Raw genomic sequence first — 57,671 nt, forward strand, 5'->3', positions numbered from 1 at the left:
TCGAGGCGGCCGGCGCGGATCTCCATCATGTCGTGATTGGCCATTTGAACGACATCAAAGATCAACCGACGGTCGTCCCCATCGCGATTGCTAAGCGCGGCGCCTACCTCGGCTTCGATCATTCCGGCAGACCAGACGATCCCCGTCTCGACGAATACGTTCGAACGCTTCGTGCAATCATCGATGCCGGTTTCACCGATCGCATTTGCCTATCGTCGGACTTTGGCAATGCGAAATATTTGCGAAGGAATGGCGGACCGGGCATCGACATGATCATGACCACGATCGTGCCCAAGCTCCGGCGAGCCGGAGTTCCCGACAACACGCTGCATACGATTCTCGTCGAGAACCCGCGGCGCGTTCTCGCATTTGAGCCAAAGGCCGCGTAGGACAACTGACCGGAGCATCCATGCGGATCTCGCTTTTCGTCGCCGTCGCTGTCGTCGCATACGGCGCGTTGGCTTCGCGCGGTGACGCGCAGCAGGCGCGAGCAGCATCGGGCCGGGCACCAGGCGCCACCTTTCGCGACTGCGATGACTGTCCTGAGATGGTCGTCGTCGGCGCCGGTCATTTCGTGATGGGTTCGTCGAGCGAGGAAAAGACGTGGGCGGCATCGCACGGCGGTAACCTGGCGTCCGTCGCGGACGAGGCTCCGCAGCACGACGTTCGGATCAAATCATTTGCCATTGGCAAGTTCCCAGTCACGCGCGGCGAGTATGCGCTCTTCGCCCGTGCGACCGGCCACGCGTACGCCGATGGCTGCGGTTACGATGGCGCGAAGTGGGATAAGCGTCCGACCGCGACATGGGAGTCGCCTGGCTATGCGCAGACGGATCGCGATCCGGTAGTCTGCGTGAGCTGGAATGATGCGCGCGCGTACGTCGACTGGCTCAACACCAAGTTCCGTCGCGAATCCGTGAACGACGGCTCGGGCCCTTATCGGCTGCCGACGGAAGCCGAATGGGAGTATGCCGCGCGCGCAGGAACGACGACGCGATTCTGGTGGGGCGACGCCGAGGAAGCGGCGAACTATGCGTGGTACGCTTCAAACGCCGGAGGCGCGACGCACGCTGTCGGGACGCGGACGGCGAATCCCTTCGGCCTCTTCGACATGAGCGGCAACGTTTGGCAGTGGACGCAGGACTGCTACGAAGACAGCTACGCTGGTGCCCCGAGCGATGGCGCATCGGTGGAGCGGCCGGCGCCGTGCCTGCGCGTGGACCGCGGCGGCTCGTGGCACCAGCCCGCGTGGCTGCTTCGGCCGGCCGCGCGCGAGCGAAATCCGGAAGATTATCGTTACGCCATGCTCGGATTCCGCGTGGCGCGTTCAGAACGATGACGGGACTTTGTCACGCTTGCGCTCCCCTAGAGCGCTTGTACTCGATGACCCCGCTCACGGATCCATCAGTGCACGACGCATATTGATAGGTCTCCTATTCTGCCCGGACGGCGATCACCGGATCGACTCCAGTCGCGCGCCACATGGGAATGACGCACGCGACAACCGCGACTGCGAGCAACAAAACGGCGCCCGCGCTAAAGGCGAATGGATCGAGGCGCGGCACGCCGTACAGCACGCCCTCAATGAGCCGCGTGCCCGCCACCCCGCCGATGAGTCCGACGACGATACCGATCACGGCGAGCCGCAGCCCGTCGCCGACGACGAGCCGCGCAATCGACGCGCGCGTCGCGCCTAACGTCATCCGGACACCGATCTCGCGCGTGCGCTGGGCGACGCTGTACGAGATCACACCGAAGAGACCAATCGCGGCGAGCAGGACGCCGAGCGACGCGAAGATGATCATGATCCGCATCGCGAACCGCGGCTCGGCGGCGGTCTGATCGATCTTGTCGCGCACGCTCTCGATCACGGGCTTGGAGCCCGACGGCTGTATCGACGCTGCGAGGTGCGCCAGCGATTCCGCCGAGGAGTTGTTTGACAGCCTAACGTACAGCGTTACCATGCCGGGAGCGTTCGGGCCGATCGGTTGATAAAGCCGCGGCTGAGGCGCCGGCACGAGCAGGTTGTCGACGACGTCCGGCACGACGCCAATGACGGTCATCCAATCTTTCAGAAATCCTATTGGACGCGAGTTGCGGAATCGGCGACCGAGCGGACTCCCGTGGGGCGCGAGCATACGTGCGAGTGTGGTGTTGACGATCACCTCGTTGCCCGATCGCGACCCGTCGTCGAAGATCCGGCCAGCGAGGAGCGGAATGCCGAGGACAGTGAAATAGTCGGCATCAACGTTATCCACGCCAATTGGCAAAGGCGCTTGATTGACGGTCGCCCGATCCGGCGTCTGGAGAGTCGCGAACACGCCGTGTCCACCGTCGTCCACCGTGATACGTTGCGCTCCGGGGATGGCCTTGGCGCGCTCGCGCACCAGATCGACCAGCGACGCCTGCTGTGCCGCCGCCGGCATTCGCGGCGGGCGAAAGGAGACCGAGTACAATCCGCCGGCATCGAAGCCGAGCTGCTTCGCTTCCAGAGTATACAACGCATGCGTGAGGAGCAGCGCGCCAACCAGCAGGGTGGTCGACAGGCCGATTTCGCCGATGACGAGTGCGCCACGCAGGCGACGTCCGGCCATCGCCGTGCCTGACGAGTTGGCGCGCAACGCAAGACCCGGATCTCGTCGCGCGTTGCGCAGCGCGGAAGCGAGGCCGATCGCCAGTCCCGCGCCGATCGCCAAGAGCGCCGTCAGGGAGATGACGCTATCCTCGTTAGGCCCGGCCGCGAGTGCAGCGAGCGTCTGCGGCCGCGCCGCTTGCATCACGTGCAGTCCGATCCATGCGACGGCTGTCGCGAAGGCGCCGCCGATCACGGCGATGACGAGCGTTTCGGTGACGAGCTGCCTGACGAGTCGCCACCGGCTGGCGCCCAACGCGTGCCGAACGGCGATCTCGCGTTGGCGTGCGGCGCCGCGGGCGAGCAGCAGGTGCGCGACGTTCGTGCACGCGACGAGCAGCAAGAGCGCGACGGCGCCGGTGAGCATCGCCAGTGCGCCGCGAAACGAGAGCATGTCCTGTGGACGCTGGAGGCGCATGTGATAGCGCATGTCACGCCACCAGGACGAATCGGTCGCTGCACGAGTCAGAATGCCCGCGAGCTCCTCGGTCGCCGCATCACGTGGGACGCCGGGTTTGAGCCGCACCGCCACGGCATCGACGAGATCATCATCGTAAGGCACCCAGATGTCGATGCGTCCGTCCCTGGCGTCCGGCAGCGTTACCGAGGACGGCATCACGCCGATGATCGTGCGCGAATCTCCGTTGAGCTTGACGACGCTGCCGATGACGCTGGTCGACGCGCCGAACTGCTGCCGCCACATGTCCTCGCCGAGCATAGCCACGACGCCCGGCCCGTTCGGCCTTGCGTCCTCGGCGGCAAAGCTCCGCCCGATCACAGGATGCGCGCCCGCGAGCGGGAGGAAATCCGTATCGATGATCGCCACATGCACCGGAATCGTATCGGGCGCGGTACCGAGCATGCCGAGCCGGAAGTGGAAGGCAGCCGCGACCTCGATCGATCGAGACTCCTTTCGGAACGCGTCGACCACGTGGGCAGAGAAGGGTGATGCCAGCTGGCGCTCGGGGACGTCGAACAGCCGGCGGAAGACGAACACGCGCGATGCATCTGGATAGCGGATCGGCCTAACGATCAACCGGTCGGCGACGCGGAACACGGCCGTCGTCGCGCCGACGCCGAGAGCAATCGTGAGGAGCGCGACCGTCGTCCAGCCGGGCGTGCGGCCTAACGAGCGAAGCGTGTAGCGAATATCGGCGCGCACGCCCTCGAGGACATCTGCGTTGCGCGCGTGCGTTGCGCGCACCTTGCCGAGCTCGACGCACTCCTCGCGGGCAGCGTCGACGTCGCCGAGTCGTGCCGCGACGGCGCGGCGGGCTTCGTCTTCGGTCATGCCGCGCGCGACGAACTCTTCGACGCGCATGTCGGCGTGGAAGCGGAGCTCATCGTCGACGTCGCCACGGATATCGGGACGCCAGAAACGGAGATAGCGGCGCCAAGGTGGAGTTTTCGTCATGTGCGAAGCGGTGGGGCTTCGAGCGCAGTGAACACGGCGTTGGCGAAGCGCGTCCAGGTCGCCGTCTCGAGCCGAAGCTGTGCGCGCCCCTTGGAGGTGAGCGTGTAGTACTTCGCGCGGCGATTGTTCTCGGACGCGCCCCACTCGGCGGCGATCCAGCCACGCGTCTCGAGGCGGTGGAGGGCAGGGTAGAGCGAGCCTTCTTCGATGCGCAGGACGTCGTCGGTGGACTGCTCGATCCATCGCGCGACAGCGTAGCCGTGACTCGGCCCCCAACTCACGGCTTTGAGGATCAGGAGATCGAGTGTCCCGCGCAGAACTTCGACGTTATGCGGCTGGGCCATTGTCCCATAGGGTTTCTATGTGTAGAGGTTGGTCGATCTCACGTAGAAACGCAAGGGGAGGCAACAACGCCGCCGTCTAACTGAAAGAAGCCAACCGGATCGACTACGCCGGTGCTTCTGATCGCGTGCGACGAGCGGCGACCAGTCCGAAGCCAGCGGCCAGCAGACAGACAACACCGCCGAACACGATCGGAGCTCGGCCGCCGGCAACGTCCGCGAGCCATCCGCAGAGCGGTCCGCCAATGAGTCCAGTGCCGGCGACGAACACGGTTTGAAGCGCGAGCAGACGTCCCTGCAACTCGCGCTTCGTACCGACCTGCACGATCGCGGTCGTCGATGTCATGTAGAGAATACTCGCCATGCCAACGAGAAACGCCGCCGGCATAGCCGTCGCGATCCCGCGCGTGGCCGACAGCAGCAACATCGCGATCCCCATCGAGGCTGCGCCGAAAACGATCTGCGAGAGCTGCACCTTGCCGCGCCGCGCTATGATCAGCGCGCTCACGACGGCACCAACGCTGAAGATTGAATAGAGAATCGTGAACACGCCTTCGCTCCGGTGCAGCGATCGCGTGACGAACAGCGGCAGCGTGACGTTGAAGTTGTACGAGAGCGTGCCGATGGCCGCGAGCATGCTGAAGCTGATCCACAACATCGGCGTCGCGAGAATGTATCGAATGCCTTCGCGGACCTCGCCCTTTGCGCGCGGTGGCGCAGGCGTGCGGTGCAGCTCGTCCGGATTCATGACCCACACGCAGTAAAGCACGGCCACGTAGGTGCTCGCGTCGATCGCGAAGCACCATCCATAGCCAAGCGTCACTGCGAGCAACCCGGCGAGCGCAGGCCCGAAGACGCGTGAGATGTTCACAATGGTGCTGTACAAGACGATGGCGTTCGGAAGATCCGTCTCTGGCACCATCTCGCTGACGAACGAGCGACGCAGCGGATTGTCGAGCGACAGCACCATGCCGCCGGCGGCCGCGAGCCCATAGAGTCCCACGAGCGGCGGGTGCGGAAGAAACGCGAGCACCGCGAGACCGACCGACTGCATCATCTCGAGCGCTTGCGTCGCGAGCAATGCGCGGCGCTTGTCGACACGGTCGGCGATCGCGCCACCGAAAGGCGAGAGAAAGAGGATCGGACCGTACTGACATGCCAAGACGCCGCCGACCGCCAACCCGCTCGACGTTAGGCGAAGCACGAGCAGCACGAGCGCGACGTTGGTGAGCCAGTTGCCGGTATTCGAGATCGACTGCCCGATGAAGAACAGCCGAAAGTTCCGGTTTCTGAGCGAGATGAAAGTCTTGCGCAGAGGGGTAGAGGGCAGAGGGTGGAGAGTAGAGGGCGTGGGACAGAGGGCGCGTGGGGCAGAGGGCGTGGGGCAGAGAGTAGAGGGTGGGGTTTCTACTCTCTACTCTCTACACTCAACTCTCCCCACTCAACTCTCTACCCTCCACCCTCTACCCTCTACCTCTACCCTCCCGGCCATGACCTCACATGACTCCGATCAGGCCCTGCTCGTGATGGACGTCCAGTCCGGCGTCGTCGTGCGCATTCCCGATGGCGACGCGTACGTCGCACGGGTACGCTCGGCAGTTGAATTTGCGCGCAGGCGCCGGATTCCCGTCATCTACGTGGTCGTCGGCTTCCGGGCCGGCGCGCCCGAGGTGAGCACGCGGAACAAGGCGTTCAGCAACGCGCTCAAGCAGGGCGCCACGTTTCCCGACGCGCAACCAGTGATCAGGCCGGAAGACGGCGACGTCGTCGTGGTGAAGCGACGCGTCAGCGCATTCACGGGCAGCGATCTCGAGGTCGTGCTGCGCGCGAAGAACATCCAGCATCTCGTGCTCACGGGAATCGCGACGGGCGGTGTGGTGCTCTCCACACTCCGCGAGGCGGCCGACAAGGACTATCGGCTCACTGTCCTCTCGGATCTGTGCGCGGATTCAGACGCGGAAGTGCACAATGTTCTAATCAACAAGATATTCCCGCGTCAGGCGGACGTCGTGAGCTCGGCAGAGTGGATGATCGGGTAGAGGGCAGAGGCCAGAGGGTAGAGGGTAGAGGTGTCTACCCTCCGCCCTTAACCCTAGCGGCGCGACCCCGCACTAGAACAACTGCTGAACTAGAGGCTCAGCATCCGTCATGAGCGCTTGCTCGTGACTCGCAATAGCGGCGTCATTGTCGGGTGTAGAGCCAGGCGCTGCTTGCGCCTCCCTGGACGAGCAGGAGCTGCGATCCGGCGAGCATCCCGCGGTATACCCTTGTGTCCGACCTCATGAGAAGCGAATCCGCTGTCAGCGTCCAAGCTCCGAAGTCTGCCGTAGCTTCGTTAGGCGCTCCTGGTGTCGCGGGGAAGCTGTCCACCCGAGAATACAAAAACACGCCATTGCTCTGAAGGGTCACCGAACTCCGGACGACGAACGCCCCGTCATCAGAAGTCGGAATCGCGCGTCCGTCGATGGTGGCGAGCGCGTAAGTGCCAACAGGACTTGTCGCCTCGCTTGGACTGAGGCAGGCCGTCAGTAGTGCCATCACGATCACAGCTCGCATCGTCAGCGCCCCACGTCGCCAGGTTTTGACCGTTCGGCACGGTGGTGGTTCGGAGAATGCTTCAGCAAATGAGGTGCCCAACTAAAGCCTTCTCTCGAGTTGTTGCTCCCTGTCCGTCTCATGCGATTTGCAAAATTGGCGCGAAGCGTGCGGTCGAAGTTAGCAACTCCTCGCCTAACGCTAAGCCATGGGCCCAGCCCGACCGCCGCAACGCACGCATCGTACAAACGTGACTCCAACACGTTGGCTAACGAGCGGCGCGTGGGTGGCCCTTCTTCTGCATGCCGTGGTCGGCGTAGCCGCACTTGGGCTCGCGCAGCGCGCATGGATGGGCGGGCGGGTTCTGCCTGCATCGGTAACGGGACGCGCGGCACGGGACGTGGGCGATAGCGGTGTCTTCGCCTCGCCTGTTTTGCCGCGCAACGTGCGCTCTACAATTCCGCATGCCGACGCCGAGTCGGCGGCGGTGGCGATGGGATACTGGGAAGCACCGTCAGTCCAGGACCTGACGGTGCGGTATTTCAGGGAGATTCCGACCGAGCGCCGCCATTTCTGCGGGCGGTCTTACTATGTGCGCCCCGTCATCGCAATGCCGGATAGGACGGTGGTGAATTCCAACATTGGCAACGACTGGGCGATGTGGGCGGCGACATGGGTCGTGCCCATCTGCGACGATGCGGGGCGAGTTCGAACGTCCGTGCATTTTTCGGATATCCGGTCGGGGCTCCGAGTGATCCTTGGCGACGGGCCGGGCGATGTCCCCGTTCTGGTTCCCGCGCCGCGGACATTTCCCCACATCGGACTTTGGCACGCGCGGTTCTTCCCCGATTGGGAGCGCGGTATCGGCATGACACCGGAGACGGCCGTCGGCGTGGCGGTGACTTGGCTCCGAGGCACCGGAGCGCGCGTGGCGGAGGTGCCGGAGGCGTTCACGATCATCGCGGCTCCCGAAGTGTCGCCCACGCACTCATCGCGGCCCTTCGCTTCGACGCCGCAGTGCGCCCGCTGGCGGCTCGCGACTCTGACTTGCCGGCGATTGTTCACTCGCGCAAGCCTTCGAATCCGGAATTTCGGTGGACCACGCTCCGTGTCATCGAACCGATCAGGTTCGAGACTGCGCGAACACTGCGGCGGCGTGCCGCCGCGCAACCATCAGCAACCAACTTAAAAAGATACTGAACATGGTCGGCCGGCCTTTGCAGAATTCAATGCGGCAGAGATGGGAGGCCATGCCATCGCGCCGTCGGTCGTTCCGGATCCACCGCGCGTCGCGCACGCGTGCGTGCCCCGGTCGCCTCACAGTTAGGCATCGATCCCTAACGAGGCATTGACAGAGTTGACCTCGGGTCGTAGAGTTGAGCACTCTCAGATGCCATGATGCTCGGGGCGCGCCGCAGAGAGCTTTCAGGTCGCCCATGCCCCGGGCGGAGCAAATCGCGAAACCGGCTGAGGGGGATGCCACGACGACGGCACCCCTCAGCCGCTTTTGTTTTCCCATCGTCGGTATCCGGCCGCAGGCCCGGAGGAACGAATGAACTGGAGTGGACCGAAGCACCTCATGCGCCTCGCAGCGGTGGCGCCACTCGCGGTCTCGGTCGCGACGCTCTTCGCGTGTTCCGAGCGGCCCACCGACCCGTCGAGCTTTCCGTCTGTCGCGCGCGCCGATGCTGTTGCCGACCGGTTAGGCAATGACCGTTTCGACGGTGCCGCGACCACACTCGCCTGGGAGCAAACCACCCGCGACCTCGTCGCGAATCGTAAAGCAACGCCGATAAACGCCGTGCGCTTGTACGCGCTGCACAGCCTCGCCGTCTATGCCGCGGTGGTCGCCGTCCAGGACGGCGACAACGACGACGCCGACGATCAGGGTGGTGGGCGCGCGGCGTTCGAAGCCCGACGCGGCGCGATTGGCGGCGCATCGGCGCAACTCCTCTCCGCCCTGTCTCCGCCCGATGCACCCGCGCTCGAAGCGCAGCTCGCTGCTTCGGGGCGAGATGCGTCCGGTCGCACGTCTCCGCAGTTCACGCGTGGCGTGAGCGTCGGACGAGGAGTGGGTGCCGTGCTGATCGCCTGGGCGAATAACGACGGATTCTCGTTGGCGTGGAACGAGAGCATGCGAAACGCGTCGGGACCCGGCATCTGGGAGGGAGCCCCAGCAGTAGGAACAGTTCCCCGGCCGGCGCCGGCCGGTTATCAATTCCCCACGATGACGCCCTACTTCTTGACAGCGTTAGGCGGTCACACGGCGCAGAGCCAGTTCCGGTCGTCACCACCGCCCGCGTTCTCGATGGCGCTGGGTAGCCCGTACAGGATTGCCCTCGACGAGGTGAGAGCGATCTCCGATACTCGAACGCTGGAGCAGACCGACATCGCTTACTTCTGGAATCTCGCGGCGGGCACGATGACGGCGCTCGGCTATTGGGATAATCAGGCTGCGTCGTTCATCGAATCGCGCGGGCTCGACGAGCAATCCGCGTCGCACCTGTTCGCTCTCTTGAATGCCGCGGCGATGGACGCGACGATCGGCTGCTGGGAGGCGAAGGTCCATTACTTCATGCTGCGTCCGTCCATGGCGGATCCGTTGATCACGCGGCCGACGCTCGAGCGGCCGAATGGGCCACCTGCTTTCCCGTACACACTACCGAACCATCCGTCATATCCTTCGGGACACTCCTGCGTCTCGTCTGCCGCGGCCACGGTGCTCTCGCAATACTTCCCGGATCAGGCCGCGCAGCTCCAAGCGCAGGTAATCCAAGCGGGATTGTCGCGCATCTATGGCGGCATCCATTACCGGTTCGACGTCGAGGCGGGACAGGTGCTTGGCCGCTCGACCGCGGAATGGGCGATGGCCTATGACCGTCGGCACGGTCTCCTCGCGGCCATTGGACTCGGTGGACACAAGGAGGGCGGGGACGACGGCCGCGAATGACGGCCGATAACTAATGTGCGAGCGAATGCGGGTCGAATCCAATCGCGGGGCGGTCGAACTGCAATCGCGCCCATCCAACGCCTTGCTTAGTCGGCGCTGAGCGCGCGCGCCGGATCGACGCGCGCGGCGCGCCGAGCTGGCACCCACGTAGCGCCCGCCGCGATGATGGCGACGGATAGCACCGCCGCGACGAGCGTCGTTAGGTCGATCGGGCTGACCTCGAATGTCATGGTCGTGAGGAGTCTCGCAAAGACGAGAAACACGAGCAGACCTAGGAATGCGCCAATAGCGACAATGGCTCCGCCCTGGCGCAGAATCATCCTCGTTGCTGCGGCGGGAGTGAGACCGACGGCAATACGAATGCTGATCTCGCGCGAACGCAGACTGACGACGTAAGCGATCACCCCATACAGCCCGACCACACCGAGCGCGAGCGTCGTCAGCGCGCCGACCGTGAGCACCAGGAGGGCGAATGTCAATCCGGCGCGCGCGTCGCTCACGATCTGCTCCATCGCCGCTGGGCGATGGAAGGGGAGCTCCGAATCGAGCGCGTGCAGCTCCTGTCGAAGACGCTGCGGGAGGCCGGGCATCGGCACGCGCGTGCGAACCACAAATGCCATGTCGCGCGCGGTCGTCGACGACGACGCATCGGGGTTTGCCGAGATCGGCTCTTCGGGAACATACACCTCGGCGATCGGCGGCTGTGTCAGCGTTGAGTCGCGCAGGTCGCCCACGACGCCGACGATCGTGAACCAATCGCCGTAAGCCGTTAGGCGCAGCCGTTTACCCACGCCAGTGCGTCCGGTTGGGTCGTGCCAGAAGCGTTCGATGAATCCTCGACTCACGACCGCCTCGCGCGCGCCACGTTGCACGTTGGCGTCGTCATACGTCCGGCCGGCGATCATCGGTATGCGCATCGCGCCGAAGTAGCCCGCCGTAGTGGTCGTCGCCTGAAAAAGTGGCGGCAACACGTTCGTATCGCTCGATCCGTCGTCGGCCCAAATCAGCCGTTGGTACGGGGATCCCTCGACCTCGAGCGGGAGCTTCGCGGTGGCAGCCACGTCGACAACGCCCGGAAGCTGCCGCAACCGCTCGATCGCTTCGCGGTAAAAGCGCGCGACGTCAGTCGGACCTTTGTAGCGTGTGGTCGGGAGAAACGTCCAGAACGTAAAAACGTTCGACTCATCAAAGCCTGGCTGTACGCTCCGGAGCCGAAGCACGCTTCGCGCAAGAACGCCGGAGCTCGCGAGCATCACGAGCGAGAGTGCGACTTCGAGAGCGACGAACGCCGCGCGCAGCCGCTGCGATGCTCGACCCGCGGTGCTGCTACGGCCGCCCTCGCGCAAAGCGCGAATCGTATCACTCGAGCGAATGCGTAAGGCGCCGATCGACGCGCTGATCAACGCAAACAGCGCGACGAACGCAAACGCAAAGAGCACGACGCTTGTGTCGACGCGAACCTCGTTGAGGCGTGGCAAGCCAAGCGGAGAGCTGACGACGAGTAGTCGCAGCGCAATCGCGGCGAGCCCGAATCCCAGCGAGCCGCCTAACGCCGCGAGAAGAATCGTTTCCGCCAGCAACTCCTGCCACACGCCCCACGTCGATGCGCCAAGCGCCGAGCGTACCGCGAATTCCCGGCGGCGCGCTTCGACGCGCACGAGCAGGAGCGACGCGACGTTGCTGAACGCGACGAGCACGAGCAGCGCGACCGTCGCCGCGAGCAACCATAGCACGCGATCGTAACCGGCGATGACGTCGTCCCGCAACGAATGCACTATAGGAGCGAGGCGCGTCTGCCTAACGGCGAGCGTCGTCGAGACGCCAGGCCGCTGTTCGGGATAGCGCTCTGCCAATTGCGGCAGAATGTGCTCGAGCTCGCGTTGCGCGGCTTCAGGCGTCACACCGCGTCGGAGGCGAGCGATTCCTGCGTCGGCGAAGCCGCCGACGTATTTCGGATTCACGGCGCTCGCCTCCGGTGCCCAGACCGGCGTGCGTGCTTCCGGAAACGCGAACGACGCCGGCATCACGCCGACGATCTGCCGGAGCTCACCGTCGACGTCGACGCGTTGCCCAATGATCTGTCGGCTGCCGCCGAATCGCGTTCGCCAGAGCCGCTCGCTGATCATGAGCACTGGAGGCGCGCCGTCTTGTGCGTCGGCGTCAGCGTAGAGGCGGCCGAGGAGCGGTTTGGCGCCGAGCACCGAGAAGGTCGATGCTGTCATCCAACTCACGCGCACGCGTTCCGGAGGAAGAGCGCGATCGGGATACGTGAGCGTAGCTGCAAGTGAGATGTAGACGCCCATCTCATCGAAGGACTTGGCGGCGTCACGATACAGATTGTATGTGCCTGGTGCCTGCTTCGCGATCGCGACCCCGAGACCAGGCATCGTGTGCCACAGCCCCGCGAGTCGATTGCTATCGGGATAGGGCAACGGTCGGATGAGCACCGCGTTCACGAGGCCGAAAACGGCACAGGCCGCGCCGGTCGCCAGTGCGATCGTCGTGATGGTCGCGGCGGTGAAACCGCGTGCACGCAAGAGCGATCGGATTCCGTAGTGGAAGGGATTCATGACTCATTGCTCCATCGTCCTAGGGCAAACACGCATATGGCCCTTGTCCTTACGTTCGAGACATCCAGATGAATCTCTCGGCCACTCGTCCGCTGAGTCTTCTGGGTCAGGGGAATTGAGTCACTGGTGTGTCCTCAGATTGGTCATTCTCCACATTGGTTTCCAGGGGGCACCTGAGGGCGGTAGCTCGATCTTCGAGGCACTTCGTAGGATGACGCACTCGACTGGAGAGAAACGATGACAAAGATCTCGCCATCGGCAGTGGCTGACGCGAGTCGGTACGAACTTCTTTACGCTCTACGGTCGCTTCGCCGGAGTCCCTTGTTCAGCGCCACGGTCATCCTGGTACTCGGACTGGGTATCGGCATGACGACCTCGATGTTTACAGTGTTCAAATCAGTCTTGCTGCAGCGGCTGCCGATTCGGGAGCAGGATCGCGTAGTTGAGCTCTCGGGAGTGGCGCGCGGCGCGGCAACGGAGTTTCCGATTTCGGTGCCGCAGTTCCATCGCTTCCATGCGCAGAGTCACGCATTGGAGGGCGTCGCCGCAATGGCGCACTGGCGGGTGATCGCGGCATCGATCCTCGATGGCGATCGAACGCTCTCGTTGCGACAGTCAGATGTGACAGACAATTTCTTCGACGTGCTCGGCGCCCGGCCCGCGCTCGGCCGACTCTTTCGCGCCGGTGACGCTCCCGAGTTTGATTGGACCGCTCCGAAACAGACTTACGCAGTCGTTCTGAGCTACGGAACCTGGCGGCGGGTCTTCGCCGAGGATTCCGCCGTGCTGGGACACCATCTGCACGAGCCGAAGTCGGATTTGGACATGGTTGTCGTCGGCGTCGCGCAGCCTGGGCTGGACTACCCTCGCGGCGTGGAGTACTGGCTGGCATTCAACTACGGCAGTCTCGACGTCATCGGACGGCTCGCGCGCGGCGCGACACCGGTTTCGGCGCGCGACGAATTTCTTGGATTCCTCAATCGCGATCCCGACTTCCTCGGCTATCTCGGATCGAACGCCCTTGGCGCTCAGGTGCACACGCTCGAGCAAACCATAACCAGCGAGGCGAAGCCCGTGCTGGTGATGCTCGCCGCGGCGGTCGCTCTGCTGATGCTGATCGCGTGTGTGAACGTCGGCAATCTGATGCTCCTTCGGGCCGCGGCGCGCTTACGTGAGATGGCGATTCGCCGCGCGATCGGCGCCAGCGTCACGCGGCTCGTCAGGCAGCTGTTCACCGAGAGTGTTCTGCTGGCGCTCGGCGCGGGTATTCTTGGCGTCTTCTTCGCCGGCCTCTTCATCGATGCGCTGGTACGACTGGCGCCGGCTGGGCTGCCGCGGCAGGATCTGATTACGGTCGCTGGGTGGCCGTTGGCTGTCGCGGCTGCCGTTACCGTCATGACCATCGGCGTCTTTGCCATTATCCCGTCGCTCGGCGCGCTGCGCTTCGACTTGTCGTCTCCACTGCATGGCGGCGCACGCTCGGGAACACAGGGTCGCACGCTCGTCAGGGTTCGAGCGGCACTCGTCAGCTTGCAGATTGGTCTTGCCGTGATCGTCCTTGCTGGTGCTGGATTGCTGCTTCGGAGTTTCCAGCGATTGACTGACCTGAACACGGGATATTCGACCGATCATCTCACGTTGCTCTCCGTCTCCTTTCCATGGGTGAAGGTCATCGCGGACTGCCGACCCCACGCGACCTCCCTGACGTCCGCGGACAGCGCGCGATGGACGCGCTGCGACAACGAGACGAACTTCAACTTGCACGATCGCGTCATGGCGCAACTTCGCGGCGCGCCGCAAATCGTCAGCGTGTCGCCGACGGCCGCACCGCCGTTCCTCGGCTCCAACGTGTGGTTGACGAAGATCGTCGCCGAGCAACAGTCGGAATCCGATGCAAAGACGAACCCCTTTTTCGGCTACGATCTCGTCGGCACGGAATACTTTCGCACGCTCGATCTTCCGATTGTGAAGGGCCGTGGATTCACAGATGCTGATCGGGAAGGATCCCCGGCGGTCGCGGTGGTCACCGAAGGCGTTGCCCACCGGCTCTGGCCGAATCAGGATGTCATTGGGAAGCGGTTCCACGAACCTGGGCGCGTCGATTCCCTCGTCACGATCGTCGGTCTCACTCCGGATCTGCACTTTCGGGAATACCGCGAGGCGACGCCATCGGTATTCAGGCCATACCGTCAGGTATTCGCGCAGGGGTATTTCGTGGTGAAGACGCGCGGCTCGCCCGATGGCTCCCTCCGCGCCATTCGCGACGCCGTGCGAGACGCGGGCGCTGGCACAACATTCGTGAGTGCGAAATCGATGGATGATCTCATCGCCCCGCAGCTTGCCGCGCCGCGGTTTCAGACTCTTCTCATCTCGCTCTTCGCTGGTGCCGCACTCGCGCTCGCGGCGATCGGTCTCTATGGCATCACGGCATCCGCCGTCAGTCACCAAACGCGTGAGCTGGGCATTCGCCTCGCACTCGGCGCGACGCCGGGCAGCTTGCGCCGCATGGTGCTTGGCCGAGCGATGACGGTCGCCGGTACTGGCGCGGCGGTTGGTCTCATGGTCGCCATCGGTGGACTGCGCATGCTCCGGGCGATGCTGTTCGAGATCAGTCCGTACGATCCGTTCACGCTCGCCGCAGTGACTCTGTTGTTGCTCGCGATCGCGTTGGTCGCGGCGTATGCTCCGGCGCGGCGCGCGACTCGCATCGATCCGGCGCGGGCGTTGCGCGCCGAGTAGTGACGGCACGCGATCTATCCCCCGCATGCCGCCAGGAGCGACTCGAGTGCGGCCCGATAGCGCATCTCGTCTTCCGGCATGAGCGTTCGCTCATCATGACCACCGGCCACGTCGAGTACCATCGCTGGGCCACTGTAGGCGTCGATCACCCGGTGCTGATGCTCCGGCGGGACTACCCGATCGGCGCGCGACATGAGAAAGAGGGCGGGACAGTGGCATCGAGATGCATTGGCGAGTGAGTCGAGGTCCGGTGGAACCGCGTCCGCGAACAGAGACGAGAGGCCGAACGTACGTCGACGGTAACTCTCCTTCAGAAGCTCGCGCAACGGCATTGGGTTGCGGAGCACGAGAGCGCATGCGTCACCGCCGCTATGCGCGCCGACTGCCGACAGCGCCGCCGTCGTACCAATGCTCTTGCCGCAAACTACCAGAGGCTTCCCGCCCGCAATGTCCTGGCATGCGACACCACTTGTCGCGCGCTCGACGCGAAGCGCGTCAGATCCGGAGGGCCCGTCGTGCGGCCAAAACCGGGGGGATTCATCGTCCACACCTCAGACGCGACATTCGGTAATCGATCCGCTGGATCGAGAGTGGCCAACTCTGCTCGGCCGCGACTACCGAGGAATCGCACGATGTACACGTCGGTCGCGCGCCTGCCTGCCGGCCGATAGGTCTCGCGACAGAGTTGAATCCTGCCCCAGTCCGTGGCCAACACCACTTCGTCCTTGTGACACGGCAGATAGACTTGAGAATGCTTGAACAAGACACGGCTGAGGAGGCGCGAGCGCATGCGATGTAGTATGCCACTGGAATAGCGACAATGGCAGATCAGGACCTCGCGCGTTGGCTCGCGACACTGCCTGACGATTGGACGCGCGGCGTCGATCTCTCAGTGATCGAGCGAGTGTACCGCGCGTATCAGTCGCCGGGGCGACACTATCACACATGGGAGCATGTCACCGCGTGCACGGAGCAATTGCGCAGCGTCGCATGCGAGCGCCCGCGCATTGTCTTCTTGGCGCTGCTGTTTCACGACGCTATCTACGTTGCCGGCCGTAGCGACAACGAGGTGCGCAGCGCACAGCTCGCGTGCGACGTGCTTGGAGCGAATCAGTCGCTGACGAAGGAGGAGCTCACGACCATCGAAGGCCTGATTCTGGCGACGAAGAATCACCACGCGCGCATTGGCGTGGGCGGCCTGGACGAAGCGGCGCTTCTCGACATCGATCTTAGCATTCTCGCCGCGCCGCGCGATGAATACATGCGATATGCGCGACAGATCCACGACGAGTGGGTGCCCGCAGTCGCGTCCGACGCCGAGTTTCGTATCGGGCGCGTCGTGTTCTTAAGTCGCGTGCTCGCGGCGCCGCACGTGTATCTCACCGCGAACGGTCAGCGACGATGGAATCAGGCCGCGCGGGACAACATGTTGTGGGAGCTGGACACCTTACGGCAGCAACAAAGCTGGGTCGAGCGGATCGTGTTGCTCATTCAGCGACTGATCGCGACGTTCAGCAGGCATTCCGTTTAACTTGAGCACTGCGGGCACGGACTAACTTCGTCAACTTTCGCGTCGCTGATCGGATTCGCTGGCGAATGAGCCGCCGAGACTGATAAGATTCCGCGTCACGACCTGCCAGACGCAATTTGCTTTTTTCGCCACGACTCGAGTAACGCCATGGGATACGTCGACACACAGCTCTTCATCAACGGCACGTGGCAGGAGCCCGCGGAAGGCAAGACGCTGCCCGTCGTGAACCCGGCGACTGGCAAGGAAATCGGCCGGGTCGCTCACGCCAGCCGGCCGGATCTCGAGCGCGCTGTCGAGGCGGCGCAGAAAGGCTTCAATGTGTGGCGCGAGATGCTGCCCTCGGAGCGGAGCAAGATCATGCGCAAAGCGGCCGCGCTATTCCGCGAGCGGGCGGCCGAGATCGCGCCACTGCTCACCCAGGAGCAGGGCAAGCCGCTCGCCGAGGCGAAAGCCGAGACACTTGCCGGCGCCGACGTCATCGAGTGGTTCGCGGAGGAGGGCTTCCGCGTTTACGGGCGAATCGTGCCTTCGCGCGCGAGCGTCACGATTCGGCAGATGGTGCTGAAGGACCCCGTCGGCCCGGTCGCGGCATTCACACCGTGGAACTTTCCGATCAACCAGGTGGTGCGCAAAGTCTCCGCCGCGCTTGCCGCTGGTTGCTCGATCCTCGTCAAGGCGCCTGAAGAGACGCCCGCCGCGCCCGCGGCGCTGATCAAGGCGTTCGCCGACGCCGGGCTGCCGCCAGGCGTGCTCGGTCTCGTGTACGGCACGCCGGCCGAGATCTCGAGCTACGTCATTCCGCATCCCGTCATTCGCAAGGTCACTTTTACTGGTTCAATCGCGGTCGGGAAGCAGCTCGCCGCGCTTGCCGGCCAGCACATGAAGCGCGTGACGATGGAGCTCGGCGGCCACGCCCCGGTGATCGTGTGCGAGGACGCCGATATCGCACTTGCCGTCAAAGCGGCTGGAGCGGCGAAGTTCCGGAACGCGGGCCAGGTTTGCATCTCGCCCACCCGCTTCCTCGTACATCGGTCGATCGTTGCCGATTTCGCCGCCGCACTCGCCGAGCACGCCAAGGAGCTGAGGGTGGGTGATGGCCTGGCCGAAGGGACGCAGATGGGCCCACTCGCGAACCCGCGCCGCATCGATGCGATGACCACCTTCACGGAGGACGCCGTTAGAAAGGGCGCGAAGCTACTCACCGGCGGCCAGCGCATTGGCGACGCTGGCAACTTCTGGCAGCCGACTGTCCTCGCCGACGTGCCGAAAGAGGCGAAGATCTTCAACGACGAGCCGTTCGGCCCGGTCGCCGCGATCCAGCCGTTCGACACACTGGAGCAGGCGATAGCCGAGTCGAACCGGCTACTGATGGGCCTCGCCGGGTACGCGTTCACAAGGTCATTAAAGTACTCCGACTTGCTCGCGCGCAAGCTCGAAGTGGGGATGCTCTGGATGAACATGCCGGCGATGCCTTCGGCCGAGATGCCCTTCGGCGGCGTCAAGGATTCGGGCTATGGCTCCGAGGGTGGCCCGGAGGCGCTCGAGGCGTACCTCAACTCGCGCGCGGTGATGATACAGAACGCCTGATGGCCACCAGAACCGTTAGGCGTCAAGACGGCCCAGCCCGTTCCATGTTCCTCTTCACACGCCCGTTGGGCGGCGTCCTCCTCTGCGTCATCTGTCCCGTTCTGCTCCTCGCGCAGGACAATTACGAGATCCAGGTCTATGGCTCGGAGCTGGTACCGCGTGGGAGCACCATGGTCGAGCTACACAGCAACTTCACGCTCGCGGGCACGACCGTCCGCCAGAACGGGCTCTTACCGACGCAGCACGTATTGCACGAGACGCTCGAGATCACTCATGGCTTCAGTGACTGGTTCGAGGTCGGCTTCTACGCATTCACGAGCACGGAACAGAGCACGGGACTGCAGTGGGTGGGCGATCATATCCGTCCTCGCATCGCGGTGCCAGCGAGTTGGCATCTTCCGGTAGGCCTCAGCTTATCGCAGGAAGTTGGCTACCAGCGCCGTCAGTTTTCCGCGGATACGTGGACCTGGGAGATCCGGCCGATCATCGACCAGCAGCTCGGTCGCTTCTATTGGTCGTTGAATCCGGCGCTCGAACGCGCGCTGGTCGGTGAGAATGTGACGGCGGGATTCGAGTTCGCACCCAATGCGCAGGTCATGTTCGATGTCATGCCCAAAGTGTCGACAGCGCTCGAGTACTATGGCTCTTTCGGACCGGTGACGCACTTCGACCCTTTTGTCGAGACGCAGCAGCAGTTCTTTTTCGCGCTGAATCTCGACTTCGGCCCCGAGTGGGAATTCAACGTTGGCCTCGGCGAGGGCACAACGCGCAACACCGATCATTCGATCGTGAAGATGATTCTCGGGCGTCGCTTCGGTCGGGGCGCGGAATAGACAAAACGACACATCACAACGTCGCCCGTATCCAGCGCGCAAATCGGTCGATGATCGACGACTGCTTCGGCAGTAGCTGCTCCAACTGCGCCGGCCGCTCGATCCACGTCGTCCGCGCCATCATGTAAAAGAGATCAACGAGGCCGGCGGCCGCCTGCGGGCCGGACACGATGAGCGTCGCCTCACCATCCGACATCAGCCCACGCTGATCCATGTTGTGTGAGCCCTCGGCGAAGTAGAAGCTCACGCGCTTCCGCTCCGCCGCCGGAATGCTGGCCTCGTAGCCACGCATCATCTCGTCGGTACGCCGTGTCGCCGCCGTGTCCACAGGCGGGTGAGTGTCACCTAATGACGCGGCGAACGTCGCGGTCTGCTGTGACTGCACGCGCATCGCGTCGGCGAGCATGACGTCCCACCCGGGTTGACGCAGCAGCGCCGCGATGGCCTCAGGCCGAGCGACGACCTGCGTCTTGCGGTGTGGTTGGGGCGGATGCTGCTTCTCGTCGTTGGCCATACTTGTCGCGTCGGGCTCGCTCGCGATCTGGTGCTCCACCTGACTCAGCACGGCGAGCGTCTTGTCGTCGAACGGAATCAACTCGCGGATCCACGGGTAGCGCGCGAGTCCCGCGCGCACCTCGCGCAGGCGACCGGTCGCGTCGTCGGCGGTCGCGTGCGCCGCGAAGAGGCCGATGTGCAGATCCCCGCCGCTGTGACGGATCGCCGTCGTTAGGCTGTCCCGGATCGCGAGGAGCCGGAGCAGTACGTCGTGCGCGCGCGCCATCGCCGGCGCGTCGGAAATCGGCGCGTTCGGCAGCGCCGGCGCGATGATCTGGACGCGCACGCCACGCGCTGCCGCACCGGCGAGCATGCCGGCCCACGTCTCGCTCATCCAGAGCTGGTCCGGCACGATGATCATCGCGCCGGGCTGTGTGAGGTTGTACAACATCGCGCGCGCGACGGACGACTTCTTGGCGCCGAACCCGACCTCATTGTGCACTTGCAGGGCTCTTCCCACGAAGTCGCCGAGGTTCGCCTCTCGTTCTTCCACCCGCTTGCTCGCCACGGCTCGCAGCGGGGCAGGGATGTCGCTCTCCGAGTAGCCGTTGCGTCGCAGTGCGCGTCGAAGAGCGGCGCGCGCCTCCAACGTTGCAGGACCGCTCAGGCGGAACCCGCGGTCCTCCCACGTCGCGCTGGAGTACACCTCACCGATGCCGATGCCCATCACGAACACGGCGCCGCGATTCGGCTCCGCCTCGTTCACGTCGTAGAGCACCAGCTTGCGGTGATCCCGCATGACATTGTCGGGTGTAAATGGAATTCCCGGGATGATGTGCCCACTACGAAACGAGAAATCGGATTGATTGCCGACGTTCACGTGGACCTTGATGGTCTCGTGCAGCCAGCGCTTGGCGTCGCCGCTTGCTTTCGCGTCCTGCTGCAGACGGCGCGAGCTCGCGACGGCAGCGAGCAGATCGCGCTGGCGATCGCGCAGATGCCGTTCGCGCGTGCCGTCGTCGCCCTGGATCCGCATCTTCGCGCCGAGCGGGTCCTCGAGGATCGAGAGCCAGAGACGCCCATCGGAGACTTCGTAGAAGTACTGATCGTGCAGGATCATGTACATCGGGAAGACGCCGGTGCTGTCATAGCGCCTAACGGCCGCCGTGAGGGCGGGGAGGTACGCGTCCGCCACCATGACGTAGCCGATGTTGTCGATGGCACGCGTGACATACTGCCGCCCCATGAACTCATGCGTCCAAAGCACGTGATACTGCCGAGCGGCGAGAATGGAACGCGCGATCTCGAGCGGAAGATCCGTGCTGCGCATGTATGTCAGCGCGTTGCCGTCGGTGAACGGGTGACCAACCACTCGGCCAATCAGCGAGTCCACCTCGATCTGGTCGTCGTACTGGTCGAACGTGAGCGCGAGATCCATCGGCAGCCAGAGGAGCCGGGAATCGTGCGTGCCGTTTATGAGAGTACGGATCGGGGCAGTGACTGCCGCGAGCCACGCAGCGAACGCGGACGTCGCGCCGGGCCGCGCGGCGAGCGGGATGCCTGACGAGTCGCTGAGCCATCGCTCGAAGTCCGCGGTGGCGCCGCCGGCGAGTCGTGGCAGATCCACCTTCTTCACGCGCCCGAACACCGAGTCAACCGGGATGAGTATGCGGTCGAGTACCGCGATGCGGGCGCGTCGCGCAACCGGCGCGCACTCGCTGCTGTCGAGCTGCACTCGAAACAGCTGCTCGAGCGCAATGCGCGACCGGTCCATAGCGGCACGATAGCTCGAGGCGTGCGAGGCGCGAATCGCGTTGTCGCCGTAGAGATCCGAGTAGGCGGCGATCACGCCCGACGCTGACTCGATGTCGCGCGCCAGCTGCTGGGTGGTGGCGTCGTGCGCCGCGATTGGTTGCACCGGGGGACGTGGAGGATCCGGAATCTTTACGCTGGTCTCGCGCGGTCGAGTGCGTCCGGCGAGCGGCTGGAAAAGGGGCGCAGTGACGCCGATGCGTATTGTTTGCCCACGTGCGGGCAACCAGTCCAGGCGCAACATGGAGCCGCGGCCGAGGAGGCCGCCGCGGCGGATCGCGCTCTGCCAGCTCAGGATGGTGTTGAAGTGGTGATGTCGGATGTCCCAGTCGGTGCCGACGCTGGTCGCGAGCATTCGTGAGGTTGCCATCGCGCGAACGCCCGCGTCCTCGGTGCCGGCAATGGTGCCGTATCCTTCGAGCGTGCCGCCGATGATGCCCAGCAGCGGATTGAATGCCTCGACCGGCGGCTTGTTGAGCGAATGGAAAACACCATAGCTGAACGTTGCGCCCGAGCGATATCCCTGAGTGTAGGCCGCTCCCTGTGCGGTGAACTGCTGTCGCCAGATCGGCGGCTGTCCGATCGAAAAGACGGGGGCCGGAGGCGGCGCGAATTGGGCCGGATTCGAAAGGGCCGGACTCGCGGTCTGGCCTTTCAGCGCGCCGGCGTAGAACGCAGCGAGCGTGCCGAGCAGGACGCTCGCTTTGAGTATGCGGATCATGGCCGGCTCAAGGGCAATCTTTATGCAAACCCAAGAGAAACGGCGCTGATTCAAGCGAGATCCAAAGGCGCGATGTTCTGGTTTCGGCGAAAGCGATTCGCGGAGTCGTACTTCGCCTTCACCTGGGCGAGCCGCGCGTAGTTGTCGCCGTACGCCTCGCGCACGCGAGCCCCATCGTCCTCGGCGAGCGCGTTGACATAGACGAGGCGTGCCGACCACGGATGCATCGCCCGGTTGAAGTTGCGCGTCCAAGCGACATTCCGCGCATCGTCCTTCGCATCATCCCAGAGACTGAGCATGACCAGGTCGAACGCGTGGCACCGTGCCGGAAACGCAGTCGCGTTAGGCGCGACTCGCGTCGCGGCACCGTGCGCATGCTCGAGCTTGACTATGCTGCGAGGCGACGCGCGTGCCGCGGCACACTCTACGAACGTGTCGATTGCCTCGTCCGGAAGCGCCCTCAGAAATGTCGACTTCCAGTAACTGCGAACGCCGAACGGCGTTCCCGCGTCGAACATCTGCTGCATCGACACGTACGGCATGCGAGTGACGAGATCCGCCACCGGTGATCCAAATGCGCGGAGCGGCGCGAGAACCCGCTCCCCCTCGTCGAGACTGGGACCACTGTAGGCGGGGATCAGGGCTATCAACGGCGCGCCGTCTGGACTCGTGATCGCCGCCGCAAAGACAGTCAACTCGTCAGGCGCACCAGCCATCACGAAGTCGCGATAGTGGCGCAGGACTTCGGCGGCTCTCGTGAATGGGTGGAGAATCATTCCCGAGATGACGGTGGTCACGGGGTGCAATCGATACGTAATCGACGTCACGACGCCAAAGTTGCCGCCACCGCCTTTGAGCGCCCAGAACAAATCGGAATGCTCCTCTGCACTCGCGGTCAGTCGCTCGCCGTCCGCCGTTATGAGCGAGTACGCAATGGTGGTGTCGCAGGTCAGGCCGCAGCTTCCCATCAGCCATCCCACGCCGCCGCCAAGGGTGAGTCCAGCGATGCCCGTCGTCGAGTTGATGCCGCCGGTCGTCGCCAAGCCATGAGCCTGCGTGGCCGCATCGAACTCGCCCCACGTGAGTCCGGTTTCACTCGTCGCGGTCCGCGCAATCGGATCTACGGTGATCCGCTTCATCCGCGACACATCGATTACAAGTCCGTCATCAACACTTGCCAGGCCGGCCACGTTGTGGCCACCGGCACGGATCGCGGGATACAGCTCCTCGTGCGCCGCGAAGTGCACCGCGGTCGCGACATCATCAGCGGTTACACATCGGACAATGGCCGCCGGCCTGCGATCGATCATCCCATTCCACAGTCGCCGAGCGAGGTCGTAGCCTTGGGAGGTAGGCGTGAGGATGTCGCCGCGAAGCTGTGACCGCAGAACCTCGAGGTTCATGAGTACATCGGTAATCGCGAATTAGCGCGGTTCGAGAGTGGCCCAGAAGGACAAGAGTATGGGGCGCCGGCGCTGCCGGAAGGTCACCTGGGCACGTGGTTCACAAATTGGACTTGCCATCCTTCGTCGGCCGGCCGACCTTCGCGTCATGACCGACTACGGGCAGTTTTGTCCCGTGGCGCTCGGCGCCGAAATCTTCGCCGAGCGCTGGACGCCGCTCATCCTGCGCGAGCTGCTCATGGGCGGCCGGCGATTCAGTGACATCCAGCGTGGCGTCCCCAGAATGTCCAGAAATCTGCTGACGCAGCGGCTCCACTCACTGCGGAGCAGCGGGATCATCGAGCAGCTACCCGCGGAGGGCGGTCACGGCTACGAATATCGTTTGACCGTCGCTGGTCGCGAGCTCAGTACGGTGATCGACGCGCTCGGTAATTGGGGCTACCGGTGGGCGAGTAAGGACCTCACGGCCAAGGATCTCGATCCCGACTTCCTCATGTGGTCGCTACGAAGGATGGTTCGGATCGACGCACTCCCCGACGAGCGCGTCGTGCTGCTCTTTCGATTCCGTGGACACAAGGACCGCGCGTACTGGCTGGTGCTGCAGCGTCCCGAGGTCGACCTCTGCCTCTTCGATCCCGGGTATGAGGTGAGTCTGGAAATCGAAGCCGAAGTCGAGGCGCTCGCTCGTGTATGTCTCGGTCACCTCGAGCTGCACCAAGTCATGCGCGATGGCGGCGTCGAGGTACACGGCGCGCCGCGTCATCGCAACGCATTGCCGAGCTGGCTCGGCGTCACCCGGTTCGCGGCCATGGCCAAGGCAGCGAGCGCCGTTTCACGATGACTTCCTAACGGTTCACTTTTGGGGCTGTTCACAATCGCTCATCCGGCTCTACTCTCGTCTCCTCGGATTTCCGCATGTCATGAGCGGGGAAGCGAAGCTGAGCACATGCACCGAGGCATTGTTGCCGCCGCTCGGTCATCAGCATGGGAGGCGTATCATGTGGAGGCAGCTCAATCTGGTAAGCGTCGCTGCAGTTGGCCTGTTGGCCGCCGCGTGCGCGGATAATCGGGCCCCAACCATCACCGGACCGCAGTCCTCCGCACGCACGCAAGCCGACATCGATGCCACGAACGTCGCGAAATCATCCGTAGCCGATTTCGACGCCGTGGTGCCGTCCGCCTACTATCAACTCTCGCTCGACTTCACGAAAGAGACGGCGGGCATCACGCCACCGGTGCAGGCACGCGCGTTCGGGTACATGGGTCTCGCGCTCTACGAGTCGCTCGTCGGTGGCATGCCGGACAATCGCTCGGTGGCGAGTCAGTTGAATGGCATCGGTGCACTGCCGGGCGCGAAAGGAGTCCCGTACTCCTGGCCGCTCGTCGCCAACGCGGCGCTCGCGGAAGTGATGCGAGGCCTCTGGGGCGACAAGACGAGTCGAGCTGCCGGCAACATCGCCGATCTAAACGCGCTCGAGGCCAGTCTGGCGTCGCAGTACGCTGCCGGCGTGCCGCCTGGCCTGGCGATGCTGTCGAGACAGTTTGGTCGCTCGGTTGGTGCGGCGGTCTACGCGACTTCACGAGACGACGGTGCCGATGAATCGTACCTGACGAATTTCCCCACGACATACACGCCGCCAACGGGTCCAGGCTTGTGGGTGCCCACCGCGCCGGGCCAACTGGCGATGCAACCATTCTGGGCAACAAAGGTCAGGACATTCGCGCTCTCGAGTGCCGCCGCGTGCGACCCGGGCCCTCCTCCGGCGTACTCCGAGCAGCCCGGCTCGGCGTTCTACAACGAGGCGAATCTGGATTACCAGCTGTCGAAGACTCTCACGCCCGAGCAGATCACCATCGCGCAGTACTGGGCCGATGGTCCGGGGTCCATCAGCGGACCTGGCCACGCGCTGGCGATCGTCAACGAGGTGATCGCTCAGCAGAACGCGAATTTGGCCACGGCCGCGGAGGCGTACGCACGTGCCGGGATCGCCGACGCCGACGCGCTCACCTCCATCTGGCAAGCGAAATACGAATACAATCTGATTCGTCCGGTCAGCTACATCCGACGGGTGATCGATCCAACGTGGAACACGCTGCTCGCCACGCCGCCGTTTCCGGAATACGTGTCGGCGCACTCGGGCCAGTCAGCTGCCGTGCTGACTACCCTCGAGACTGTGTTCGGCGACAACGTGCCGTTCGTGGACCACGCGCACGACGCAGACGGCTTCGCTCCACGCTCCTTCGACCACATCTTTGCCGCCGCCGAAGAAGCGGGAATTTCACGGCTGTATGCTGGAATCCACTTTAGCTCTGGAAATCTCAACGGACGCGCGCTCGGTCGCTGTGTGGCGGCGCGGGTGAACTCACTGAACTGGCGCCGCTGAGATCAGCAGCCCGGTTCCGAGCCTCCAGCGCTCTCGCCTGGAGGCTCGCGTCGGACGATTTCATTGCTAACACATCCTTCTGCTTTTGTGTCTTTGGGGGGACGCCGCCGCCGGTATATTCTGCCACGTGACCGCTAACACACTGGTTGGCACATGGGTCATCTCCGGAGACATGGCATCCGATCGCGGAGCTCCGGCGACCCCTGCCGCACTCGTCCAGCCGACGGATGCGCGACTGATCGTGGAGGCGGCTGCGGGTGATCGGACAGCATTCGAGATCCTGGTTCGACGCCATTATCGCGCTGCTTACGCGGTCGCCCTTGCGCGCAGCGGCAATCGCGCCGACGCCGAGGATCTCGTCCACGATGCCTTCATACGCGCGGCGGAGCGACTCGACAGGTGTCGGCAGCCCGACCGCTTCGTCGCCTGGCTCTGCACCATCGTTCGTAACCTCGCGCACAACCTGCGGGCGCGCGATTCCCTGCGACGGGCGACTGTACTCCCCGACGACACCGCGAGCCGCGAGGACAGCCCCGACCGGAAGGCGCAGCTCGCGGATCTGCGCGAGCAACTGCAAACGGCCCTCGCGACGCTCCCCGTGATCCAGCGCGAGGTCGTGCTGCTGCACGACGTCGACGGCCGCACGCACGAGGAAATTGCGGTAATCGTCGGCACGACGAGCGGTATGTGCCGGCAACATCTCTTCAAGGCGCGGAAGCAACTGCGTCACCTTCTCGCTGGACCGAACGGTCCGGAGCTTCCCGATGCTTAACGACTCACGTCCCGACGACCGCATCGATCTCTCCGTCCTCGACCCACTCCGCGACGACGGGAGGGGGAGCCTCGATGCACGAGCGGCGATCATCGCGCGAGATGCCATGGATGCGCGCCAACGGCTGCTGGCAGCCCGATCCGTCGAACGGACGAGCGTCGTGAGCGCGCTCATGACATATGCGCTGCCGACGATGCTCGCGGCCGGCCTCATTCTCGCCGTCGCGCTATCCGCCGTCGTGCGGACGCCGGCGGCGGCGGTCCGTCAGGTATCCGCGGCCGAGGCGATGGGCATCCCGCGCCGACTCACCGACATTCTGCAGTCGACGGGCACGCCGTCGCTCGTCGAGCTCGGAGCCGCGCTGAGCGTATCCGCCTCACGATGAGCAACTGCTCATGACCCCACGCCGCGACCGACTCGGCGCCCTCGCCCTGCTCCTCGTCTCGTTCATCGCTGGCGGGGCGGCGGGCGTCGCCGCCGATCGCGCCTGGTGGCGTCCCCGGGCCGAATTGCGCGCCGAGGATCCTCGCCGAGCGCACGACCGGCAACCGAGCGACGGGCCGGAGCTCGAGCAGATTCCGACGCCGCTCGAGAAGCTCGATCTCACCGACGAGGAGACGCGCCGCTTGCACACGATCGCACGACGTTGGCGGCCACAGGCCGCGACCGCCGTGGCCCGCATTCGGCCCATCGTCTCGGACCTCGAGAATGATATGTTCGCCGAGATGCTCTGCGCGATCTCGAAGGACAAGCAGGATCGCTATCTCCATGCACTGCAGGATGGTGACGCCGATTCGGTGATGATCGCCAAGCGCTTCCGGCTCATACGCACGAATCGATGCCCACCTGAGTAGACAATTCCGGCCTTGCGGTAAGCCGCCGCGCTAACACGTCGCCGGCATTTCGTGTCTTGATGGCGAACATTCGTCGAGACACCAATGACTCGCTCCATCATCGCGGCGCTCGCGTTGATTTCGATGGTCACGCCTAACGAATCATCGGCGCAACAGCCGCAGCCAGCGCGACACGAGATCGTGCGTGGACGGGTCCTGGGCGACAGTGGCGTCCCGGTGCGCGGAGCGGATGTCGTCGTGACTCGAACGAGCGACGCAGCCGCGCAGCCGACCGTATCCGACGGCGCGGGCGCCTTCTCGACTGATTGGCCGGCGGGCACCGGCGACTACGCGCTCCGCGTTTCGGCGCCCGGCTTCAAGGCGAATACCGCGCACCTCATGCGTCAGGGCACGGACACCGTCATCGTCGCCGACGTTCGGCTCACGTCGTCCGTGCAACGTCTCGCGGCGGTCATCTCGCGCGCGAATCGGACAGTTCCGGATCGCGATCCGGCGTCGTTCGACGTTGCTGCCGTCGGCGGAATGGTCTTCATGCAGAACGTGGCGCGACGCCTCGCACCCGATCAAGCCGGTGATCTGATGGCGGGTGCGAGTCTGCTTCCGGGGGTGGCGCTCACACCCGCTGGGATCTCGATCGGTGGGCTACCGGGCGGCCAAAACTCGATCACCCTCAACGGCCTCGCCTTCTCCGGTACGGACGTGCCGCGCGACGCGATCACGCGCGTGCGCGTTCAGGCATCGTCGTACGATCCGTCGATCGGGTGGTACAGCGGCGCGCTGACCGCAGCCGATCTCGTGATCGGCGATCAATTCACGTCGCGCTCGGGACACCTAACGACGGACGCGCCCTTCCTCCAATACAACGACCCGATCTCTGCGCGCCTCGGCCAACGGTACACGAACTTCAACGGCAGTCTCGGCGGCAACGGCCAGCTTGTGGACGATCGCTGGGCGTACAATTACGGACTTCAGGGCGGTCGCCGTGCGTCCACCCTATCGGCGACGCTTCTCGACGCCGGTCCGGACGTGCTGCAACATGCGGGCGTCGCGGCCGACTCGGCGGCGCGCCTCCTCTCCCTCATCGGGGCCGCCGGTGTGCCCGTGTCGTTAGGCATGATCCCGTCGGGAACTGTCGACGAGAATGCCTCGTTCATCGGGCGGGTCGATCATGCCCCGTACGACTGGATCACCCTCACGCCCGCGCCGACGACGTACGGTCTCCAGGCGTACGCCAAATGGAATCGCGCGGACGCCCAGGGCTTCACGCCGATCGCAACGCCCGCGCACGGCGGCACGAGCGGGCAGGACATCGGCTCGCTCACGGCGCTCGTGAGCAGCGTGTTCGGCCAGGGCTATCTCGCCGACCTGCGTTCCTCGGTGACGGCGGTGCGAAATACGACCGATCCGTACGTGGCACTCCCGGATGGCCGGGTCCTCGTCGGCTCGACTTTCCCCGGCGCGACGGACGGGCTCTCGACTCTCCAGTTCGGCGGCAACGGCGCTCTCTCGACGATTCAGCGGAACTTCCGCTGGGAGACGTTGAGCAGCCTGCAGCTCTATCCGCCGGGCGCGGCGACGCATCGCCTCAAGCTCGCCGCGGACGTCCGATTCGATGCCTACTCCCAGGACCTAACGAGTAACCGCTACGGCACGTTTACCTACAATTCGCTCGCCGACCTCGCCGCGAATGAGCCGTCGTCGTTCACGCGAACGTTGTCGTCGCCCTCCACGAGCGGCGGCGAATGGAATGCCTTCGTCGCTGCTGGTGATCTCTGGCGGATCAACCCCAATTGGCAGCTCATCTACGGTGTGCGCGCCGAGGGAAATGCATTCACGTCCCGACCGATGCTCAACCCATCGCTCTCGTCCGCGCTCGGCATTCGCAATGACCACGCGCCGTCGAGCCTCGCACTCAGCCCGCGGCTCGCGGTGAACTGGCAAGATGGAAAGGGCAAGATCGTGCGCGCCGGCGTCGGGCAATTCCGAAACATTACCGACGCGTCGCTACTGGCCACTCCCACGGCGGCCACGGGACTGCCGGGATCCATCGTTCGACTCACGTGCGTCGGCTCGGCGGTGCCAAGCGCCGACTGGAGCGCCTTCTTGGCAGATCCGTCGGCGATCCCTCGCCAGTGCGTGGGAACGAACGGAAGCTTCGCCGACGCATCACCGGCGGTCCAGTACGTCGACCAGTCGTATCAGCCGACGCGCAGCTGGCGCGCGAACGCGGGCTATCAATCGAGCATCCTCAGAAATGTGTTCTCGATCGATCTCGTCGGCTCGCTCAATCTCGATCAGCCGGGGATCTACGACCGCAACTTTGCCGGAACGTCGACGTTCGCGCTCCAGGATGAGGGTCGGCCCGTATTCGTCCCCGCGGCTTCGATCGTGCCGGCTACCGGTCAGCTCTCACCGACGTTAGCGCGCCTAACGCCGGCATTCGGCCGCATCACCGACGTCGTCTCCGATCTGCACTCCATCAGCGAGCAAGCGGTGCTCTCGTTCCGTCCGCGCATCCCAACCACGGTACAGCGCTACTTCGGCGATGTGATTCTCGGATACACATTGTCCGACGTGCGTGCACAGCAGCGCGGCTTCGACGGCGCGGCGTTTGGCGATCCGCGCACGCGTGAATGGGCACGTGCCGATCTCGATGCGCGCCACATGTTCGTTTGGCAAGGAGTCTTCCGTCCGCTCGGCGACGGACGCATGCTGGCGTTCGTCTCGGGGCGGGCACAATCGGGCCTTCCGTTCACGCCCATGATCGCCGGCGACGTCAACGGCGACGGCCTGCCTAACGATCGCGCCTTCATCTACGCGCCAACGCAGGCGCCGGACACGGCACTGGCCAACGGGATGCGCACGCTCCTCACGTCGGCGCCGAGCAGCGTGCGCCGGTGCCTCGCCGCGCAGCTTGGGTACGGGGCGGCTCGCAACAGCTGCGAGGGGCCGTGGACCCAAGCCCTCAATATCGGCATGCGGCTGAGTGGTCAGCTCCTGCACACGCCGCGCATGGACGTGACGCTCAACGTTTCCAACCCACTCGGCGGGCTCGATCAGCTCCTGCACGGCCCGAACAACCTTCACGGCTGGGGGACGCCGTCGCTCCCCGACCCGACGCTGTACACCGTGCGGGGATTCGATCCGTCGGCCAGCCGCTTCATCTACGCCGTCAATCCCCGCTTCGGTACGACCGCCACGTCGACGGGGACGCTCCGCGCACCCTTCCGCCTAACGCTCGACGTGCAACTCGATCTCGCGCAGTCGGTCTCGGAGCAGCAGCTCGACCGTTGGCTTCGGCCGGGGCGCGCCGGGCGTGCGGGAGAGAAGCTGAGCGAAAGCGATTTTTTCCGGCGGTATCAGCGCACCGTACCCGATCCCTACGCGGAGCTGCTCCAGCAGTCGGATTCGTTGCTGTTGTCATCCGATGAAGTTGCCAGCCTCCAACGTGTAGACGCTGTGTACCGCGCGCGCGTCGACGCCATGTGGTCGAGCCTCGCGTCGTATCTCGCCGAGCTACCGGACCACTACGACTTCGACGCGGTGAGCCGCCGCACCGACCAAACGATCGACGATGTGTGGGAGCTAACGCGCGTGGATGTGCAGAAGAATCTCGAGGCGATCCTCGCGCCGGCGCAGACCGCGTTGCTCTCCGGTTGGTCAGGGATGCTCTTTCGCTCTCGGGATCGCGTCCACATTCGTCTGTCGCCGCGCGGTGGTTGACAAGAGACCCAATCCAAAGGTCCGCATGAGATCGAGCTTTGCCTATCTGATCGTGGCGCTACTCACGATTGCACCTTGCGCCCGCCTTGATTGCCAGGAGCCGGTGAAGCGTGCCGCGCTGAATGGCGAGTGGACCGGCACACTCATGCTCGACAACAGTCAACCGAGACTGGCCCTCGTCTTCGAGCTCACCGACTCGACATTTGCTGGGAAGGTGTACTCCGATGCCACGTTGATGGGAGAGATGGAGGACGGGTCGCTTGCCGGCAATCGCGTCCACTTCAAGCTCGGCCGGTTGGACTTCACTGGCGTGATCACGGGATCGCGAATGCACGTCGACCTCATCGTCTACAATGGATCGACTCGAACGCTTACGCTCGTCAAGACGCCAAGCCCCTGACGACTGTCGGTTACGGCGCGAGCACGGCAAGCACGAGTTGAGCGTTTTCGCGCGAGGTACCCTCGTAATAGAACACGAACACTTTGTGCGTCTTCTCGTCGACCGCACATGTGCGCGCGCCGCCACCGGTCGGAACCTTCTCAACGACCGAGAACCGATCCGGTGAATCTTCGTGAATCAGCGTCATCGTGCTGTCGGCGCGATTCGGGTTGAAGACGAGCTTCGTCGACGCATCGAAGCAGTTCTGATCGGCGCGGCTCGCAACGCGAACTCTGGCCAGTACGGTTCCGTTATCCGCGTTGACAACCACCATCTCGGTATCGCACGCCATGAAGAGACGCCGAGTTGCAAGATCCATCGACAGTCCCTGCGCTCGACCGCAGCTCGGGATGCGATAGGTGGCCTCGGTCTTGAGCGTTCGTGCATCGACGCGTTGCACGAATCCGGAGTCCTCGACGTTCAGAAACATCTTCCCCTTGCCGTCGGCGACGCCGGACTCCAGACCGTCGCCAATCGTCGACTTGGTGATCAGTTTTCCCGTCTTCATGTCGACGACCCACGCGTCCTTGCCCTCCCAGGTGAACGCGCGGTGCGTGACCGGCTCGTAGCGGATTCCGTCGCCCTTGGCATCGACGTGGCCAGTGACGGCGAGCGTCTTGAGGTTGAACACGACGCCATTCCGCACGAGGCCGCGATTGAGGTCCGGCGCGATCGCGTACCCACCGCCGCCGCCGGCCACGTGGCCGACGATCTTGTCATCGTCGACGTCGATGACGTTGTCGCCGAGCCCGTACAGTCTCCGGCCGGCCGGATCGATGATGACGTAGTCGGCACGTACCTTCCCGAGGTTGACGTGGTCGATAACGTGATAATGTCCGTTTTGGGCCGCCGCGAGACGGAACGCGGGAAGGGCGGCGAGCGCGCCAACGATGAGCGCGAAGGATCGTGAGCGTGTCATAAACTCTCGCAGGAAGGGAGGACGAATTTTGCCTAGCGACCCGTTCGATCGAGGTAGGGGTCGCTTTTGGTATGTAGTCGCCGAAGCTGTCGCCACGATGACAGCGACGCGACCGGATATGCCTCGGCCTCGTGAGACCGTCCGACTCAACTAATGAACGAACTTCGTCGACTTCCGAACGCCTTATCCCTGTCGCGGCTGCTATTGGCGGTTCTCTTCGTTCCAGCGGGACGAGGAGCTCGCGTCGTGCTGATTTGCGCCGCCGCAGCCAGCGACTTCTTCGATGGATGGCTCGCTCGACGAACCAACACGACGACGCGCTGGGGAGCGCTCGTGGATCCGATTGCGGATCGCATTTTCGTCCTGGTGGCCGTTGTTATGTATGTGCTAAACGGTGATCTCTCGCTGGCAGCGTCGCTGCTGCTCCTTGCACGCGATATTGCGACGGCTCTGGGCTTTTTCGTCGCCCGCGCCGTGCCCGGGCTGCGGGGAGTGGAGTTCAAGGCGCGCTTTCCGGGGAAGATCGTCACTGTGTTACAGCTGGTGACGCTGGTCGCACTCGTGGTCGGCGCACAGCCGGTGACACCATGGCTGATCGCGCTGGTTGGTCTCGCCTCGGCGTTCGCAATCGCGGACTACACGCACTTTCTCTGGCGCGCCCGAGCGAGATGATACCGGTCGGAGTGGTGGTTCAACCCGTCGGGGCCATTTTCACGGCATCGAAATAGTGGTTTTGCCCTTCGTCCTCGTACTCCCTGGTGAGCCGCAAACCGGCTGCAGAAAGGAGCCTCCGGTACTCCGTCCCGCCAAGCGACCGTGACTCCAATCCTGTCATCGCGTCGTTCCACACCAGTGGTTCAGTGCCAGCGCAAGATGTGAACAGCAGACGGCCGCCAATCACGAGTACGTCAGCGATGCGTTGGATGAGTCGCCGCTGCGCTTCAGGGAGAAGAAGGAACATGAGTCCCCACGCGACGACACCGTCGAACATCCGATCGAAGAACAACGATTCCTCCACGGATTCACACGCGACGGGTACGCCTGGCAGGTTGTCTTGGAATGCCTTCACCAACGATGGCGCTGCATCGATGCCATAGACGTTCAGCCCTTCGGTAATTAGAACTTTGGTAATGGGCAGGCCAGACCCGCAGCCTAGATCGACTACAGAGGACCCGCGGCGTAGCGTGCGCGCCCAATTGCGCACCGCACTCGCGCCGATACCGGTCGACGGCGCACGGCCACGACCCGCAAGAAAATCGGCAGCCACGCCTTCGTATCCGTTGGAAGAATCGCCCATGAGAGATGGCACCGTTGAGTGTAGCCCGTTGCGTTTCTAGAGCAGTACAACGAGGCGGCGGCGCGATCGAACCATGCGAGTGGTACCAACCTCCCGCGTTGGCTTGATCCTTTGTTGGCAAGGCTGTCGCACGTTGGCTCTTGATGCGTTCTTCTCCACGACGTAGGAAACGGAAGGGCCAGTCGACTTGACTGGCCCTTCGTCTACCTACGTCCATGTGAGACGTGCACCTGACGCCGGATCCTCATCGTTATGCCAACATCGCTTCTGGCGTGTAAGCTCCGCCTACACGCAGTCAACGACGCCGGCCACGCCTCGCGCTACCGAAAGTTTCCGCGCGACGAGTGCGGCCGAAGAAAAAGCCTAACGATTCACGGAGTCGCGGAATTCCGCGGTCCGCGGGAAGTCACTTCAGTAATCGCGACCGCGTCCGCCGCCTCTCCCGCCGCCGCCGCCACCACCACCGCGGCCGCTCGAGGGAGTCCCGCCGCCGAGTCGCGTCACGTTCTCCGCAGCCGGCCCCTTCTGGCCCTGCACCACGTCGAACTCCACGCTCTCCCCTTCGTCGAGCGACTTGAAGCCTCCGCCCTGGATTGCCGAATGATGGACGAACAAGTCCTTTCCCCCATCCTCCGGCGTGATGAAGCCGAATCCCTTGTCGTTGTTGAACCACTTCACCGTGCCTTTCATACGCATTGTCCTCTCTCCGTTCGTAACCCCGGTGCTCTTGCTGAGCGCGATCTTGCGGCATTCGAAACTAAACATCCCTTGGCCATGACGGAAATAGTTCCGAATGCGAGGGCGGCGCCGGTCCCTTGACCGGCTAACGGATCGGCATTACCTAACTGGCAGGTTAAGTAACCAGTCAGTTAGGTATGTCAGCCGATCCGCTGTCCCTCACCTTCGCAGCTCTCGCCGACCCGACCCGACGCGCTATCCTGGCGCGCTTGGCAGACGGCGAGTGCACCGTCAGCGAGCTTGCCAAGCCGTTCGCAATGAGCGGGCCGGCCGTGTCGAAGCACCTGAAGGTGCTCGAGCGCGCCGGGCTCGTCGGTCGCGGACGCGAAGCGCAATGGCGGCCTTGCCGCCTCCGGGCGGCGCCGATCAAGCAGATCGCCGAGTGGGCCGAGGACTATCGCCAGTTCTGGGACGCCGCGTACGAGCGTCTCGACGCGTACCTCAACCACCTGATGTCGGACGAGCAGGACGACGCCAAGGGAAGCCCCGCCGCGCAATCCGGTTGAGGTCAGCAGGGCGCGTCCAAGGGTGCTTCGTCATTGTGGCCAGACCGCTCCCGAGGTGGCCATAATGATCCAGGGTCAGCTCATCGGCGCGTATCTCGCGTCGATGGGCTGACAAAACGGAGGAAAATCACATGAAGATCAAGGTGACGAGCGTCTACGTCGACGACCAAGAGAAGGCACTGCGCTATTACACGGACGTGTTGGGCTTTGTGAAAAAGAACGACTTTTCGCAGGGGCCGTATCGCTGGCTGACGGTCGCTTCGTCGGACGAGCCTAACGGCACGGAGCTCCAACTGGCGCCGAATAACAATCCGGCGGCCAAGGCCTATCAGCAAGCGATGCTTCAGCAGGGCCAACCCGCGGCGATGTTCTACACCGACGACGTGAAGGGCGACTACGAGCGCATCAAGTCACGCGGCGGCGAGTTCACGATGCCGCCAACCGACGTGACCGCCTCGACCATCGCCATGCTGAACGACAGCTGCGGCAATCTCATTCAACTCGTGCAGCTGGCGCGCAGGTAGGGCCAGAAAACGTTACTCGAAGCCCCCTTCGAAACCTGGCTTCGCACGCCAATAGAACACTTGCGCGAGCGATTACGAGCTATCAGCCATCCTGGCGCCCGCGGACGGGTACTCTCCTAGTTGGCGGCGCGTCTCAGCGTTGAACTGGTCAATGGCTTCACTGAGAAACTGGAGCGATCGCGCGAGCTCGAAGATAGACATAACGGCGTGGTCGACTGACTGCCGTGATTCCTCGAGCGCGCTCCCCCTGCCGGACGCGATGGCACTATCAGAGCGCCCGCCAGCTGCAGATGGCTGGTCCCACTCCGGGCCTGAACGCTCGACTCGCATGCATCGAAATCTATCGAGGGGCGGCATCGCCAACCAAGGTCGAGCGAGCATCGCGATCAGTAAACCGATCCCGACGAGGATCCCTGCGATGAACCATACTGCGACGCGCTCCGCGTTGATCAAGCTCTGCGGCTCGCCTTGCGCGGCGCGCGTTATCGCTCTACGCTAGCCCGCTTACCCTCTTACACTCGACGCTGCCTCCATGCACCGACGCTCGCACGCACTGCTTGCGCTACTCTCCGCATTCGCCAGTCTGACGGCGTGCGCTTCCCATAACGCACAGAGCGCCGCTCCAGGCGCCGGCTCCGTCCAACCCGGCGCGTTCGACGTCGTCATCGAGAACGGCCGGATCATCGACGGCACCGGCGCGGCGTGGTTCTACGGCGACGTCGGCGTCGTTGGCGACCGCATCGCGCGCATCGCGCCGCCCGGCAATCTCCGCGGGGCCACCGCGAAGCAGCGGATCGACGCCCGTGGGCTCGTCGTTGCACCGGGATTCATCGACATCCAGAGCGGCTCGTACGGCAACTTCATCGGCAACGGCGACGGCCGCTCCGTCAGCAAGATCACGCAGGGGATCACGACCGAGATCATGGGCGAGGGCGGCACGCCCGCGCCGCTCAACCCCGCCACGCGCGAGACCGGCGGCTTCGCGTTAGGCAGCCGCGGCCCCGATTCGAGCTTCATGGGTGGGCACGGGTTCGCCGCATGGCTCGACGCGATGGCGCGACACGGCTCGTCGCCTAACGTGGGATCGTTCGTCGGCGCGGCAACCATTCGTGTCTACGCCAAGGGTGAAGCGCAGGGCGCGCCCACGCCGGCGGAGCTCGATACGATGCGCGCCGTGACGCGACGGGCGATGGAGGACGGCGCCTTCGGGATCGGCTCGGCGCTCATCTATCCGCCGGGGAACTACGCCACCACCGGTGAGCTGATCGAGATGGCGAAGGCGATGTCGCCCTTCGGCGGCATCTACATCACGCACATGCGCTCCGAGGGCGATCAGCTCCTCGAGGGAATCGACGAAGCGATTCGCATCGGCCGCGACGGCGGCGTACCGGTCGAGATCTATCACCTCAAGGCCGCAGGGAAGCGCAACTGGCCCAAGGCAGCACAGGCAATCGCGAAAATCGATTCGGCTCGGCGCGCCGGCCTGGACGTGCAAGCGGACATGTATGCGTACACGGCGGGCGGCACGGGCCTCTCCGCGTGCACGCCGCCCTGGGCTTCGGAGAACGGGAAGCTCATCGAGAACTTGCAGAACCCCGAGACGCGCGCCCGCATCAAAGCCGAGATGCTGAGTGAGCAGACGCCCTGGGAGAACCTCTGCTTTCTGGCCATGCCAGAGAACGTGCTGCTCTTAGGCCTGCGTCAGCCGCAGAATGCGCAATACATGGGCAAGCGGCTGTCCGAGGTGGCAAAGGCCATGGGGAAGGATTGGCCGGACGCAGTTATGGATTTGCTAATCGCCGAGCGTCAGCGGATCGGCACCGTGTACTTCCTGATGAGCGAGGACAACGTGCGACTGCAGCTCCAGCAGCCGTGGATCAAGTTCGGCACCGATGCCGGCGGCACCGACCCCGATAGCGCAAAGGGCACGCTCACGCACCCGCGCGCGTACGGCAATTTCCCGAAGATCATGGGCCAGTACGTCCGCGACGAGCACGTGATCCCGCTCGAGGACGCAGTGCGCAAGGCGACGTCCGCCGCCGCGACGCGTCTGTCGCTCGAGCAGCGCGGAATTTTGCGCGAGAGCTTCTATGCCGACATCGTCGTGTGCGACCCGGCGACGATCGGTGAGCGCGCGACATACGAGAACCCTCATCAGCTCTCGACTGGCGTCGAGTGGGTGCTCGTGAATGGCGTTCCTGTAGTCGCAAACGGCAAGCCGACGGGCGCGAAGCCGGGTCGCGTGCTGCGCGGCCGCGGTTGGCGGTAGCGACAATCATCGTAGCGGCACGTCGAGGCGGTTTCTTCGTACTCATGGATATCGTCTCGCGGACGAAGTGGCGAGCGCGCGCCAACGTTCCTCATCGACGCCCTTGACGAGCAGCCAGCCGATCATCGCGATCGAGCCGATCAGTGCGATGAGCGCGACGACGTTGAACACGGCGTAGCCGAGCGTCGGCGAAAGGAACGCGAGCCAGCCGACGCCGGCGATGATCGTCAGGACGCCGAGCCAGCGCGGAAGGAAGGCGGAACGCAGGACGAGCCACCCCTCGAGCACCGTCTCGAATCCGAAGAACGCGAGCGCGACGCCGGCGCCGTGATCGTTCACGTTCAACAGGATCAGCGATAGCGCAGGCAGTTGAGCACTTGTAAATGCGCCGAAGACGTTCTGGTTCAAAAGGAACAGCGGCGCCAGGTAGAACACTCGGCTGAATGTCTTGATGGTGCAGCCCACGAGGCCGAACGCGAGTGCCAGCGTCGCGACGGGGCGGTTCACCGGCTTCAGAAGATGGAACAGCAGTACGGTCTGAGCGATCTGCGCCGCCATCTCGATCATGTAGAACGTGAACCCCGCGCGATACAGTGTCTCGTTCGCGAGAATGTTGCTGGCCGTGCGCGCGGGGTCGCGGAACGAGATCAGCCGCTCGCTGATCAGTCCCTGAGCCACGATGCCGAAGACGATGGTGACGAGGAAGAGAAGGGCGATCGCCCTCGCGAGCGTGCGCGGCGACCATGCGGTGGGCTGCTCAACGGTTGCGGACATGGCGGCGGAGTCTGAGGGGTCCGATGGCCTTCTCATATGGTGTGCCCATACGAGAGGCGTCGGCGACGGGTTTCAGGATCATTTGCGGCGCGGTGGGGTCGCGACGACGATATGTCCCGTCAGCGGCGAATCATTTCAGATTTTGTAAGAAAGAACGCGATAGCGTCGCGCGATGCCGACGGGCGGCCGTAGCTTGACGCCTTCGGTCGAGGATCCTCTCACATGACACGTCGTCGCGATTTCGTCCGTCACGCCGCACTCGCCAGCGGCGCCTTTGCACTCGGCCTCCGTCCTCGGCTATCGATTGCTCCGGCACCGAAGAGCCTGAACCTGTTGATCCTTGGCGGCACCGGGCTCACCGGACCATTTCAGGTTCGTTATGCACTGGCGCGCGGACACAAAGTCACGGTGTTCAATCGCGGACGCCGCAATAAACTGCTGCCCGCTGGTGTGACGGAGCTCATCGGCGACCGCAACCTGCATCAGATGGATCAGCTGAAGGGAAAGGAGTGGGATGTCGTGATCGATAATCCCACGTCGCTCCCGTTCTGGGTGAAGGACGTTGGCGAGGTGCTGAAGGAGAAAACGAAGCAGTACGTCTTCATCTCCACGATCTCCGTCTACGATACGAAAGGACAGAAGGCGCTCGAGGAGTCGTCGCCGCTGCTGCCGTACACGAAGGGCGATCCGCTGGCCGTGACCCAGGCGGAGCTCATGAAGGACGTCGAGGGACTCTACGGACCGATGAAAGTTGCCTCGGAACGCGAAGCCGCTAAGTGGTTCGGCGATCGCCTAACGATCCTCCGTCCGACGCTGATCGCGGGACCGGGGGACGATTCATTCCGCTTCACCTACTGGCCGTATCGCATCGCGAAGGGTGGTGAGATCCTCGCACCGGGCGACGGGCTCGATCACGTGCAGATCATCGACGCGCGCGATCTTGCCGAGTGGACGATTCGCGTCGTCGAGAATGGCACGACCGGTACGTTCAACGCCGCGGGTCCGGCGTCACCGATGACGATGGCGGAGCAGCTCTACGGCATCCGCGGCGCCTTCGACGGGACGCGTGAGCTGTCGTTCACGTGGGTGCCGGCTGATTTTCTTGCTGCGCAGAAGGTCACGCCCTGGGGCGACATGCCGACGTGGATTCCACGGACCGACCCCGACTATGCTGGCGCCAACGCTTCCACCGTGCGCGCCCGCTCGGCCGGACTGACGTTCCGGCCGCTGAGCGTCACGGCGGTGGACTCGCTGGAGTGGTTCAACGCTACCCCGACCGACGCACGTGAGCGTATGCTCAAGTTCGCTGGTCTGTCACCCGAGCGGGAGCGAGATGCCCTCGCGGCTTGGCACGCAGCGAAGCAATAAGCGGGCGGATAGTTTCTATCGCTGAAGCAATCGATACCAGCGCGGCCAGGCGGTCGGCGAACAGCTGGCCGACGGCGCACGCCGGGCAGGTCGAGCGTCTGGCTCTTGATGTCCACCGACTTTGCGAGCAGCGCATCCTCGTCGGTCTGGTGCTGCGGCCTCGAGGGGATAAGCCTGCCGAAATCCGCCCGCGTCGCGCCTCGAGCGGCCTGTTCGTTGCCAGATTCGTCGGTATGTGGCCCGCAACACCATCGCCGTCGGATCGACGCGCGCCGGTTCGTTGGAGTCCCGGCGCGAAGGACGGCGTCGGCACGGCCGTCGGCACGCGCAGCCGCGTGTGGTTTACGCTCGCCGGCGGTGTCGTAACCGAAGTATTCTATCCATCGGTGGACTGTGCGAACACGCGGGCGCTCTATCTGGCTGTAGTCGTGGACGGCCGGGTCTTCGTCGACAGAGAGGCGCGCGCTGACGTGCGGGCCGTGGCGCCCTGGGCGCCGGCCTACGATGTTCGCACGCCGCTCGACGAGGGTGGGCTGGTCGTCCACAAGACGATCATCACCGATCCCGAGCGGTCGGTACTGCTCCAGCGCATTCGCCTCGAGTGGTCCGCGGACCGCGCGAGCGAGGTGCGAGTGTACGTGATCCTCGAGCCGCACGTCGGGAACAACGGCGAATCGAACGACGCGTGGCTCGGCGACTACAAGGGTCAGCGCGCGGTGTTGGCGCGTCACGGGGATGCCGCGCTCGCGCTGCTGTGCTCGCGCCCGTTCATCGGCGGTGCGTGCACGTACGCGGGCGATGATGACGCGCTCGCCGATCTCCGCGCCAACGCAATGCTGACGATCGACAGCACCGCCGCGAGGTCGGGCAACCTCCAGGTGGCCGCCGAGGTCCAGCTGAATGACTCACGAGAGCTCGTTCTCGCGTTAGGCCTCGGCCAGTCGCCCGATAACGCTGGCCAGCAGGCGCACGCGTCGCTACTCAGCGGGTTCGATCGCAGCTTGCGGCGATACGTGCGCGAGTGGCGACGTTATCGGCGAAGCTACCAGAGCGACGTCGCTGATGATCAGCCCTCTGTCATCGCGACGGTGCACGCCTCCAGCGTGACGATGCTGCGCGCGCACGAGGACAAGGAGCGCGCCGGCGCGATGATCGCGAGCATGGCAATTCCGTGGGGAGAAGCGCACGGCGATCATAATTCCCACGGCTACCACCTCGTCTGGCCGCGCGATCTCGTCGAGGCCGCGGGCGCGCTCCTCGCCGTTGGTCTCGGCCAGAGCGCGCGCCGAACGCTCTTGTATCTCATGAGCACACAGGAACACGACGGCGCGTGGCCGCAGAACATGTGGCTCGACGGCACGAGTTACTACCAGGGCATGCAGCTCGATGAGGTCGCGCTCCCCATACTTCTGGCGAGCATGCTGGCGCAACACGACGAGCTGGACGTGCTGGATCCCTGGCCGATGATCCGGGCCGCCGCGGCGTACCTGACGCGGACCGGACCCCTTACTCCCCAGGACCGTTGGGAGGAGGAAGGCGGCTATTCGCCGTACACCGTCGCCTCGGAGATCGCGGCACTCGTCGCGGCGGCGCGCTTCGCCGATGCACGCGGCGAGCACGAGTTGGCGTGTTTTCTTCGCGAGACCGCGGACTACTGGAACGCCTCACTCGAGCGATGGACGTACGTCTCCGGAACGCCGATGGCCGAGCGCTACGGCGTCGACGGGTACTACGTGCGGCTCACTCCGCCCGGGGCGATGAGCGATGGATGGGCCGTCGACACGTCGGCGCCGCTCACCATCAAGAATCAGCGATGCAAGGGCAGGGAGCGACCATATCGGGAGATCGTCAGCCCGGACGCGCTCGCCCTCGTGCGCTTTGGTGTGCGACGAGCGGACGATCCGCGCATCCGCGACACGATCACGGTGATCGACGCCGAGTTGAAGACGAGCACCGTGCGTGGGCCGGTGTGGCACCGCTATACCGACGACGGCTACGGCGAACCGGCTGACGGCAGCCCGCATCTCGGATGGGGCATCGGGCGCGGGTGGCCACTACTGACCGGTGAGCGAGCGCATTACGAGATTGCTAATTGCCAACTGGATCGGGCGCGCGCGTTGTGCGAGGCGATGGCGAGAGAGGCGAATCCCACTGGACTGCTCCCCGAGCAGATCTGGGACGCGCCCGACATTCCGGAGCGCGGTCTCTTCAATGGCCAGCCCACGGGCTCGGCGATGCCGCTCGTGTGGGCGCATGCCGAGTTTCTGAAGCTCTGCCGGTCGCTATCCGAGCAGAAGGTGTTCGATTTGCCGGCGGACGCCGCCGCGCGCTACGGCAGCGCGATGCCGGCGTCGTCGCTCGTCGTGTGGCGCGCGGACGCTGAGGTTCGGGTCGTGCCGCGCGGCCGCACGCTGCGCGTGGAATCCGCCGACGGGCGGGAGGTCCGGTGGCGGTTGCCAGCGAGTGAACGACATGGCTGTGTCGAGATGCGCGATCTTGGTATTGGCCTTCTTTTCGCCGACGTGCCCACCGCCGAGTTGCCGCCAGGCGCCGAGCTGTGCTTTCGGATAGGGTCGGTCGGCGACGCGAGGGAGGAGCGGCGCGTCCGCGTTACGTAGAGCGGCGATGCGGCGCGGCGATTTCGGGCAGTGCCACGCGAGCGAGGCGTGATATCTGCATCGCCGGTTCTTCCACGCCGAAGGAGGGAGAGCCGCGCATGACCCACTTGGCGCGTCGAAATGCCGGGGCGGCAATTCGCAGCCTAACGAGCGATGTCGACTCCGTGGGACTCGCTCGCGCGCTCCGCAGAGCGATCGCGGGCGAAGTGCGCTTCGGCGACGGCGACCGCGCGCTGTACGCGACCGACGCGTCGAACTATCGGCAGGTGCCGATCGGCGTCGTGCTCCCGCGCAGCGCGGACGACGTCATCGCGGCGGTGGCAATCGCGCGCGGGTTCGGCGCGCCGGTGCTCATGCGCGGCGGCGGCACCAGTCTCGCCGGCCAGACCTGCAACGTTGCCGTGGTCATCGACAGCAGCAAATACTTCAATCGCATCATCGAGCTCGACGTCGAGGGCAAACGCGCGCGGGTCGAGCCGGGACTCGTGCTCGACGACCTGCGCGATGCGGCGCGCCCGCACGGACTGACTTACGGCCCCGATCCCGCGACCCACAACCGCTGCACGTTAGGCGGCATGCTCGGCAACAATTCGTGCGGCGTGCACTCGGTGATGGCCGAGTTCTACGGCTCCGGGCCGATGACCGTCGATCAGGTCGAGGAGCTCGAGATCCTGACCTATGACGGCGATCGCTTCACCGTCGCAGCGACCAGCGAGGGCGAATATGAGCAAATATTGAATCGTGGCGGCCGGCAGGCCGAGATCTATCGCGCGCTCCACTCGCTTCGCGATCGCTACGCCGACGAGATCCGCCGTCGGTATTCGCGGAACCTGCTGCGTCGGGCGTCGGGATACAATCTCAATTATCTGCTGCCGGAGTGCGGGTTCAACGTCGCGCGCGCGCTCGTCGGCACCGAAGGAACCTGCGTGGCGATCCTCTCGGCGGTCGTGCGACTGATGCCCGAGATGCGCCAGCGCGCGCTGCTCGCGCTCGGCTACGACGACGTGCTGTCCGCCGCGCGCGCCGTCCCGATGGTGCGCGATCTCAAGCCCGTGGCGCTCGAGGGCATGGACCACAAGCTCATCGAGCAGATGAAGAAAGCCAACATTCATCCACAGGATACGAAGCTGCTTCCCGAGGGCCGTAGCTGGCTCCTCGTCGAGTTCGCCGGCGATACCGCGGACGAAGCGCGGCGACGCGCGCGCGACGCCGCCGATCGCATACGCTCCTCGAAGAATGCTCCGCACGTGAAGGAATTCGACGATCCCGCGGAGGAGCACAAGATCTGGGAGGTGCGCGAGGCGGGGCTCGCTGCCACCGCATTCATTCCTGGTGAGGCCGCGGCGTGGCCGGGTTGGGAAGATTCAGCGGTTCCGGTCGAGCATTTCGCAGACTATCTGCGCGAGTTGCGCGATCTCATGCAGAAGCATGGTTACGACGCCGCGTTCTACGGCCATTTCGGCCAGGGACTCGTGCACTGCCGTCTCAATTTCGATCTCGAGACGGAGGAGGGACTCGAGAACTATCGCGCATTCATGTACGAAGCGGCGCGGCTCGCGACCCAGAAATACGGCGGTACGCTATCTGGCGAGCATGGCGACGGGCAGGCGCGCGGCGAGCTGCTGCCCATCATGTACGGCGACACGATCGTCCGCGCGTTTCGTGAGTTCCATGACATCTGGGACCCGCATGACGGGATGAATCCCAACAAGACTGTCGCCGGCTACACTTGCACGGAAAATCTGCGGCTCGGAGTGAATTACCGGCCGCCGCAACCCGAGACGGCGTTCGATTACCCTGAGGACGAGCACCGATTTTCGCACGCGACGCTGCGATGCGTGGGCGTCGGGCTGTGCCGGCGTCACGAGGGCGGCACGATGTGCCCGAGCTACATGGTGACGCGCGACGAGAAGCACACGACGCGTGGCCGGGCACATCTGCTCTTCGAGATGCTTCAGAATGGGCCGGTGCATCACGGCTGGAAGAGCGAAGAGGTGAAGTCGTCGTTGGACCTGTGCCTCTCGTGCAAGGGCTGCCGAGGCGACTGCCCCGTCCACGTCGACATCGCCACGTACAAAGCGGAGTTTCTGTCGCACTATTACCGCGGCCAGCTCCGGCCGCGGCACGCATACGCATTCGGGCTCATTCACCGGTGGGCCGACCTTGCCGCGACGGCGCCTAACGTGGTGAATTTCCTGACGCACGCGCCGGGACTCTCGGCGATCGCGAAGCGCCTTGCCGGTATGGCGCCGCAGCGGTCGATCCCACGATTTGCCCCCCGCACATTCTCAGCGTGGTTTCGCTCGACGCGGCGGCCCGCGTCCGAGAGCACGGAGAAGCGTGTGATTCTCTGGCCGGACACGTTCAACGATCACTTCTTTCCGCAGACGCTGGCCGCGGCGGTCGAGGCGATCGAGAGCACGGGCTGGACCGTCGTGCTTCCGCGCGCGGGCCTGTGCTGCGGGCGCCCGCTGTACGACTACGGCATGCTCGATCAGGCGAAGCGCCAGCTGCGCTCGATCGTGCACGCGCTCCGTGACGATATCGCCGCCGGCACGCCGGTTGTCGGTCTCGAGCCGAGCTGCGTGTCCGTGTTTCGCGACGAGCTGACGCAGATGTTGCCGGGCGACGAAGATGCGAAGCGCCTGTCCGACTCGACGATGATGTTCGCCGACTTCATGCAACGGCGGCTCGACGACGGCTGGCGCGCGCCGCATGCTCTTGGAGGGCGCAACGCCATCCTCCACGGCCATTGCCACGAGAAGGCGGTGCTCAAGCTGGAGGGCGTGACCGCGCTTCTCGACGCGATGGGCATTCATTATGAAACGCTCAACTCCGGCTGCTGCGGGATGGCTGGCGCGTTCGGCTTCGAGAAAGACAAGTACGAAGTCTCCATCGCCGCCGGCGAGCGCGTGCTCCTGCCGCGAGTGCGAGCCGCCGAAGCATCGACGGTGCTCATCACCGACGGCTTCAGTTGCCGCGAGCAGATCGAACAGACCACCAACCGGCGCGCTCTGCACCTGGCGGAGGTCGTCCAGCTCGCGAGCCACGCCGCATCGGTGGGACTGGACGGCCAGCGCCCCGAATCGGTAGCACCGCGATTGTGGCCGGCGGCACTGCGGCAACCGTCATGGTCCGCCCTCGAGAAGGGTACGCTCGCGTCTGGCGCCGCAGGAGCCGTGGTCGCCGCGATCGCTCGCATTCGGTCGCGCGCGCGCGGCCGCGCTCAGGACTGATCCGAGTACGGCAATACGATGACCCAGGCAAGGCGTTAGGCGCTGGACACGAATCTCTGCGATAGTTTCACTCGGCGGCGAAGAAGGGCTCGTGGCAGCTCTGGAGCTGACTCGGCCTCTGACGGAGTGCCGGTAATCCGCACGGTCCGTGGCCAGCCACCTGGCGGGTCATCGACGACGACTTTGACCCCGCCCACGGGAACATAACCATCGCTTTCTGCGGACAAGCGATGTTCCATGGTCGCGCCGACAATCCACAGCAGATGCGCTGGCCGCAGACAGAGGGGGTTCTGACAGCGACGATGGATACGGCCGCCTAACGGAAACTCGCCTGCGCTCCATAACCATGCGAGGCGAGATGGCGAGATCGAGCTCTGACCGATGTGGAATGCCGGGTGGCCATCCTTGCTGCAGCATCCGCGCCACTCCCAGCACGCGTTTTCGTCATCCGGCCGCTCGACGCGTGACCAGAATCGCACCATGATCGCGGGGTCTCGTCGAACGGCGAGAAGAGCCTGCTTGTTCGATGGGCGCACCATATCCTCCAAACATCCACCACGATACCTAACGAGCCGCTCGCTCCCTCCGTCAGCGGCGTGCTTCCGACGACGAGCTGCTGCCGACGCGGCCACTGCCTTCATTCCGAGCCCCGGCATGGTGGCGATCCCGCTCGGCCAGGGTCTCGCTCCGTTGGTCCACGTGAGCGCGTGCTTGGGGATCACTCTGCTCGAGTGACTTCTGTCCGTCGCGATTGGCGCTCGAATCGCGTCGTCGCGGCTCGCTACGGCCGCTTTCGTTACCAGCCATTCGGCACCTCCTGCATCGCCTCGGTGGCTATTGCCGGTACTGCTATCGCGTGCAACTCCTGCGCCTCGAGTGTGAATGCCGGCGAGATGGCGTGTGCATATGTATAGACATCAATGCATCTGTCTGCCAATGGTGTTACGGCGCAGACCGCACCTAACGAGCAGCGGCTGGAATCGGGCAGCGGCTGCTAGGGCCGTGGCGGCATCGGCTTGGCGAACCGGTTGTAAAGCCATGCGACGACGAGTCCCCACGCCGCGCCGTCCACCACGGCGTAGGACGTGCCGATGACGATTTCGCCGAATCCGCCGGCGTGATATCCCGGGTAAATCGACGCAATCACGTCCAGGAACGTGCCGGCATAAGAAGGCCAGATGAGGTGCGCGAGCCCACACAGGAAGACCGCCGCGCCCCAGACGATGGCGAAGGCTATGGCCATCCCTTTCAAGTTCAGTTGCATCGTTTCCTCCGTGATACGGATGCGAAGCGGGGCCACGTTCAAAAACGCTCAAACATCGACGAGCCGAAGAGGAAGTTCCCCGCTGCCTCAGCGAGGAACGACGCGTAGCGCGAGCCCGCGCACGGCACGAGAGCGGTTCACCAACACGGTTGACGAGTCGCCGTGGAGCCCCCGACGAACCCGTGCGACGAGTGAATCGACGTCACGCTGACGCGCTCCGCGCCCGGCGATGACTGCGATCTGCAACTGCCGGTATCGCGACGACATTGTCGACAACGAGTCAATGACGAGTCCGTCCCTGGGGCCAAGCCGACGTGGCCTCGTCGAGACGAACGCATGTTGCACCACGAGCCCCGGCAGAGCGAGGGCGTGCTCCAGTTGGCGACCGAGGATCTGTACGGATTGGGCCGCGAGCGATTCCGGTGCCGCGTACACGACTCGCAAGACATTCCCCCCGGCGGAATCGCCGATGGCAAGGTCGAATCCCAAGATCACCATGGAATCCGGCAACGTCAGCGTGCCGAGTGCGTCATCAACTTCGCCACGCAGCGCGGTGACGCGCGTCGCGGGCGTTGGCATGGGCGGGCCAACGTTAGGCGCAGCAACCGGCTTCGCGACGGCGAGCAGATCGGCGAGGCTGGAGAGATCGCCGCCCGAGGACGCCGGCAATTGGTCGAGGACGAGGGCTATCGGTTCCCCCGCCCGAGCCGACGCGCGGCGCTCGAACTCGTGCCGGACCGAATCTCCGAACCAGCCCGTCGTGGCCACGTTGAGCACAACGCGCGTCGCGCCCTGGCCAATCTCGACGTCCCGGTTGATGACGAACGACTGTCCAGGCTTCTTGAACAGTTGTACCGCTTCATCGACCGCACGCTCTACACGTGATTCGCGCGCGATCTGTTTGAGCGTTTCCCGAAGCGGAATGGCGACGAGGGCGACGAACCCCACCACGAGGGCGACACGGGTCCAGAGGGAATGCATGATGCCTAACGATCGCAATCCGGGGATCCGCTCGATCCAATTGGTGAGGTGATTGCCCACGTGGTCGCGGTGCCATGCTTCGGCTAGCCCCAGCACAGGGTGTCGCTGCATACCAACGATCAGAAACACGCTCATCCCGCTCATGACGATGCCAGCGAGATTCGCTCCGTAGAGCAGGAGGCTGCCGCGAATGATCGGCCAGTTCCAGCCCGTACCGATTCCGTATCCCGTGACGGCGAGCGGAGGAACCAGGGCGACGGCCACCGCAACACCTGGCACGGCTCCCGAGAGCCGGCTGCGGCGTGCCACCGTCACGACCGCCCCGGCCAATCCAGAGAAAACGGCAATGACGAGGTCGAGCGTCGTCGGCCGCGTCCGCGCGGCGATCTCGGTCGTCACGGTTTGAAAAGGCACGGGCAGCGCTACCGCCAACAGCGCGGCAATGACAATGACGGCACAGGTACTGAGCAGTACAATCAGCGCGACCTCGATGGCCAGTCGCCCATCGCCGACCGCGAGCGCCAGCGCGAGGCCAACAATCGGCGCCAACAAGGGCGCGATGAGCATCGCGCCGATAATCACAGCGGAACTGTTGAGCGCCAGGCCGAGCGCCGCGATGGCAGCAGCAAATCCGAGCACGAGCCAATATGCGATGCCCGTGTCCGTGGCCGTATTCGCGGCTTCCGTAAAGATCTCCGTGCGATCCTCTGCGCTGGCCCACGCTCGCCACCGCGCACCGCGCGGTGGACTCCGCGAACCCTGCGCGTCCTTTATCATCGTCATCGAGCTTTCTGCTGGCGCGCCAGGCGTTCGACAGCGCGGTGATCGAGTTGCTCAGTCGCGAGATGGCCGGCAATCCGGAGCTGCCGAACGACTAATCGCACTCCACAACGCGGAGATAGGGCTCACTCGCCGGTTCGCTGCGTCGAGCTCCCCAGAATCGCTGCTCCTGTGAGACGTCAGCCTCGGCAACTTCTGACAAGCGCGTTCGCAACGACGGGCGCACGAAGAAACGCTCCAGAGCGGCTTCCGCCTCCGGGCCAATCGGAGCCGAGCCAAGGCGCGGCGCCTGCACGATGTCATTGCTCGTCACCGCATACAGGTTGATGTGCTTTCGATTCGCCGAAACGCGAGCGCAGACGAGCGGGACAACTACTCGGCGGAGCGCGCTGCCACTTTCCCAATGTGGATCGAGCTCTACCTCGATGTGCCGCATGCGTAACGTCAGAATGTCGACGATCACGTCGGACACGCGCCCGACGCGTCGTCCATCCTCGGCGAAAACGAGCCAGCTACGTATGTCGGGTTGACCCGGCACGATAGCATACTGCGGAAGATGAGCGAGCCGATAGAGCGTGCTCTGCCGGCTCTGCTCGGGCGCGGCGCGAGTTGTCTTGTTGGAGTCTGTGTGCGGCATGATCGTATCTCCTTGATCGGTGGCTTCGTTGTGGTTTCTCCTGAAAAGGACAGGTGCGCCGTTGCTCCGGTGCCGCCGGGCGCACACGCGAGAGACTGCTAGCCGTCGGAAGCGAGCGCGCCGAGAAAAGAGCTGGTCCAATGGTGCACATCGTTGGCGCGAATGGACGCGCGCAGCGCCGACAGCCGCCGGCGCCGCTCGGCGCGATCCATCGTTAGGGCGCGGTGCATCGTGTCGGCCACGGCATCGGCATCATACGGGTTCACAAGTAGCGCGTCGGTGAGCTCGTCGGCGGCACCGGCAAATTCGCTGAGCACGAGCACCCCACTTTCGTCGCTGCGGCATGCGACGAACTCCTTCGCGACGAGATTCATGCCATCGCGGAGCGGTGTGACAAGCATGACATCCGCTGCGCGGTACAGGGCGAGGAGCGTCGTTTCCGTCAGCCGCCGATAGACGTATTGGACCGGCGTCCACGTCGGCGTCGCGAAGCGCCCGTTGATTCGTCCAACCCGTGCGTCGACCTCGCGCCGCAACCGCCGATACGCGCGCACGCGCGTTCGGGTGGGGACCGCGATCTGCATGAGCTGTACGCGGCCACGCCATCCGGGATGCTTGATGAGCAGACGCTCAAAGGCCACGAGCCGGCGGAGAATCCCCTTGCTGTAGTCGAGCCGGTCGATACCCACCAGTAAGCGTTGCGTTGGGGATCGCAGATTCAACACGGCTGCCGTCACCGCGCGCGCCGCGGCCCGCTCCTCGAGATCGGCCGCCTCGACGCCGATCGGGAAGATGCCGAGATGAACGCGGCGATCCTCATACGCGACTGTTGCATCCGCGTCCATCTCGATCCCAAGCAGACGACGCAGGGCCGCCGTGAAATGGCCTCGCCACCGCCGTGTATGAAAGCCAACGACGTCCGCGCCAAGCAGACCTTCGACGAGCCAGCGCCGGGTCGGCAGGGCAAAGAAGATCTCGGGGTTGGGAAACGGCACGTGGAGAAAGAACCCGATGCGCGCCGTGGGCAACCTGTTGCGAAGCAGCGCCGGCAACCGCATCAGGTGATAGTCGTGGATCCAGATCAGATCCCCCGGCCGGTGCAGCGCTGCGACGGCGTCCGCAAATCGCTGGTTGACCGTTTCGTAAACGTCCCACTTGCCCACGTGCAAGGGCAGCTGATCGAGCCGGTCATGGCAGATGGGCCAGAGCACGGCGTTGCAGAGCCGATCGTAGTATGACCGCGCCTCTCGTGCGGTGAGCGCCACTGGCACGATGCGCATTGCCGCGAGTTGACGCCCGATCTCATCGCGGACGACCGGCTCGAGGTTCTGGAGATCACCTGGCCATCCCACCCAAACGCTTTCGGCGCGTGCGTGAGGAGCGCGCAAGCCCGCGGCCAGGCCGCCGACGCTTCGCTGCACCTCGACACCGCGAGCGTCCGTCGTCAGCGTCACCGGCAATCTGTTGGAGACGATGATCAGTCGCGCTTGTGTCTCCGCCGTCGGGGAACGCACAGTCGGCGCGTACCCGACGTCGGGAGAACGGGAAAACGTGTCAGGCATGAGTCTCTCACCTCGTCAGGTTCCATGTAGCTGGACCGCACCACACTCGGAACGGGCCAGCTCGATGGTCGTAATTTATATTGATATCAATGTGTTAGCTACCCGTGTCTCTTCTTCGCGTTGGGCGCGCCCCGTCGCACTGGCCGACGGTCTCGTCGCCGGTGCGGACTTAGAACCGGGCGCGTAGCCCGAGCAGAAACTGACCGTCGTTATCGCTCGGTGCCCCGCGCGAACGCGACTCGCTGTCATAGCGGTCCCGAAGCGTCGCGGTCAGTGAAACGGCGGACGTGATCGCCGCCTCGAGCGACGTCGTTGCGTCGACCGTGTATCGCGTGGCGGCGTGCTCGACCGCCGGCTGATAGAAGGTCACGTGCGACACATACAGCGTCGGCGTCAGTTGTCGGCGGTAGCGGAAGCGCCATGACCAACGCGTGCGTGTGGCGATCCGCGCGGAACTGTCAGGCGGCTCCAGGGCGACGGTGCGCTCCGTGAGCAACGCGAGACTGATGCTGAGGTCATCGCGATTCTTGTGCAGCAGCGTGCGCTTCGCGCCCAAACCGGCGCTGGTACGGAGCGCGATGCGCTGCTGAAAGCTCGACTCGCCACCGGCCAGGATGAAGGGGCTGTATCGGTCGAACGGGCGGTAATCGGCTCCCAGGGTTACTTCGTTCGATCTGGCGGTGACCTGTCGCGGACCGTTGTCCTCCCGGTCGTCGGCGTAGCCGAAACGCATCGTCGCGCGAACGGAAAATGACGAATCCGTGTGACCCATCTCGACCTCGGAGGAGACGACACGGGTGTGCGCGGCGCCGTACCAGACGTTGGCGCTGAGTTGCGCCGAGCGTTGCCAGCCGATGGTCGCCTGCGCGTCGAGCCGCGCGCCGCCGCCGACGAGAGTGAGTGCGGCGAGACTGGCGGCGACGCGACGACGGTGGCGCCTAACGATCACGATCCCCTCCGGCGTGAAGCGCTCGGTGTGTCCGGGATTCCCGACGCGTCGCCGAGCTCGGCACTTGGCTCGCTCGCCTCGTCTCGCGGTGCTACGAGATCGAGCACGTCTTCGTACGCATTCCGCTCGAGCCGATCGATCCGTGCGTCGACGCTCGCGATCAACTGTTCGTACGCGCCGCGGCGCACGAGGCCCTCGTGCAAGCGCGTCGTGAGCAACGCTTTCTCGGCCATGAGAAGTTGCCTAACGGCCTGGTTGGCTTCCTCGCGCACCAGCTCGTGCTGGTGGAGATGCACGGCGTCGAGCCGCTCGCGCCATTCGGCTTTACGACGTGCGAGCCGCTCACGGAGCGCTTCGACCAAGCGCGGTGCCGCGCTGTGCGCCGCCAACATGCGATCCAGCTCGCCGATGCCCGCATCCGAGACGCTGACCTGCGCGCGCGCAACGTCGTACGTGAGGCGGGCATCCTCGGCCGAGCCCAGCCCCAACCAGTGGAGCACCGCCGGCAGTGTGAGGCCCTGCACGAGCAGCGACAGAATCACGACCCCGTACGTCATCGTCACGAGCAGGTCGCGGTGGGGAAAATCGGTGGCGAGCACCAGCGCGAGCACCATCGACAGGGCGCCCCGGATGCCGCCCCAACTCAACACCACGCCCCACGACACCGGCAATCGCTCGTTGGAGCGCCGCAGGAGCAGCGTCACGAGGGCGACAACGCCGCCTCGCACGAGGATGACGGCGATGTACGCGACGAGAATCTGTCGCCACGATGACGCCAGCGCCGAGAAATGCACTTCGAACCCGATCAGCAGGAAAATGATCGAGTTCAGTGCGAAAGCGACGTAGTCCCAGAAGGTATTCACGGCCACTCGCGTCGATGCCGACATCCCGATCTCGCGGCCGTAGTTGCCACAAACCATGCCGGCGGCGACGGTGGCGATCACGCCAGAGAAATGCAATTGTTCTCCGATCACGAAGGCGCCGTAGGCCGCAATCGTGGTGATCGTGATCTCGATCATCGCGTCGTCGACGTGCCGCGTGAGGCGCGAGGCGGCAAAACCAACGGCTGCGCCGATAAGGGCGCCGCCACCGACGATCGAGACGAACTGGATGACGAGCGCAAGCGGCGAGGTCGTGCCGCCGCCGACGTACGCAAGCAGCAGCGTGAGCAAGACGATCGAGGTGCCGTCGTTCAAAAGGCTCTCGCCTTCGACGAGAGTGGTGAGGCGTCTCGGCGCGTTGAATCTCTTGAAGAGACCGACGACGGCGATCGGATCGGTGGCGGCGACGAGCGCGCCGAACACGAGTCCGTAGCCGATCGCGAAGGACGGCTCGAGGTCCAGCGTCCGAATGACAACCGTGACAAGTGCGCCCGTTAGGCAGATCGCCACGAGGACACCAGGGACGGCGAGGGAGCCGACCGCGATCCGGTTGCGCCACACCTCGCGGCCGTCGAGGTTGAAAGCAGCCTCGAACAGCAGGCCCGGCAAGAAGAGCGCGAATAGCAGATCCTTCGTGAGATGCGGCGCTTCCACGATGCGGAAGGCGCCCAGCACCAGTCCCACGGCGACGAGCGCGACCGGGTATGGCACGCGAAGCCGCCGCACGCCGATCGCGACCGCCGTGGCAATCGAGAAGAGCAGGATGAACGAGTTCTCGGTGGTCACCGCGGAGAGCGTGGCACGTCGGGCGGCGTATATGACGCCTTGGTGCGTTCCTCCGTCTCGTTATGCGTCGCCCCATCCACGTGCTGCACGCGAAACGCCGGCGCGCGGTAGCGGGATGCGAGCTGGCCGGCCGGGATCGTCGTTTCGTTGCCATCGCGCAACGCGGTGTAATGCGGCGACATGATTTCCACTCCACCCTCGTTGAATGCTTCCTGGATGTTCTGGTGGAGGTATGAATAAATCACCGCCATGAGCTCCGGCCGGCTGGTGTACGCGTTCAACTCGTAGCTCACGTAGAAGTCGTCAAGGCCGGTTTGAAGAACGAATGGCGCCGGCTCAGCGAGCACGTGCTCGGTGCGCCGCGCTCCCTCGATGAGCAGTTCATGCACGCGCCGCCATGGCGCGTCATAGCCGATGGTGACCGAGGTATGCAGGATAAGCCCCTGGTCCGAAAGTGTCGTGAAATTCACCACCTGGCTCGACAAGACCGCGCCGTTGGGGATCGTCACCGCCTCGTTCTTGATCGTGCGCAGCCGCGTGACAAGGAGCGTCTTCTCCGTCACGTCGCCAACGGTTCCGCCAATCTGTACTCGGTCGCCAAGTTGAAACGCCCGCGTGTACGTGAGGACAATGCCGGCGACCATGTTGCCGACGGCGCCCGATGAGCCGAGCGAGAAGAGGACGCCGAGAAAAATCGATACACCCTTGAACGCATCGGAGCTTGCACCAGGCAGATAGGGGTAAAGCACGATCGCGGCGAATGCGAGAATGAGGACCCGCAGGATCTTGTATGTCGGTTCGGCCCAATCCGCGTAGAAACCTCCGAGCTGAATCGAGCCATTGCCGATGGCCCCGAATATCAGATGGACGAATGCGAGCACATAACGAGTAATGACGACGCCAGCCGCGAGATAGAACAGATTCGGCAGAAAGTCGACAAAGGCGAACCAGGCGACGGCGAACGGTCGGATGGCGTAGCCGATGATCCGTTGCGAGAAGGGCGCCGTCCAGGGAAAGAAGCTCAGGACGAGAGGGATGTAGACATAAAGCAGCAGCAGCGTCAGGACGACGCGCAGCGTGCGCGCCACGCCAATGAGCAGTGATGAAAGTCGTCCCGCCGAGAGGAGCTCGAAGTCCTGGATGTGGAGGAGGGGCAGCCGAACGCGGCGCAGAGCCTCGATCCGAACGTAGAGCCTCGAGAACCCCATCGAGAGCAGCTGCAACAGCACGAGCAAGGCGATCGTGGCCGCAATCGCGTAGCCCGCGTCCTCGAGCAGCGCCCGCGCGCTCGTGCGCGCTGCCGCGCCGCTCACCGCTGACCGCAGACGTGTCGCATAGCGCCGAGCAAGCTCACCACGGGGAATCCCCAGGGGTCGCGCGTCGTCGTCCAAAACCGTCATCACAACAACATCCCCAACCGAGAGCTCGCTGTATGTTTCGCGGTCGGTAACCCGGATCGAGTCCCCCCGAGCGACTCCCGCCGCGATTTGCCCGAGGCGGGCCGCTATCGCCGCCGCTCGCGTCTCGGCGGAAAAAGGGCCGAGTCCGCCGTACAAGTGGAAGAGGGTGTCGGTCGCAAAGACGACGGGTGCGCCCTGCCTGCTGCTATCGGCCGCGTTCCGACGAGGGACGGTCGCCCGCGCCGAGTCCTGCTGCGCAGCCGCGATCGTGGCGAATGAAACGAGCGTAACGAATGCGAACATGCCTGGCGCCAGAGCGCGGCGCCTCAGGAGCAAACACATGCCGCCTCCTAGTCATCCAACAACGTCGAACGTGAATGTGGCAAATGTTGTCGCTCCCAAACTCTCGCGGCCTCTCACGAGCCGTTAGGCGACGCGACGATTGGAACTGGCGCCGACGCCACGTGGACCGTCGTCGTCGGAAACGCGAATGACGTACCCGCCGCCTCCACGACGTCCATGAATTGCAGGAGCACGCCCTGCCGTATGCCCTGAAATTCGCTCCAATCGGACGTCTTGAACCAAGCCATGACTTGAACGTCGAGCGACGACGCCGCCAGCTCACTGAATCGTACCACGACCGCATCCGGCCAGACCTTTGGATGCTCGCGCAACACGCGCTCGAAGCCGGCGAGCACTTCACGCATCTGGGCGGCGGTCGTCTCGTACACGAGTCCGATGACGGTGGCCAGACGCAGCCGGTCACGGGCGCTGAAGGACTCGAGCCGCATATCGGCGAGGCGGCCGTTCGGCAGTGTGATCACCGTACGGTCGAGCGTGCGGAAGCGCGTGGATCGCAGGCCGATCGCCTCCACCGTTCCGACAAAGTCCTCGACCTTGACGAAGTCACCCTCGCAAAATGGGCGATCGACTCCGAGGGAGAACGCGCCAAACAGGTTCTCCACGGTTTTTTGCGCGGCGAGGGCGACCGCGAGACCGCCGATGCCGAGGCCAGCGATGAGACTCGCCACGGGATAGCCGAGCAGGGAGAGCATGGCGACGAGGCCGATGGCTGCCACCGCTATTTTGCCGACGCGCGCTCCGAGCGGCACCAGGTTGCGCGACGCCGATCCGCTCCGTGCCCACCGCGTGCGGATCATGAACTCGCGAGCGACGTCGACGAAGCGCCAGAGCGCCCAGAAGAAGGCGAGCAACAGCACGCCCTTCAGAAGCCGCTGCGCCCCCCCGTACGCCGACGGCGGGAGGTCGAGCCACGGTACGAGCAGAGCCGCGGCGAGCACGGTGCAGCCCAACCTGAGCGGACCACTCAGGCGCGCGACCAACACGTCATCGAGATCCGAGGTCGTGCGTCTGGTGACCCGCACGAGGAGGGCGCGCAGGACTTGGCCGAGCAACGCTCCGCTGGCGAGCGATACGACGGCAACGACGAGGAGGGCCGCCCACTGCCACCAGAGTACGCCGAAGGGTCCAGCGCCAAGCAACAGTGACGGTAGATGAGCAGTCCATCGATCGAGAACGGTCGGTGGGGCCTGGAGGAGCGCGAACGCGGCGACGCTCATCGACTGGTAATGTGCATAGACATCAATATACTTCAGAGAGTCGCAAGCTCGGAATGTCACGGTGAGGCCGTGGAACGTGCGCATACTGATCGTAGGTGCGGGGATCGCTGGGCCAACGCTTGCGTACTGGCTCCGGCAGTACGGCTTCACCCCGACGCTTATCGAGCAGGCACCGGCGCCGCGCATCGGCGGCTACGTGATCGACTTCTGGGGTATCGGCTACGATGTCGCCGAGTCGATGGGGATTCGGCCTCTCCTCGAGCGGGACGCCTATCGGATCGACGAAGTACGGCTCGTCGATTCCACCGGAAAGCGAATCGCCGGCTTCGATGCGGAGGTCTTTCGCGCGGTGGCAGGAAGTCATTTTCTCAGCCTGCCGCGGGGTGACCTTGCGCGTCGCCTCTATGAGAGCGTCGACGGCTGCATCGAGACGATGTTCGACCAGACCATCACGGGCATCGATCAGGACTCGCGCGGCGTCACGGTTGCCTTCGAGCATGGCAAGCCGCGCCAGTTCGAGCTCGTCATCGGCGCCGATGGTCTTCACTCGCAGGTCCGTCGCGTCGCGTTCGACGAGGCGATGCAATGCGAGCGATTCCTTGGGTACTACACGGCGGCCTTCAGCGCGACCGATTATCCGCACCGCGACGAGCGGGCCTATGTGTGCTACACGATTCCCGGGGCGCAGGTGGCTCGTTATGCGCTCCGTGACGACCGTTCGGCGTTCTTCTTCATCTTCGCTCAGCCCGAGCCATTGGGCAGAGCACATGATCTCCTCGAGCAGAAGCACCTTCTCCAAGAGCGGTTCGCCGGTCGTGGCTGGGAATGCGACGAGATCCTTCACGCGTTGGACGGCTCGAACGATCT

The 57,671-nt window shown here is 64.5% G+C and carries 44 protein-coding genes and 1 pseudogene (2 of these 45 cut by a window edge); 24 read left to right on the forward strand and 21 right to left on the reverse strand.

What is annotated here, in order from left to right:
• Both VGH98_08790 and VGH98_08795 read left to right on the forward strand, forming a co-directional pair.
• Positions 1-389 carry the final stretch of a hypothetical protein gene (locus VGH98_08790; GenBank protein ID HEY2376056.1) on the forward strand. It extends 637 nt beyond the left edge of the window, so the window shows 389 of its 1,026 coding nt (coding positions 638-1,026); its start codon lies off the left edge, out of view; it ends in the stop codon at positions 387-389.
• A gap of 20 nt (positions 390-409) precedes the next feature.
• Positions 410-1,339, forward strand: a complete 930-nt coding sequence (locus tag VGH98_08795) for a formylglycine-generating enzyme family protein (protein ID HEY2376057.1) — start codon at positions 410-412, stop codon at positions 1,337-1,339.
• A 94-nt stretch (positions 1,340-1,433) separates the two neighbouring features.
• On the opposite strand, the gene VGH98_08800 is transcribed toward VGH98_08795, so the two are convergent.
• From VGH98_08800 to VGH98_08810, 3 genes are all read right to left on the reverse strand, one after another.
• Complete coding sequence (locus VGH98_08800; GenBank protein HEY2376058.1) at positions 1,434-4,046, reverse strand: ADOP family duplicated permease; 2,613 nt, start codon at positions 4,044-4,046, stop codon at positions 1,434-1,436.
• Positions 4,043-4,390, reverse strand: a complete 348-nt coding sequence (locus VGH98_08805) for a PadR family transcriptional regulator (protein HEY2376059.1) — start codon at positions 4,388-4,390, stop codon at positions 4,043-4,045. Before VGH98_08805 ends, VGH98_08800 begins: the two co-directional genes overlap by 4 nt.
• 103 nt (positions 4,391-4,493) lie before the next feature.
• Entirely contained in the window at positions 4,494-5,717 is a 1,224-nt protein-coding gene (locus VGH98_08810; GenBank protein ID HEY2376060.1) for an MFS transporter, read from the reverse strand.
• A gap of 160 nt (positions 5,718-5,877) precedes the next feature.
• Between VGH98_08810 and VGH98_08815 the strand changes: the two genes are divergently transcribed.
• From VGH98_08815 to VGH98_08825, 3 genes are all read left to right on the forward strand, one after another.
• Positions 5,878-6,426, forward strand: coding sequence for a cysteine hydrolase (locus VGH98_08815; protein HEY2376061.1), 549 nt, complete (start codon positions 5,878-5,880; stop codon positions 6,424-6,426).
• 746 nt (positions 6,427-7,172) lie between these two features.
• A complete protein-coding gene (locus VGH98_08820) occupies positions 7,173-8,111 on the forward strand; it encodes a hypothetical protein (GenBank protein HEY2376062.1) in 939 nt (312 codons plus the stop codon).
• Between the two features lie 363 nt (positions 8,112-8,474).
• A complete protein-coding gene (locus VGH98_08825) occupies positions 8,475-9,872 on the forward strand; it encodes a vanadium-dependent haloperoxidase (GenBank protein HEY2376063.1) in 1,398 nt (465 codons plus the stop codon).
• A gap of 86 nt (positions 9,873-9,958) precedes the next feature.
• Here VGH98_08825 and VGH98_08830 read toward each other — a convergent pair whose 3' ends face one another.
• Positions 9,959-12,442 (reverse strand): ABC transporter permease, encoded by a 2,484-nt coding sequence (locus VGH98_08830; GenBank protein ID HEY2376064.1) that lies wholly within the window; start codon positions 12,440-12,442, stop codon positions 9,959-9,961.
• 237 nt (positions 12,443-12,679) lie between these two features.
• On the opposite strand from VGH98_08830, the gene VGH98_08835 reads away from it, so the two are divergent.
• Positions 12,680-15,181, forward strand: coding sequence for an ADOP family duplicated permease (locus VGH98_08835; GenBank protein HEY2376065.1), 2,502 nt, complete (start codon positions 12,680-12,682; stop codon positions 15,179-15,181).
• A 14-nt stretch (positions 15,182-15,195) separates the two neighbouring features.
• On the opposite strand, the gene VGH98_08840 is transcribed toward VGH98_08835, so the two are convergent.
• Positions 15,196-15,513 carry a hypothetical protein gene (locus VGH98_08840; GenBank protein ID HEY2376066.1) on the reverse strand — a complete coding sequence of 106 codons (318 nt, stop codon included), beginning with the start codon at positions 15,511-15,513 and terminating at the stop codon, positions 15,196-15,198.
• 92 nt (positions 15,514-15,605) lie between these two features.
• Positions 15,606-15,971 (reverse strand): hypothetical protein, encoded by a 366-nt coding sequence (locus tag VGH98_08845; protein ID HEY2376067.1) that lies wholly within the window; start codon positions 15,969-15,971, stop codon positions 15,606-15,608.
• Positions 15,972-16,001: 30 nt separating this feature from the next.
• Here VGH98_08845 and VGH98_08850 point away from each other — a divergent pair, with 30 nt between their 5' ends.
• The 3 genes from VGH98_08850 (at position 16,002) to VGH98_08860 (ending at position 19,132) form a co-directional block, all read left to right on the forward strand.
• A complete protein-coding gene (locus VGH98_08850) occupies positions 16,002-16,712 on the forward strand; it encodes a hypothetical protein (GenBank protein ID HEY2376068.1) in 711 nt (236 codons plus the stop codon).
• A 147-nt stretch (positions 16,713-16,859) separates the two neighbouring features.
• Positions 16,860-18,299: an NAD-dependent succinate-semialdehyde dehydrogenase gene (locus tag VGH98_08855; protein ID HEY2376069.1), complete on the forward strand. Its 1,440-nt coding sequence runs from the start codon at positions 16,860-16,862 to the stop codon at positions 18,297-18,299.
• A complete protein-coding gene (locus tag VGH98_08860; protein HEY2376070.1) occupies positions 18,299-19,132 on the forward strand; it encodes a hypothetical protein in 834 nt (277 codons plus the stop codon). Before VGH98_08855 ends, VGH98_08860 begins: the two co-directional genes overlap by 1 nt.
• A gap of 13 nt (positions 19,133-19,145) precedes the next feature.
• Here the strand turns inward: VGH98_08860 and VGH98_08865 are convergent, their stop codons facing one another.
• Together VGH98_08865 and VGH98_08870 are read right to left on the reverse strand one after the other, a co-directional pair.
• Complete coding sequence (locus VGH98_08865) at positions 19,146-22,160, reverse strand: hypothetical protein (GenBank protein ID HEY2376071.1); 3,015 nt, start codon at positions 22,158-22,160, stop codon at positions 19,146-19,148.
• Between the two features lie 50 nt (positions 22,161-22,210).
• Positions 22,211-23,563, reverse strand: a complete 1,353-nt coding sequence (locus tag VGH98_08870; protein ID HEY2376072.1) for an FAD-binding oxidoreductase — start codon at positions 23,561-23,563, stop codon at positions 22,211-22,213.
• A gap of 148 nt (positions 23,564-23,711) precedes the next feature.
• On the opposite strand from VGH98_08870, the gene VGH98_08875 reads away from it, so the two are divergent.
• The 7 genes from VGH98_08875 (at position 23,712) to VGH98_08905 (ending at position 31,696) form a co-directional block, all read left to right on the forward strand.
• Positions 23,712-24,404 (forward strand): helix-turn-helix domain-containing protein, encoded by a 693-nt coding sequence (locus VGH98_08875; GenBank protein HEY2376073.1) that lies wholly within the window; start codon positions 23,712-23,714, stop codon positions 24,402-24,404.
• Between the two features lie 157 nt (positions 24,405-24,561).
• Positions 24,562-25,947 carry a vanadium-dependent haloperoxidase gene (locus VGH98_08880; protein HEY2376074.1) on the forward strand — a complete coding sequence of 462 codons (1,386 nt, stop codon included), beginning with the start codon at positions 24,562-24,564 and terminating at the stop codon, positions 25,945-25,947.
• A 127-nt stretch (positions 25,948-26,074) separates the two neighbouring features.
• Positions 26,075-26,719, forward strand: a complete 645-nt coding sequence (locus VGH98_08885; protein ID HEY2376075.1) for a sigma-70 family RNA polymerase sigma factor — start codon at positions 26,075-26,077, stop codon at positions 26,717-26,719.
• Positions 26,712-27,104, forward strand: a complete 393-nt coding sequence (locus VGH98_08890) for a hypothetical protein (protein ID HEY2376076.1) — start codon at positions 26,712-26,714, stop codon at positions 27,102-27,104. The genes VGH98_08885 and VGH98_08890 overlap by 8 nt, the downstream gene beginning before the upstream one ends.
• Before the next feature lie 10 nt (positions 27,105-27,114).
• On the forward strand, positions 27,115-27,573 hold the full coding sequence (locus VGH98_08895) for a hypothetical protein (GenBank protein HEY2376077.1): 459 nt from the start codon (positions 27,115-27,117) through the stop codon (positions 27,571-27,573).
• A gap of 84 nt (positions 27,574-27,657) precedes the next feature.
• Complete coding sequence (locus tag VGH98_08900) at positions 27,658-31,296, forward strand: carboxypeptidase regulatory-like domain-containing protein (protein ID HEY2376078.1); 3,639 nt, start codon at positions 27,658-27,660, stop codon at positions 31,294-31,296.
• A gap of 25 nt (positions 31,297-31,321) precedes the next feature.
• On the forward strand, positions 31,322-31,696 hold the full coding sequence (locus VGH98_08905; GenBank protein HEY2376079.1) for a hypothetical protein: 375 nt from the start codon (positions 31,322-31,324) through the stop codon (positions 31,694-31,696).
• A gap of 10 nt (positions 31,697-31,706) precedes the next feature.
• Here the strand turns inward: VGH98_08905 and VGH98_08910 are convergent, their stop codons facing one another.
• The gene (locus VGH98_08910) at positions 31,707-32,654 is read right to left on the reverse strand and encodes a hypothetical protein (GenBank protein HEY2376080.1); all 948 of its coding nucleotides are present in this window, start codon (positions 32,652-32,654) and stop codon (positions 31,707-31,709) included.
• 153 nt (positions 32,655-32,807) lie between these two features.
• Between VGH98_08910 and VGH98_08915 the strand changes: the two genes are divergently transcribed.
• Positions 32,808-33,326, forward strand: a complete 519-nt coding sequence (locus tag VGH98_08915) for a CDP-alcohol phosphatidyltransferase family protein (GenBank protein ID HEY2376081.1) — start codon at positions 32,808-32,810, stop codon at positions 33,324-33,326.
• Positions 33,327-33,345: 19 nt separating this feature from the next.
• Here VGH98_08915 and VGH98_08920 read toward each other — a convergent pair whose 3' ends face one another.
• Together VGH98_08920 and VGH98_08925 are read right to left on the reverse strand one after the other, a co-directional pair.
• Positions 33,346-33,951, reverse strand: coding sequence for a class I SAM-dependent methyltransferase (locus tag VGH98_08920; protein ID HEY2376082.1), 606 nt, complete (start codon positions 33,949-33,951; stop codon positions 33,346-33,348).
• A gap of 492 nt (positions 33,952-34,443) precedes the next feature.
• Positions 34,444-34,647, reverse strand: a pseudogene (locus VGH98_08925) (cold shock domain-containing protein).
• Positions 34,648-34,826: 179 nt separating this feature from the next.
• Here VGH98_08925 and VGH98_08930 point away from each other — a divergent pair.
• From VGH98_08930 to VGH98_08940, 3 genes are all read left to right on the forward strand, one after another.
• Complete coding sequence (locus VGH98_08930) at positions 34,827-35,195, forward strand: metalloregulator ArsR/SmtB family transcription factor (GenBank protein HEY2376083.1); 369 nt, start codon at positions 34,827-34,829, stop codon at positions 35,193-35,195.
• A 131-nt stretch (positions 35,196-35,326) separates the two neighbouring features.
• A complete protein-coding gene (locus VGH98_08935; GenBank protein ID HEY2376084.1) occupies positions 35,327-35,719 on the forward strand; it encodes a VOC family protein in 393 nt (130 codons plus the stop codon).
• A gap of 532 nt (positions 35,720-36,251) precedes the next feature.
• On the forward strand, positions 36,252-37,988 hold the full coding sequence (locus VGH98_08940; protein HEY2376085.1) for a D-aminoacylase: 1,737 nt from the start codon (positions 36,252-36,254) through the stop codon (positions 37,986-37,988).
• Positions 37,989-38,030: 42 nt separating this feature from the next.
• Here VGH98_08940 and VGH98_08945 read toward each other — a convergent pair whose 3' ends face one another.
• The gene (locus VGH98_08945) at positions 38,031-38,762 is read right to left on the reverse strand and encodes a DUF4386 domain-containing protein (GenBank protein ID HEY2376086.1); all 732 of its coding nucleotides are present in this window, start codon (positions 38,760-38,762) and stop codon (positions 38,031-38,033) included.
• A gap of 222 nt (positions 38,763-38,984) precedes the next feature.
• On the opposite strand from VGH98_08945, the gene VGH98_08950 reads away from it, so the two are divergent.
• The 3 genes from VGH98_08950 to VGH98_08960 all read left to right on the forward strand — a co-directional run bounded on the left by VGH98_08950 (position 38,985) and on the right by VGH98_08960 (position 45,984).
• On the forward strand, positions 38,985-40,130 hold the full coding sequence (locus VGH98_08950) for an NAD-dependent epimerase/dehydratase family protein (GenBank protein ID HEY2376087.1): 1,146 nt from the start codon (positions 38,985-38,987) through the stop codon (positions 40,128-40,130).
• A 233-nt stretch (positions 40,131-40,363) separates the two neighbouring features.
• The gene (locus VGH98_08955) at positions 40,364-42,748 is read left to right on the forward strand and encodes a glycoside hydrolase family 15 protein (GenBank protein ID HEY2376088.1); all 2,385 of its coding nucleotides are present in this window, start codon (positions 40,364-40,366) and stop codon (positions 42,746-42,748) included.
• A 98-nt stretch (positions 42,749-42,846) separates the two neighbouring features.
• A complete protein-coding gene (locus VGH98_08960) occupies positions 42,847-45,984 on the forward strand; it encodes an FAD-binding and (Fe-S)-binding domain-containing protein (protein ID HEY2376089.1) in 3,138 nt (1,045 codons plus the stop codon).
• 35 nt (positions 45,985-46,019) lie between these two features.
• Here VGH98_08960 and VGH98_08965 read toward each other — a convergent pair whose 3' ends face one another.
• The 9 genes from VGH98_08965 to VGH98_09005 form a co-directional block, all read right to left on the reverse strand.
• Complete coding sequence (locus VGH98_08965) at positions 46,020-46,706, reverse strand: hypothetical protein (protein ID HEY2376090.1); 687 nt, start codon at positions 46,704-46,706, stop codon at positions 46,020-46,022.
• A gap of 272 nt (positions 46,707-46,978) precedes the next feature.
• The gene (locus VGH98_08970; GenBank protein HEY2376091.1) at positions 46,979-47,248 is read right to left on the reverse strand and encodes a hypothetical protein; all 270 of its coding nucleotides are present in this window, start codon (positions 47,246-47,248) and stop codon (positions 46,979-46,981) included.
• Between the two features lie 87 nt (positions 47,249-47,335).
• Positions 47,336-49,012 (reverse strand): DUF389 domain-containing protein, encoded by a 1,677-nt coding sequence (locus tag VGH98_08975; GenBank protein ID HEY2376092.1) that lies wholly within the window; start codon positions 49,010-49,012, stop codon positions 47,336-47,338.
• Between the two features lie 91 nt (positions 49,013-49,103).
• On the reverse strand, positions 49,104-49,646 hold the full coding sequence (locus VGH98_08980; protein HEY2376093.1) for a PRC-barrel domain-containing protein: 543 nt from the start codon (positions 49,644-49,646) through the stop codon (positions 49,104-49,106).
• 98 nt (positions 49,647-49,744) lie between these two features.
• Positions 49,745-51,208 carry a bifunctional alpha,alpha-trehalose-phosphate synthase (UDP-forming)/trehalose-phosphatase gene (locus VGH98_08985; GenBank protein HEY2376094.1) on the reverse strand — a complete coding sequence of 488 codons (1,464 nt, stop codon included), beginning with the start codon at positions 51,206-51,208 and terminating at the stop codon, positions 49,745-49,747.
• A 169-nt stretch (positions 51,209-51,377) separates the two neighbouring features.
• Positions 51,378-52,157, reverse strand: a complete 780-nt coding sequence (locus VGH98_08990; protein ID HEY2376095.1) for a DUF481 domain-containing protein — start codon at positions 52,155-52,157, stop codon at positions 51,378-51,380.
• Complete coding sequence (locus tag VGH98_08995; protein HEY2376096.1) at positions 52,154-53,824, reverse strand: Na+/H+ antiporter; 1,671 nt, start codon at positions 53,822-53,824, stop codon at positions 52,154-52,156. The genes VGH98_08990 and VGH98_08995 overlap by 4 nt, the downstream gene beginning before the upstream one ends.
• Entirely contained in the window at positions 53,821-55,527 is a 1,707-nt protein-coding gene (locus VGH98_09000) for a mechanosensitive ion channel family protein (GenBank protein ID HEY2376097.1), read from the reverse strand. The genes VGH98_08995 and VGH98_09000 overlap by 4 nt, the downstream gene beginning before the upstream one ends.
• 113 nt (positions 55,528-55,640) lie before the next feature.
• Positions 55,641-56,804, reverse strand: a complete 1,164-nt coding sequence (locus tag VGH98_09005; GenBank protein HEY2376098.1) for a mechanosensitive ion channel family protein — start codon at positions 56,802-56,804, stop codon at positions 55,641-55,643.
• A 76-nt stretch (positions 56,805-56,880) separates the two neighbouring features.
• Here VGH98_09005 and VGH98_09010 point away from each other — a divergent pair, with 76 nt between their 5' ends.
• On the forward strand, positions 56,881-57,671 hold the 5' portion of the coding sequence (locus tag VGH98_09010; protein ID HEY2376099.1) for an FAD-binding domain. Its footprint extends 382 nt past the window's final position; only the first 791 of its 1,173 coding nucleotides appear in the window; the start codon lies at positions 56,881-56,883; its stop codon lies beyond the right edge, outside the window.

The sequence above is a fragment of the Gemmatimonadaceae bacterium genome (genome assembly GCA_036496605.1).
GTDB lineage: Bacteria > Gemmatimonadota > Gemmatimonadetes > Gemmatimonadales > Gemmatimonadaceae > AG2.

Excerpts from the sequence above, each read along its gene's own strand:
- VGH98_08795 (HEY2376057.1), top strand. The coding sequence starts at position 410 with ATGCGGATCTCGCTTTTCGTCGCCGTCGCTGTCGTCGCATACGGCGCG.
- VGH98_08800 (HEY2376058.1), bottom strand. The coding sequence starts at position 4,046 with ATGACGAAAACTCCACCTTGGCGCCGCTATCTCCGTTTCTGGCGTCCC.
- VGH98_08805 (HEY2376059.1), bottom strand. The coding sequence starts at position 4,390 with ATGGCCCAGCCGCATAACGTCGAAGTTCTGCGCGGGACACTCGATCTC.
- VGH98_08815 (HEY2376061.1), top strand. The coding sequence starts at position 5,878 with ATGACCTCACATGACTCCGATCAGGCCCTGCTCGTGATGGACGTCCAG.
- VGH98_08825 (HEY2376063.1), top strand. The coding sequence starts at position 8,475 with ATGAACTGGAGTGGACCGAAGCACCTCATGCGCCTCGCAGCGGTGGCG.
- VGH98_08830 (HEY2376064.1), bottom strand. The coding sequence starts at position 12,442 with ATGAATCCCTTCCACTACGGAATCCGATCGCTCTTGCGTGCACGCGGT.
- VGH98_08835 (HEY2376065.1), top strand. The coding sequence starts at position 12,680 with ATGACAAAGATCTCGCCATCGGCAGTGGCTGACGCGAGTCGGTACGAA.
- VGH98_08840 (HEY2376066.1), bottom strand. The coding sequence starts at position 15,513 with ATGCCGTTGCGCGAGCTTCTGAAGGAGAGTTACCGTCGACGTACGTTC.
- VGH98_08845 (HEY2376067.1), bottom strand. The coding sequence starts at position 15,971 with ATGCGCTCGCGCCTCCTCAGCCGTGTCTTGTTCAAGCATTCTCAAGTC.
- VGH98_08850 (HEY2376068.1), top strand. The coding sequence starts at position 16,002 with ATGGCAGATCAGGACCTCGCGCGTTGGCTCGCGACACTGCCTGACGAT.
- VGH98_08855 (HEY2376069.1), top strand. The coding sequence starts at position 16,860 with ATGGGATACGTCGACACACAGCTCTTCATCAACGGCACGTGGCAGGAG.
- VGH98_08860 (HEY2376070.1), top strand. The coding sequence starts at position 18,299 with ATGGCCACCAGAACCGTTAGGCGTCAAGACGGCCCAGCCCGTTCCATG.
- VGH98_08865 (HEY2376071.1), bottom strand. The coding sequence starts at position 22,160 with ATGATCCGCATACTCAAAGCGAGCGTCCTGCTCGGCACGCTCGCTGCG.
- VGH98_08870 (HEY2376072.1), bottom strand. The coding sequence starts at position 23,563 with ATGAACCTCGAGGTTCTGCGGTCACAGCTTCGCGGCGACATCCTCACG.
- VGH98_08875 (HEY2376073.1), top strand. The coding sequence starts at position 23,712 with ATGACCGACTACGGGCAGTTTTGTCCCGTGGCGCTCGGCGCCGAAATC.
- VGH98_08880 (HEY2376074.1), top strand. The coding sequence starts at position 24,562 with ATGTGGAGGCAGCTCAATCTGGTAAGCGTCGCTGCAGTTGGCCTGTTG.
- VGH98_08890 (HEY2376076.1), top strand. The coding sequence starts at position 26,712 with ATGCTTAACGACTCACGTCCCGACGACCGCATCGATCTCTCCGTCCTC.
- VGH98_08895 (HEY2376077.1), top strand. The coding sequence starts at position 27,115 with ATGACCCCACGCCGCGACCGACTCGGCGCCCTCGCCCTGCTCCTCGTC.
- VGH98_08900 (HEY2376078.1), top strand. The coding sequence starts at position 27,658 with ATGACTCGCTCCATCATCGCGGCGCTCGCGTTGATTTCGATGGTCACG.
- VGH98_08905 (HEY2376079.1), top strand. The coding sequence starts at position 31,322 with ATGAGATCGAGCTTTGCCTATCTGATCGTGGCGCTACTCACGATTGCA.
- VGH98_08910 (HEY2376080.1), bottom strand. The coding sequence starts at position 32,654 with ATGACACGCTCACGATCCTTCGCGCTCATCGTTGGCGCGCTCGCCGCC.
- VGH98_08915 (HEY2376081.1), top strand. The coding sequence starts at position 32,808 with ATGAACGAACTTCGTCGACTTCCGAACGCCTTATCCCTGTCGCGGCTG.
- VGH98_08920 (HEY2376082.1), bottom strand. The coding sequence starts at position 33,951 with ATGGGCGATTCTTCCAACGGATACGAAGGCGTGGCTGCCGATTTTCTT.
- VGH98_08930 (HEY2376083.1), top strand. The coding sequence starts at position 34,827 with ATGTCAGCCGATCCGCTGTCCCTCACCTTCGCAGCTCTCGCCGACCCG.
- VGH98_08935 (HEY2376084.1), top strand. The coding sequence starts at position 35,327 with ATGAAGATCAAGGTGACGAGCGTCTACGTCGACGACCAAGAGAAGGCA.
- VGH98_08940 (HEY2376085.1), top strand. The coding sequence starts at position 36,252 with ATGCACCGACGCTCGCACGCACTGCTTGCGCTACTCTCCGCATTCGCC.
- VGH98_08945 (HEY2376086.1), bottom strand. The coding sequence starts at position 38,762 with ATGTCCGCAACCGTTGAGCAGCCCACCGCATGGTCGCCGCGCACGCTC.
- VGH98_08950 (HEY2376087.1), top strand. The coding sequence starts at position 38,985 with ATGACACGTCGTCGCGATTTCGTCCGTCACGCCGCACTCGCCAGCGGC.
- VGH98_08955 (HEY2376088.1), top strand. The coding sequence starts at position 40,364 with ATGTGGCCCGCAACACCATCGCCGTCGGATCGACGCGCGCCGGTTCGT.
- VGH98_08960 (HEY2376089.1), top strand. The coding sequence starts at position 42,847 with ATGACCCACTTGGCGCGTCGAAATGCCGGGGCGGCAATTCGCAGCCTA.
- VGH98_08970 (HEY2376091.1), bottom strand. The coding sequence starts at position 47,248 with ATGCAACTGAACTTGAAAGGGATGGCCATAGCCTTCGCCATCGTCTGG.
- VGH98_08975 (HEY2376092.1), bottom strand. The coding sequence starts at position 49,012 with ATGACGATGATAAAGGACGCGCAGGGTTCGCGGAGTCCACCGCGCGGT.
- VGH98_08980 (HEY2376093.1), bottom strand. The coding sequence starts at position 49,646 with ATGCCGCACACAGACTCCAACAAGACAACTCGCGCCGCGCCCGAGCAG.
- VGH98_08985 (HEY2376094.1), bottom strand. The coding sequence starts at position 51,208 with ATGCCTGACACGTTTTCCCGTTCTCCCGACGTCGGGTACGCGCCGACT.
- VGH98_09000 (HEY2376097.1), bottom strand. The coding sequence starts at position 55,527 with ATGTTCGCATTCGTTACGCTCGTTTCATTCGCCACGATCGCGGCTGCG.
- VGH98_09005 (HEY2376098.1), bottom strand. The coding sequence starts at position 56,804 with ATGAGCGTCGCCGCGTTCGCGCTCCTCCAGGCCCCACCGACCGTTCTC.